At 44.9% G+C, this 53,719-nt stretch carries 46 protein-coding genes; 21 read left to right on the top strand and 25 right to left on the bottom strand.

The genetic code is table 11. The features are described 5' to 3' along the window. On the top strand, positions 1 to 586 hold a 586-nt coding region (locus tag B2866_RS05220; RefSeq protein WP_296191306.1), incomplete at its 5' end, for a hypothetical protein. A gap of 189 nt (positions 587 to 775) precedes the next feature. On the opposite strand, the gene B2866_RS05215 is transcribed toward B2866_RS05220, so the two are convergent. Continuing rightward, positions 776 to 2,374 carry a GMC oxidoreductase gene (locus B2866_RS05215; protein ID WP_296191303.1) on the bottom strand — a complete coding sequence of 533 codons (1,599 nt, stop codon included), beginning with the start codon at positions 2,372 to 2,374 and terminating at the stop codon, positions 776 to 778. 393 nt (positions 2,375 to 2,767) lie between these two features. Here B2866_RS05215 and trpB point away from each other — a divergent pair, with 393 nt between their 5' ends. After that, positions 2,768 to 3,994: a tryptophan synthase subunit beta gene (gene trpB, locus B2866_RS05210; RefSeq protein ID WP_296191301.1), complete on the top strand. Its 1,227-nt coding sequence runs from the start codon at positions 2,768 to 2,770 to the stop codon at positions 3,992 to 3,994. 95 nt (positions 3,995 to 4,089) lie between these two features. Then, positions 4,090 to 4,986 carry a DMT family transporter gene (locus B2866_RS05205; protein ID WP_296191299.1) on the top strand — a complete coding sequence of 299 codons (897 nt, stop codon included), beginning with the start codon at positions 4,090 to 4,092 and terminating at the stop codon, positions 4,984 to 4,986. Between the two features lie 43 nt (positions 4,987 to 5,029). On the opposite strand, the gene B2866_RS05200 is transcribed toward B2866_RS05205, so the two are convergent. Continuing rightward, complete coding sequence (locus B2866_RS05200; protein ID WP_296191298.1) at positions 5,030 to 5,752, bottom strand: hypothetical protein; 723 nt, start codon at positions 5,750 to 5,752, stop codon at positions 5,030 to 5,032. Positions 5,753 to 6,075: 323 nt separating this feature from the next. On the opposite strand from B2866_RS05200, the gene B2866_RS05195 reads away from it, so the two are divergent. Beyond that, positions 6,076 to 7,482 carry an outer membrane protein transport protein gene (locus B2866_RS05195; protein WP_296191296.1) on the top strand — a complete coding sequence of 469 codons (1,407 nt, stop codon included), beginning with the start codon at positions 6,076 to 6,078 and terminating at the stop codon, positions 7,480 to 7,482. A gap of 112 nt (positions 7,483 to 7,594) precedes the next feature. Here B2866_RS05195 and B2866_RS05190 read toward each other — a convergent pair whose 3' ends face one another. Next, the gene (locus B2866_RS05190; protein ID WP_296191294.1) at positions 7,595 to 8,728 is read right to left on the bottom strand and encodes a hypothetical protein; all 1,134 of its coding nucleotides are present in this window, start codon (positions 8,726 to 8,728) and stop codon (positions 7,595 to 7,597) included. A 269-nt stretch (positions 8,729 to 8,997) separates the two neighbouring features. Between B2866_RS05190 and B2866_RS05185 the strand changes: the two genes are divergently transcribed. Both B2866_RS05185 and B2866_RS05180 read left to right on the top strand, forming a co-directional pair. Next, positions 8,998 to 9,777: a hypothetical protein gene (locus B2866_RS05185; RefSeq protein ID WP_296191292.1), complete on the top strand. Its 780-nt coding sequence runs from the start codon at positions 8,998 to 9,000 to the stop codon at positions 9,775 to 9,777. A gap of 256 nt (positions 9,778 to 10,033) precedes the next feature. Continuing rightward, positions 10,034 to 11,137: an alkene reductase gene (locus B2866_RS05180; RefSeq protein WP_296191290.1), complete on the top strand. Its 1,104-nt coding sequence runs from the start codon at positions 10,034 to 10,036 to the stop codon at positions 11,135 to 11,137. 114 nt (positions 11,138 to 11,251) lie between these two features. Here B2866_RS05180 and B2866_RS05175 read toward each other — a convergent pair whose 3' ends face one another. Together B2866_RS05175 and B2866_RS05170 are read right to left on the bottom strand one after the other, a co-directional pair. Next, on the bottom strand, positions 11,252 to 12,247 hold the full coding sequence (locus B2866_RS05175; protein WP_296191288.1) for a pirin family protein: 996 nt from the start codon (positions 12,245 to 12,247) through the stop codon (positions 11,252 to 11,254). A gap of 226 nt (positions 12,248 to 12,473) precedes the next feature. Continuing rightward, on the bottom strand, positions 12,474 to 13,775 hold the full coding sequence (locus B2866_RS05170) for an NAD(P)/FAD-dependent oxidoreductase (protein WP_296191287.1): 1,302 nt from the start codon (positions 13,773 to 13,775) through the stop codon (positions 12,474 to 12,476). 454 nt (positions 13,776 to 14,229) lie between these two features. On the opposite strand from B2866_RS05170, the gene acs reads away from it, so the two are divergent. The 3 genes from acs (at position 14,230) to pgsA (ending at position 18,780) form a co-directional block, all read left to right on the top strand. Further along, complete coding sequence (gene acs / locus B2866_RS05165) at positions 14,230 to 16,191, top strand: acetate--CoA ligase (RefSeq protein WP_296191285.1); 1,962 nt, start codon at positions 14,230 to 14,232, stop codon at positions 16,189 to 16,191. A gap of 181 nt (positions 16,192 to 16,372) precedes the next feature. Next, positions 16,373 to 17,542, top strand: coding sequence for an NAD(P)/FAD-dependent oxidoreductase (locus B2866_RS05160; RefSeq protein WP_296191283.1), 1,170 nt, complete (start codon positions 16,373 to 16,375; stop codon positions 17,540 to 17,542). Between the two features lie 551 nt (positions 17,543 to 18,093). Next, positions 18,094 to 18,780, top strand: coding sequence for a CDP-diacylglycerol--glycerol-3-phosphate 3-phosphatidyltransferase (pgsA, locus tag B2866_RS05155; protein ID WP_296191282.1), 687 nt, complete (start codon positions 18,094 to 18,096; stop codon positions 18,778 to 18,780). A gap of 108 nt (positions 18,781 to 18,888) precedes the next feature. Here pgsA and B2866_RS05150 read toward each other — a convergent pair whose 3' ends face one another. Next, a complete protein-coding gene (locus B2866_RS05150) occupies positions 18,889 to 19,383 on the bottom strand; it encodes a pyridoxamine 5'-phosphate oxidase family protein (protein ID WP_296191281.1) in 495 nt (164 codons plus the stop codon). Between the two features lie 275 nt (positions 19,384 to 19,658). Continuing rightward, positions 19,659 to 20,153: a pyridoxamine 5'-phosphate oxidase family protein gene (locus B2866_RS05145; RefSeq protein WP_296191280.1), complete on the bottom strand. Its 495-nt coding sequence runs from the start codon at positions 20,151 to 20,153 to the stop codon at positions 19,659 to 19,661. A gap of 403 nt (positions 20,154 to 20,556) precedes the next feature. Here B2866_RS05145 and purL point away from each other — a divergent pair, with 403 nt between their 5' ends. Continuing rightward, a complete protein-coding gene (purL, locus tag B2866_RS05140) occupies positions 20,557 to 24,603 on the top strand; it encodes a phosphoribosylformylglycinamidine synthase (protein ID WP_296191278.1) in 4,047 nt (1,348 codons plus the stop codon). A 317-nt stretch (positions 24,604 to 24,920) separates the two neighbouring features. Here purL and B2866_RS05135 read toward each other — a convergent pair whose 3' ends face one another. The 7 genes from B2866_RS05135 to B2866_RS05105 all read right to left on the bottom strand — a co-directional run bounded on the left by B2866_RS05135 (position 24,921) and on the right by B2866_RS05105 (position 32,298). Next, entirely contained in the window at positions 24,921 to 25,127 is a 207-nt protein-coding gene (locus B2866_RS05135; RefSeq protein WP_296191276.1) for a hypothetical protein, read from the bottom strand. 29 nt (positions 25,128 to 25,156) lie between these two features. Next, positions 25,157 to 26,041, bottom strand: coding sequence for an N-acetylmuramoyl-L-alanine amidase (locus B2866_RS05130; protein ID WP_296191273.1), 885 nt, complete (start codon positions 26,039 to 26,041; stop codon positions 25,157 to 25,159). 91 nt (positions 26,042 to 26,132) lie between these two features. After that, positions 26,133 to 26,900: an MOSC domain-containing protein gene (locus B2866_RS05125; RefSeq protein WP_296191272.1), complete on the bottom strand. Its 768-nt coding sequence runs from the start codon at positions 26,898 to 26,900 to the stop codon at positions 26,133 to 26,135. A 200-nt stretch (positions 26,901 to 27,100) separates the two neighbouring features. Further along, complete coding sequence (gene rsfS, locus B2866_RS05120) at positions 27,101 to 27,514, bottom strand: ribosome silencing factor (protein ID WP_191690127.1); 414 nt, start codon at positions 27,512 to 27,514, stop codon at positions 27,101 to 27,103. Between the two features lie 152 nt (positions 27,515 to 27,666). After that, positions 27,667 to 28,554 carry a nicotinate-nicotinamide nucleotide adenylyltransferase gene (locus tag B2866_RS05115; protein WP_296191269.1) on the bottom strand — a complete coding sequence of 296 codons (888 nt, stop codon included), beginning with the start codon at positions 28,552 to 28,554 and terminating at the stop codon, positions 27,667 to 27,669. A gap of 201 nt (positions 28,555 to 28,755) precedes the next feature. Further along, positions 28,756 to 30,912, bottom strand: a complete 2,157-nt coding sequence (gene pta, locus B2866_RS05110; RefSeq protein ID WP_296191267.1) for a phosphate acetyltransferase — start codon at positions 30,910 to 30,912, stop codon at positions 28,756 to 28,758. 156 nt (positions 30,913 to 31,068) lie between these two features. Continuing rightward, positions 31,069 to 32,298 carry an acetate/propionate family kinase gene (locus B2866_RS05105; RefSeq protein WP_296191265.1) on the bottom strand — a complete coding sequence of 410 codons (1,230 nt, stop codon included), beginning with the start codon at positions 32,296 to 32,298 and terminating at the stop codon, positions 31,069 to 31,071. 667 nt (positions 32,299 to 32,965) lie between these two features. Here B2866_RS05105 and lptM point away from each other — a divergent pair. From lptM to B2866_RS05085, 4 genes are all read left to right on the top strand, one after another. After that, the gene (lptM, locus tag B2866_RS05100) at positions 32,966 to 33,277 is read left to right on the top strand and encodes an LPS translocon maturation chaperone LptM (protein WP_296191263.1); all 312 of its coding nucleotides are present in this window, start codon (positions 32,966 to 32,968) and stop codon (positions 33,275 to 33,277) included. A 109-nt stretch (positions 33,278 to 33,386) separates the two neighbouring features. After that, on the top strand, positions 33,387 to 34,721 hold the full coding sequence (gene lysA, locus B2866_RS05095; protein ID WP_296191262.1) for a diaminopimelate decarboxylase: 1,335 nt from the start codon (positions 33,387 to 33,389) through the stop codon (positions 34,719 to 34,721). Between the two features lie 252 nt (positions 34,722 to 34,973). After that, on the top strand, positions 34,974 to 35,861 hold the full coding sequence (gene dapF, locus B2866_RS05090) for a diaminopimelate epimerase (protein WP_296191261.1): 888 nt from the start codon (positions 34,974 to 34,976) through the stop codon (positions 35,859 to 35,861). 6 nt (positions 35,862 to 35,867) lie between these two features. Continuing rightward, positions 35,868 to 36,908: a tyrosine recombinase XerC gene (locus B2866_RS05085; protein WP_296191259.1), complete on the top strand. Its 1,041-nt coding sequence runs from the start codon at positions 35,868 to 35,870 to the stop codon at positions 36,906 to 36,908. Positions 36,909 to 36,942: 34 nt separating this feature from the next. Here the strand turns inward: B2866_RS05085 and B2866_RS05080 are convergent, their stop codons facing one another. Beyond that, positions 36,943 to 37,842, bottom strand: coding sequence for a carbon-nitrogen hydrolase family protein (locus B2866_RS05080; protein ID WP_296191257.1), 900 nt, complete (start codon positions 37,840 to 37,842; stop codon positions 36,943 to 36,945). Positions 37,843 to 38,135: 293 nt separating this feature from the next. On the opposite strand from B2866_RS05080, the gene B2866_RS05075 reads away from it, so the two are divergent. After that, on the top strand, positions 38,136 to 39,878 hold the full coding sequence (locus tag B2866_RS05075) for an RNA polymerase factor sigma-54 (RefSeq protein WP_409520874.1): 1,743 nt from the start codon (positions 38,136 to 38,138) through the stop codon (positions 39,876 to 39,878). A gap of 431 nt (positions 39,879 to 40,309) precedes the next feature. Then, entirely contained in the window at positions 40,310 to 40,690 is a 381-nt protein-coding gene (gene hpf, locus B2866_RS05070) for a ribosome hibernation-promoting factor, HPF/YfiA family (RefSeq protein ID WP_296191255.1), read from the top strand. A 332-nt stretch (positions 40,691 to 41,022) separates the two neighbouring features. Here the strand turns inward: hpf and thiS are convergent, their stop codons facing one another. From thiS to B2866_RS05050, 4 genes are all read right to left on the bottom strand, one after another. Then, the gene (gene thiS / locus B2866_RS05065; protein WP_296191253.1) at positions 41,023 to 41,223 is read right to left on the bottom strand and encodes a sulfur carrier protein ThiS; all 201 of its coding nucleotides are present in this window, start codon (positions 41,221 to 41,223) and stop codon (positions 41,023 to 41,025) included. Positions 41,224 to 41,289: 66 nt separating this feature from the next. Beyond that, positions 41,290 to 41,661, bottom strand: coding sequence for a DUF423 domain-containing protein (locus B2866_RS05060; protein WP_296191252.1), 372 nt, complete (start codon positions 41,659 to 41,661; stop codon positions 41,290 to 41,292). 63 nt (positions 41,662 to 41,724) lie between these two features. Continuing rightward, a complete protein-coding gene (gene rpoH, locus B2866_RS05055; protein WP_197488882.1) occupies positions 41,725 to 42,588 on the bottom strand; it encodes an RNA polymerase sigma factor RpoH in 864 nt (287 codons plus the stop codon). A gap of 240 nt (positions 42,589 to 42,828) precedes the next feature. Next, positions 42,829 to 43,311 (bottom strand): sulfurtransferase TusA family protein, encoded by a 483-nt coding sequence (locus tag B2866_RS05050; RefSeq protein WP_296191250.1) that lies wholly within the window; start codon positions 43,309 to 43,311, stop codon positions 42,829 to 42,831. A 439-nt stretch (positions 43,312 to 43,750) separates the two neighbouring features. Between B2866_RS05050 and B2866_RS05045 the strand changes: the two genes are divergently transcribed. Continuing rightward, entirely contained in the window at positions 43,751 to 45,301 is a 1,551-nt protein-coding gene (locus tag B2866_RS05045; protein ID WP_296191248.1) for a M48 family metalloprotease, read from the top strand. Positions 45,302 to 45,365: 64 nt separating this feature from the next. On the opposite strand, the gene B2866_RS05040 is transcribed toward B2866_RS05045, so the two are convergent. Continuing rightward, positions 45,366 to 45,815: a GatB/YqeY domain-containing protein gene (locus B2866_RS05040; RefSeq protein WP_296191246.1), complete on the bottom strand. Its 450-nt coding sequence runs from the start codon at positions 45,813 to 45,815 to the stop codon at positions 45,366 to 45,368. 174 nt (positions 45,816 to 45,989) lie between these two features. Continuing rightward, entirely contained in the window at positions 45,990 to 46,205 is a 216-nt protein-coding gene (gene rpsU / locus B2866_RS05035) for a 30S ribosomal protein S21 (protein ID WP_010195908.1), read from the bottom strand. A 508-nt stretch (positions 46,206 to 46,713) separates the two neighbouring features. Between rpsU and B2866_RS05030 the strand changes: the two genes are divergently transcribed. The 4 genes from B2866_RS05030 to crcB all read left to right on the top strand — a co-directional run bounded on the left by B2866_RS05030 (position 46,714) and on the right by crcB (position 49,365). After that, complete coding sequence (locus B2866_RS05030) at positions 46,714 to 47,130, top strand: hypothetical protein (protein WP_296191244.1); 417 nt, start codon at positions 46,714 to 46,716, stop codon at positions 47,128 to 47,130. A 135-nt stretch (positions 47,131 to 47,265) separates the two neighbouring features. Continuing rightward, positions 47,266 to 47,793 (top strand): c-type cytochrome, encoded by a 528-nt coding sequence (locus B2866_RS05025; RefSeq protein WP_296191242.1) that lies wholly within the window; start codon positions 47,266 to 47,268, stop codon positions 47,791 to 47,793. 94 nt (positions 47,794 to 47,887) lie between these two features. Further along, positions 47,888 to 48,928, top strand: coding sequence for a tRNA (adenosine(37)-N6)-threonylcarbamoyltransferase complex transferase subunit TsaD (gene tsaD / locus B2866_RS05020; RefSeq protein ID WP_296191240.1), 1,041 nt, complete (start codon positions 47,888 to 47,890; stop codon positions 48,926 to 48,928). Between the two features lie 65 nt (positions 48,929 to 48,993). Beyond that, positions 48,994 to 49,365, top strand: a complete 372-nt coding sequence (gene crcB, locus B2866_RS05015; RefSeq protein ID WP_201542273.1) for a fluoride efflux transporter CrcB — start codon at positions 48,994 to 48,996, stop codon at positions 49,363 to 49,365. A gap of 84 nt (positions 49,366 to 49,449) precedes the next feature. Here crcB and B2866_RS05010 read toward each other — a convergent pair whose 3' ends face one another. The 4 genes from B2866_RS05010 to potA form a co-directional block, all read right to left on the bottom strand. Next, a complete protein-coding gene (locus B2866_RS05010) occupies positions 49,450 to 50,340 on the bottom strand; it encodes a LysR family transcriptional regulator (RefSeq protein ID WP_296191237.1) in 891 nt (296 codons plus the stop codon). A 117-nt stretch (positions 50,341 to 50,457) separates the two neighbouring features. Next, positions 50,458 to 51,315: a spermidine/putrescine ABC transporter permease PotC gene (gene potC, locus B2866_RS05005; RefSeq protein WP_296191235.1), complete on the bottom strand. Its 858-nt coding sequence runs from the start codon at positions 51,313 to 51,315 to the stop codon at positions 50,458 to 50,460. Then, complete coding sequence (potB, locus tag B2866_RS05000; RefSeq protein WP_296191234.1) at positions 51,315 to 52,223, bottom strand: spermidine/putrescine ABC transporter permease PotB; 909 nt, start codon at positions 52,221 to 52,223, stop codon at positions 51,315 to 51,317. Before potB ends, potC begins: the two co-directional genes overlap by 1 nt. Beyond that, complete coding sequence (gene potA / locus B2866_RS04995) at positions 52,223 to 53,497, bottom strand: spermidine/putrescine ABC transporter ATP-binding protein PotA (protein ID WP_296191232.1); 1,275 nt, start codon at positions 53,495 to 53,497, stop codon at positions 52,223 to 52,225. The genes potB and potA overlap by 1 nt, the downstream gene beginning before the upstream one ends. Positions 53,498 to 53,719: the final 222 nt, after the last annotated feature.

The raw sequence follows: 53,719 nt of genomic DNA, 5'->3' as shown, positions 1-53,719 counted from the left end.
CTTTTATAAAGGCTCTACTATATCTGTGTTTATAGCTTTAATAGCAACGGCCTCAGCTGCCATAACTTATGCGGTCTACCGTTCGTCAACCGATCCAGAAATTATTGTTTATGTAGATACAGATAAAAAGCGACCCTCACTTATTATTTTAATTATTGAGAACATAGGTAAAGGGCCAGCAGAAAATATAATTTTTGAAACGTCTAGAGATTTACCTGAAAAAGCTTTCACTATAGAAGAACCTCAGAGCATGCCAAAAACAATGATGTCTGGGCCTATCGTAGATGGAATTCCTTTCTTAGCCCCTAGCCAAAAGATTATTATTTCTTGGGGTCAATATGGAGGGCTAAAAAAATATATTGGAGGTAAGAATATTATAGTTAAAGCTAAGTACAGAAGAGCTAATTCTATGTCTTGGTTTAATAGATCATCGAGTTCGTCTCAGCTTTTCGTTGAAGCATTTCACGGAACAGATATTTCTGATTCAAACTGGGATAAGAAGATTTCAGAAACTTTAATAAAAACTAATGAGCAATTACAAAATATTGATAAAGCAATTAAAAAATTAGGTTCAGGGGAAAGCTAGAATTTACTCACAAATATTAAACCTCACACACAAGTTACCGTTAGCCTTACTCCTATTAGTAGAAGCGTGTATGTTAGGTCAGCGATAGCGTAACCCAACGTCTAATACTTGTCTAAATAAAAACAGCATTATTTCCAACCAAAAAATGCCCCTCATGAGCGTTCTTTATCCAACCAATTCTCCAAAAATCTAAACAAAATCTCTCTTCAAAATAGTCGCCATATTACGCTCGGCAAGTCCCGTGATAAACACATACGGATTGACGCCTGCGCTGCCGGGGATTAACGCACCATCTTGCACGTAGATATTTTCGTGCCCTTTGACGCGTCCCACTTCATCAGTTGCTAAACCCAAGACACAGCCGCCAAGCGGATGATAGCAGAAGTCATCGCCGAAGCCTTTTGTGAATAATAAGCTTGAAGTAGAGCCACCATTTACTTTGGCGAGTTTTTCGATCAGCTCTTTGGCAGCGTTTACCGAGTACTCATTTTGCTCGCGTTTCCAGTTGAGTTTGACGGTTTTTGTGGCTTTATCATAGTAATAATTGCCGCGTTCTGGATTGTCAGTGATGGCGAGATATAGCGTTGTCCAAGTCTCAAGTCCCAATGGCAATGGCGCAAGCTCAGCAAAGATTTTGTACTTCGAGCCGTCTCTATCACCGTCCCACATATTGATGCCTTTAACCGGAATGGTAGATTGTGTGGTGCCAGCAGCGTGGACGAAATTGCGACCGGTCATGATATTGCCGTTTGGCCCCCAGTGTTTTCCGATATGTTCGTTTAGGTTGTTTAGTTTCCTTTCGGCTTGGCTTTTAAGCAGTAACTCTGAAGTACCCGTACTGCCCGCATTTAGAAATAATTTATCGCAAGTATAATGCTCAATTTTATCGATGCCGCCTGTAGTATTTAACACATGAACTTCTAATCTGAGTTGCTCATTATCGAGCGCTTGGATGCTATTGACTTTGCGCAAGGTTTTGACCGTGACATTGCCTGTGGCTTCAGCGTCTTTTAGGTAGGTTAAATCGAGTGAATACTTGCCAGCGTTATTGCCATAGATGACTTCGCCGCCCAATGCTGAGGCATAGACTTCGCCACGCGCTTCTTTTTGCATATAATCAAAGTCGTAGCTATTGCCAAAGAACTCTGTTTTAAGTCCGGCTTTTTCAGCTTGGCGTTCAGCTGCGCGGGTGTATTCATAATGCTCTGACTCATTAAAAAATGATTCAGGGATTTTACTGACTTTCAGGTTTTTCATGGCACGAGGAAAATAAGTATCGTACATCTCATTAGAATCAACCCAAGGAAACACTGCTTCAAAATGCGCGCGTCTTGGCTGAATGGCAATCGCGCCATTGACGATAGAGCCGCCACCATAAGCACGCCCTGCAAAGACTTTCATATCGTCATATTCGATTAAATCCAACACCCCAGGGTATTTTCTGATAGGTATCGGAATAGGGATAGGGGCGTTTGGCATATTGCTAAACCAGCTTGAGCGTTTATCGGCGCTAATCATTTTGCAAAAGGTATTATGTTCGGGCGTTCTATCCCAGCGCATACCCATCTCAAGTATCAGAACCTTATGACCTTTTTCGCTTAATCGTAGTGCTGATACTGCGCCGCCATAGCCACTACCGACGATGATATTGGGAAAGTGTCCCATTTGGGTGATGGTGCTTGGTAGCTTTGGCTGCTTAGCAAGTGTTTGGCAACCGCTTACCGCAGCGGAGGTGCTGATAGCGCCTAAGCTTAAACCCATCGCTTTAATCAGTTGGCGTCGTTGCATGGTGTATCCTAATTTGATATTTAAGCTAAAAAAGCCTGTATGAAATAATATTAGCTTTCGACCGCAAAGGTGCGCTAAGCCAAGCGAGCATCATATTAGCAAACATAGGTTGCGTTATTATTTCAGTCACGCGATTGCTGTAATACTTATAGAATAATCGGGCCTTCATTCACCGATTATTCTTTCCAGTTTTTAGTCAATGGCTTAGCCAGTTAGTTAGTCAATTGTTTTTATAGGAAGGCGTAAACTTGACCAAATAGAGAATTTCGCTTATTATCTTGTTTCAATGTACTAGAACACAAATACAATTAATTATTCTTATCCTGAAAAAAGCTAAATAATTCGGCAAAAATCCCAATATTCATACGTTATTTAAAACAATAAGGCTTAACTATGACAACGCAAAATACCGCCACGGGCTACGGTTTACATCAATCCATCTTGCCGAATAGCGAGGGTTTATATGGTGAGTTCGGTGGCAAAATTGCTCATCCTGAGCTCGCCAAAGCCATGAACGAGATCGAAGTAGGGTTTCGTGAAATCATCAAAAACGACGACTTTATCGCTGAGATGAAGCGCTTGCGTGAGACTTATGTCGGTCGTCCAAGTCCCATTTATCATGCGCAGCGTTTGACCCAGCATTGCGGCGGCGCGCAGATTTATTTTAAACGTGAGGATTTAAACCATACGGGCGCACACAAAATTAATCACTGTTTGGGTGAAGTGTTATTAGCCAAGAAGTTAGGCAAAAAAAAGGTGATTGCGGAAACGGGTGCGGGGCAACATGGTGTCGCGTTGGCAACGGCAGCGGCCTTGATGGGTATGGAGTGTGAGATTCACATGGGTGTGGTCGATATTAAAAAAGAACATCCAAACGTCAGCCGGATGAAAATTTTGGGTGCCAATATCGTGCCAGCCTCACGCGGCGCAGGGACGCTAAAAGAAGCAGTCGATAGCGCTTTTGAAACTTATTTGAATGAGCTTGATACTAGCATGTTTGCCATTGGCTCGGCATTGGGGCCGGCGCCATATCCTGAAATGGTCAGCTATTTTCAATCGGTGGTTGGGCATGAAGCACGAGCGCAGTTTTTAGCGACGACGGGTAAGCTGCCCAATAAGGTGGTCGCTTGTGTTGGCGGCGGCTCCAATGCTATTGGCATGTTTAGCGGCTTTTTTGATGATGCAGAGGTAGAGAAAATCGGTGTGGAACCTGCAGGTGAGGGCTTGGATACACCCAATCATGCGGCAACGATGTCGCTCGGCGTCAAAGGCGAGATTCATGGGTTTAAATGTTATGTGCTGCTTGATGAAAAAGGCGAGCCAGCTCCCGTACATTCGATTGCTTCTGGTCTAGATTACCCGGGCGTTGGACCACAGCATTCGCACCTGCGAGACTTGCAACTGGCTACGTATGAATCAGTAACTGATGCAGAATGTTTAGAAGCCTTCATGGCGCTATCACGCCTTGAAGGTATTATTCCCGCTTTAGAGTCGGCGCATGCCATTGCCTATGCGATGAAAATTGCCAAAAATATGTCAGCGGATGAGACGATTTTGGTGAATCTATCAGGTCGCGGCGATAAAGATATTGATTTTATTTTGGATAAGGTAAAGCTATAAAAAATCTGCAAGGAGTATAAAAAGACAACAGCTCTCAAGCGTTTAACCAGTTATCATCGTGGTTTTTTTAGTCTAACGCTTGATAGGATTTACCCATGTCCAACCGCGACCTCATTATTTTTATGACATTGTCCTTTATGTGGTCGCTGTCCTTTATTTTTTACCGTATCGGCGTGCCAGAATTTGGCTCGCTAGCATTTGCCAGTTTGCGCGTGGTGCTAGCTGGCTTGACCATGCTGGTTTTTGTCTTAATCAGCCCAAAAAACAGAGCAGGCATCCGCGATAACTGGAAAGTGCTGACCCTAGTCGGACTGTTTTCTGCCGCTATCCCTTTTATCCTGTTTGCCTTTTCAGCACGTTCAGTCAATGCTGGAGTATTGGCGGTGCTTAATGCATCCGTACCGATGATAAGCGGTTTTATCGCCAGCACCTTTTTTAAAGACCGACTGTCAAAAAAACAAATTCTTGGCTTAATCATTGGCGTTATCGGCGTGATTATTTTGATGAGTGAAAGCTTATTTGGCAGTCAGAGCGCTTCTTCTGAGTCGTCATTATTACCAATGGGCTATGCGCTATTGGCCTGTGTTGGTTATGCCGTGGGCGCAAATATCACTCGAAACTATTTATACGCTGTCTCGCCGGTGGCGATTACCGCAGGCTCGCTTATCATTGCCAGTATAATTATGCTGCCGATAGCGGTCTATGAGTTTCCCTATGGCAAAACCATTAGCCTCACTGCTTGGGTCTCAGTGATTTGTATCGGCGTCTTTTCAACCGCCATCGCCCTTATTTTTATGAATCAACTCATTAAAAGTATCGGTCCGATGCGCGCGACCAGCATTACCTTAGTCATTCCGATTTTTGCTATTATTTTTGGTTATCTGCTACTTGGCGAAGCGTTAGACACCCCAGCGATTATCGGTTCGGTGGTGATATTGTTTGGTACTTATCTGTCGTTGGAGCTGTCTATTAAAAAGATGATGAAATCTTAACGGCTTACTTTGAATTGGTCAGCAGTTTTTTAATCAAAGGCGCTTATTTAGCACCTTCTACCATGATAAGTTGAATGGGAAAGGTAATGATGTCAAACGCTTTGGCAAGTGGAATGAGCGTTTTCAGCCTTTTTTCTTCTGCTAAAGCTTTGTCTGGTTGATAATAATAAAACTTCAGCGTGGTCGGTTGGCGCAAGCGATAGGCGAGCGTCTCGATATTTTTCACCGCCGGAGCCACTGTCACAGGGAGGCGCCACAGATTTTTTGTACAGCGTGTCATACCACCTGCAAAACCATCATGACAAGTAAAATCAAACCCTTCAAGCCTAGCCGTTTCACCGGCGGCTAGCAGATTTGTCGGTTTTTCAAACCATAATATGGTGGCAATGCATCCTTGCGCTGAGGTGCAGCCTTGCTCGCCTATTCTTATTCTAAAATATGGCGCATTGAATGCCGGCATAGGCTTAAAGGAAAAATAAGCCAAATCCACTTGGTTTAAAATATCAATAAATTCACGATCTCTATTGGCGCTCTGCACCAAATAGCTGCGCTTTTCTCCAGCAAATACAATCGCATGCTCAGCGCCTTGAATAGGCGCGGCGGGCTTACCAACCGCGATGATGGTATCGGTAAACTGCTCATCGGCCACCCATTTGGCATCTTCTTGCTGCATCAATTGATAATCGAGCTTTTCGCCGACAATACAACCGCTTAAACTTAAAGCTAATGAGCCAGCTAAACATAGTCTGGAAAATAACTTTGACATTACATTTTTCTCTGCTTAACAAATTAAGTGGCAATCGAGAAAGGATTGTTCAATGTGATATTAAGCCAATTTTGCATAAATAAGTTGGCTAATTTGCTAAATAGATACAAGTAACGCATTAAAGTTTTAGCTAAAAAACCAGAGAAGCGTTAAGAGTTTAACCTTTGTCGCTGTTCAATTAAATAAAGAATCCTATAAAGTTGCGGCTGATATATTGACAAAGGTCGACATTCGCTATTTAATCTAGAGAATAAAGCCAACTATAAAAAGTGTGGGTGATTTTATGGTTTGGTGGTGTTTTTAACTGACAAAAAGATATTGTCATGAGCGCTCAGCTATTTCTAGGACTTAGTAATTCTGCTACCTTTTTTCGTTTTTCGCGCTATTTTCTCACTGTTGGTACTTTGACGGCGCTAAGTCTCGCTATTAGCTCAGCGCATGCCGCTGGCATCGAATACAGCAAACAATCGGTCGCGCCTTTTTTTGAGCCGGGTAATTATGCCGAGCTATCTTATGCGTATGTTGATCCAAAAATTGAAGGCACCGATGCCGCGGGTAATAAAATCGGCGATATGATGGATGACTTTGATTTACCCGGTGCCGCTGTCAAAATCGCCCCGACCGCCAATACGGCATTGGCAGTGATTTATGAGCAGCCCTTTGGTGTCGATACCGAATACCCTGCAGGAAATATATTTAACAATCGCATGGGCACCACTGAAGCGCGAGTAGAGACAACTGGCATCACGCTTTTGGGCGGCGGTAAGATTAGCAGTAATGTCTGGCTATATGGTGGTCTTGAGTACCAAACGTTAAAAGGCAATATCACGGGCGCGCAGCCAGTCGGTTTGACTACCGCTGTTTCTCAGGTGATTGATGAAGCGGGCGCGCTTTTTGGTGTACCAACCACTGAGGCTTATTATGATTTGGTCAATAAACAAAATAATGGCACGATTACGCCAACTGAAGCCGCAACTTTGGGCGCTATTAATGAGACGGCGATTAATCCTGTAGCGACAGCGCCGACCTATTATACCTTAGACTTTGAAAACGAAAATACGCTAGTGCCCGTCATTGGGATGGCGTATGAAAAGCCAGAGATTGCCTTGCGCGCAGCATTAACCTATCGTGCCCCTGCCAAATATCAGGTATCTGGGGTAGAAAACCTGCAAGTTATTTTGCCACCTATCGCTGGTGGTGATGGGGTAACACCAGGACCAGCTACTGATGAAGTTGCCTTACCGCTAGCGGGCAAGACCGAAGTGAAGATGCCACAGTCGGTGAATTTCGACTTCCAAACGGGCCTAAGTGAAAAGTATCAGTTATTAGGCATGGTCAACGCGCGCTGGGTAGATTGGAGTAATTTTAATGTTGCCCCGCCTTTAGCGACATTATCAACACAAGAGCCCTTAGCTGCTTATAAAAAAGACGGTTACGCGGTTGAGGTGGCATTGGGTAAGCAGTTTAATCCAAAAGTTTCAGGCGAAGTCCGCTTGGGTTATGACCATGGCACTAGTGCGCCGCTCAGTTTATTGGGACCTTATGACTCTATCAAAAGCTTGGGATTAAGCGCGCAATATAAACTCACTGAGCAGCTTAGTGTGTCTGCGGGCGGTCAATATATGTGGTTTGAAGGCGGTCCAGTCGATACCAAGGTTGATGGTCGCGTGGCCAATATCGACGATGGAACAGGCTATGCGCTTGGCATGAAACTGGGTTATCATTTTTAAGAGTTGACTGAGATTATTTATTAAAAATAGCTCATATTGGCGCTGATAGAAAGTAGAAAAAAGCACTTACTTTAAAAAGCAGGTGCTTTTTTATTGCTTGGAACGCGCTTTATTAATCAACGCTTTCGGTTTGGCAAAACAACCCATTTAAGCATTCTCGATTATCACCATCAGTATGCCAAATGGGTGGAATCTGCATCGCTTGATTTAATTGATAATGTGTCGTCGCCCATTTGTCCATCTCGTAGCCATCTTCAGTGGTACTAGGCGCTGGATATTGCTCTTGACGTTCGCTATCGGATAACGCCATGAAATTAAGATAGTTTGTTGCATCCTTTGCCAAGATGCTATTGGGACGTTTTGTGAGTGCAACCATCGTCTGCTTATAGTCTGGTTCCAGAAACTCGCGAATGTCATCATCCGTCCATCTTGTATTGTCTGAACCAAAAAACAGAGCATAACGATATAAATCTAATAAAATCTTGGCGTTTTTCACCGCGTAACCATTTGGATAACGCGTTATATAATCTTCCCAAAACTGTGCGCGCTCAACCAACTCTGCAAACGAGGTCGTAATGGCGGCATCGCTCCAAAAGATATCTTGATTATCCTTTGCCATCCGCTGAATGAATGCTTTTTGGTCAGGACGTAGATAAGGGGTAAAGATATCTGCCATGGCTTTCAAATCATGATTAAAGGCATAGTAACCTTCGCCTAAATTGTAAACTCTCACATCGGCATCATTTTGGATGAGACCAATCAAGTAGCGTGTGCGCGCACTCATTTTTTGTAGTTTTTCTTCGGGCACTTTTTCGTTCCATTCTAAGGCGTACATAACATCATAGTAATCTTCATCAAAATCCGTTTCATTGATTGCAGCATCATCCCACAAAAAACGCTCATACATCGCTTGATAGTCTTTTAGCAAATTCAATACTTCGGCATTACTGGCCGTTGGCAAACAGGCTTTTAGTTGTTTTTGAATGGCGTAAATCGCTTCAATTTTGCTAGTCTCATCTACCTTTTTCATAGATTTACTTAACTCTAAACAAGTCTTGGCATCTAGCGCTGAGTCTGTTGCGGTAGTCGTTTTGGTTGCTGACTTTTCTAAGGGCGTCGGTGTATTGACTTGTTCTGTGTTCTTTGTCTCACTTGATTCAGATGACGTATCGGATTTGGGTTGGCATGCGCTCATACCTAAAAGAAAACTTAGCCCTATTGCCAGCGATAATATGGTTTTTTGCATGAAATGCTTCCTTTAAATGATTAACAAGCTACTAAAAAGGGACTGTCTAAGCATATTGGGAATGAATCTTTCTTTCATATATACAATGCAGTTAGAGTTTTAACTGTCATTTAAAAATATTTATATGTTGGCTTAAATGGATTGTTTCATAAAATATAAACCATCTTTTCACAGATCACTTTTTTTATTAGCCAAATTATGTGGATTTATAATGTAATTAACGTCCACAATAAATGAGTGTGCTAATATTAAAAAATTTAAGGACAGTTATGATAGAGGCAATTTTAGGATGGTTTCACAGCTTGTATATCCATTTAGGTCTCACACTAGGGTTTATCAATGATAGTCCTGAGTTTGCCAGTTTTCAAATTACTAGAGTGAGTTTTAGTCCTTCAACATCTGCTAATGTAATGGTAGGAGATAAGATTAAAGTCAATATTTTTTATAAAAGCAATCTCAAAGGAAAACTGGTACAAATCTGGGCACATGCTGATACTGAAGGGATGGGTGGAACTTATGATCCGTCTGGTTTTGAATCTGGCAGCGGGGTTGTATCACGTTGTTTTACAGTATCAAATGAGGGGCTGCTGGATAGTGTCGCTATTCATGTCATGCATTATAGTGGTCAAGATATACTATATGAAACTAGAGCAGTCAATTATAACCTGATACCCAATCCAGAGAGAGCGGCGTTAAAAGAGGATGGAAAAGGGTCAAAAGTACGTATAAAAGAGATAAAGGTCAATAGAATGACCATAAGACCCAACGCTCAAGTGCGCATTGGTGAATCAATTGATGTAGTTATTGACTATCGAAATACTGCTGATCAGGAGACGATGGTTTGGGCAACTGCAACCATGGATCACGAAGCACCAGGTAGATATGACTCTGGAGAAATGCCTAAAAATAAAACAATTGGCACAATTACTAAGAGCTTTCAATTTCATCAGCCAACAAGGATTAATGGTATTTATGTGCATATGGTCAATGTCACTCATGAAACTATCGCTGAACAGTGGCTTGATTTCCCAATTGAATTTGTTAATTAAAAATGGTTTTTCTATTAATGTGCAGTTAGTGATGCCTGTTTGTATGATGTTGTAGAGCCCTCTCATTTATGCTGGTGTTTTTGTTTGTAAGTTTTACTTGGAATCCTCCTCTCTACCCCCTATAAAGAACACGGCTGATCAATAGACGGCTTCATAATGATAAGTGACAATATGATAAGTGATAATGACAAGCGCTATTTATCAATATTTAACCACTGTTAAAACCGTATTTTTATAACAACAAACAAGGCATCTCATGGCACACGATAACTTATTCGAACCCGTAAAAATGGGCACTCAAACTCTAAAAAATCGCATCATCATGGCACCGTTGACCCGCTTACGTGCGGTTGAACCGGGCGATATTCCTACGGCGTTAGCCAGTGAATATTATGCGCAGCGTAGTGGTGCAGGACTGGTCATTACCGAAGCGACGCAGGTGTCTTTTCAGGCCAAAGGTTATGCGGGCGCGCCCGGTATCCATACCCAAGACCAAACGACCGCATGGAAAACCATCGTTGATAATGTCCATGCTAAAGGCGGCAAGATTGTCGTCCAGTTATGGCACACGGGTTTGGTCGCCCACGAAAGCGTCCAACCAGATGGCAAAGCGCCTATCTCAGCGTCTGATATCGATGTTGGTGTACGTACCTCATTGCGTGACAGTAATAATCAAGCGATTCGCGTTGCTGCTACACCGCCACGCCCAGCCACACTTGAGGAAGTGCAGCAAGTTATCGCTGACTTTGGGCTTGCGACCAAAAATGCCAAAGAAGCAGGCTTTGATGGCGTAGAGATTCATGGCGCGCATGGTTACCTGCTACATCAGTTTTGGGTTGAGCAAACCAACCAGCGTGATGATGAATATGGTGGTAGCCGCGAGAATCGTGCGCGTTTGACCCTTGATGTCATCGATGCTTGTGTCGCTGCGTGGGATGCTGACCATGTTGGTATTCGCGTATCACCGCTTGGTACGTTCAACAATGTTGAGGGAGGCTACGAAGAAGACGATAACATTTGGCTGATTGAGCAAATCAACAAGCGTGGTCTAATGTATTTGCATCTGTCAGAGCCAGACTGGGCAGGGGGTACGCCTTATAACGATGAGTTCCGCCAAAACGTACGTAATGCTTTTGGTCAACTGATTATTGCCGCTGGTGGCTATGATGCGGACAAAGCTGAGAAGAACATCAAAGATGGCTATATCGATGCGGTGGCTTTTGGTCGTGATTATATTGCCAATCCTGACTTAGCAGAGCGTATTCGCGAAGGTGCACCGCTTAATGAGCAACATCCGCAAAGCTTTTATGGTGGCGGTACAGAAGGCTATACCGATTATCCTTTTTTAAAACAGGCTTAAATATTATCGGATAGCCATTTTAAATTGGCTTTATCGATTAAAATAAAGTGATAATGAATAAAAAGCCACCTTGCTAACAATAGTAAGGTGGCTTTTTTAATGGGTAATATTTAGCTATTTACCAAAGTTACTCGTTTGGTAATCACGAAATGTTTGTTTTAACTCCGCTTGGGTATTCATGACAAAAGGACCATAGCCTACCACTGGTTCGCCGATCGGCTCACCGCTTAATAGTAATAGTTTAACCGTACTTGGTGCTTGCTTATCACCAGAAAGCTTATCATCAGCTGGCTCAGGGTACGTCAACTTAATACTATCGCTTACCTGCGTTGCTGATTGTTCATTGGCGGAATCAATAATAGCGATATCAGTATCAGTCGGCGCTGTAAACTGAATCAGACTACCTGCGCTTACTGACTTATCATTAACCAGTAGCGTGCCTTCTTGTACCAATATCATGATGTTATGATTGTTTGGCACTTGCAGCATCGTTGAGCCAGTGCTATGCAAGGCAATATCCCACATATTGATTGGCGTAAAGGTACTTGCTGCGCCTTTAGTGTCCTGCCATTCACCAGCAATAATTGCCGCTTGACCAAGAGCATGTCCATTCTCAAAATCAGTTAAATCAACCATAGGCAAATCAGCGCCTTTTAGCGTTTGATATTTAGGCGCAGTCAGTTTATGGGCGCTTGGCAAATTGACCCATAATTGCACCATGCTAAAAAGTCCACCACGGCGACTAAAGTCGGGTGAGTGGAATTCTTCGTGCATAATGCCGCGCCCTGCGGTCATCCATTGCACATCGCCTTCTTTGATGATGCCACAACCGCCAGCCGAATCGGCATGGCTAATCTCGCCGGCGTAGGCAATCGTCACCGTCTCAAAACCCTTATGCGGATGCTGCCCGATACCGTGCGGCTCATTCTCATGGTTTGGATTTGGCGCAAAGGTGGTCGGCTGACCATAGTCCAATAATAAAAACGGATCGGTATGCTGATAATTAAAATCAGCTTCGTTATCTAAATGATTAAACAAAGTTTTGACATAAAAACCATCGCCGACCCAATGCGGTGCTTTATTATTATGAATATGTTTGATGGCGCGCATTGCTTACCTCGTCAGCCTAACTGTATTAAAGAATACTTATTTATTTCACCGTCATTCTTTAATAGGAATGAAATACCTACTCTTAAGTAATTCTAAATCTGTATGGGTTTATATGGTGGTTAAATTCAAAATAGTCAAATATTTAGTGTTTTTAAATTTGCATCGCTGGCGTTTGAAAGGCTAGCGTTTGAATGCTTACCGTTTAAATTAAGGGTCTGTCTTAACATCAAACCACTTCGCCGCAAACAAAACCACTGGCCCACGCCCATTGAAAGTTATAGCCGCCAAGCCAACCGGTGACATCGAGCACTTCACCGATAAAATATAGCCCGTCTTGATATTTGCTTTGCATGGTCTTTGACGAGACTTCATCGGTTGTGATGCCGCCGCGTGTGACTTCAGCGGTTCGATAGCCTTCAGTGCCAGACGGTTTTAGCTGCCAGCCGTTCAGCGTCGCGCCAAGCTCTATCAAGCGCTCATCTTTAATATTGGCAAGCTCGGTATCTTTGATATCGTCCCACAAATGCGTTTGTAGCGCTGCCAGCAGTTTTTTCGGCAAAGCATTGTTGGTATTGTCTGCCAAGACCGTGCGGATAAGCTGGCGTGGGTGCGATTTTTTATGAGCAAGTAAAAGCGCAGTCATATCGATTTCAGGTAGTAAATTGATAGTGATGGTTTCGCCAACATGCCAATAGTTAGACAGTTGCAGCATAGCTGGGCCCGACAGCCCGCGATGGGTAAAGAGCAGCGGTAGCTTAAAGGAGATGCGCTCATTACTGGCAATCACCGGCAGACTGATACCGGCAAGCGTACGAATCAGCTCACCCGTTTTATCGGTAAAGGTAAATGGCACAAGGCTGGCATCAGTTGCGACTAACGTATGACCAAACTGTTGTGCCAGTTCGTAACCAAAACCGCTCGCACCTAATGTCGGAATAGACAAGCCGCCCATCGCTACCACGAGCGACTCACAGCGATAGCTGGTTTGCGGCAGCTTACTTTGATTGCCGTTATCTTTTCTCTCTTGTTTTTCTTTTTTACTCAAACTTTTGCTGGTGATTAATTCAAAACGGGATTTTTTATTATTATCATCAGTCTTTACTTGTTCAATGTGGGTATTGAGCTTGACTTGTACGCCCACGGCAGCGCATTCATCGAGGAGCATGGTTAAAATATCTTGCGCCGAATCATCACAAAATAGCTGCCCGTGCTCGCGCTCATGGTAAGGAATTTTATGCTGCTCAACCATAGCAATGAATTCCCAACTTGGATAACGGCTGAGCGCGGATTTACAAAAATGGGCGTTGCTGCCGATAAAATGCTCAGGCTCGACGAAGTAATTGGTAAAGTTGCAGCGTCCACCACCTGACATGAGGATTTTTTTACCAGCTTTATTGGCATGGTCGAGCACCAAGACGCGGCGACCACGGCGACCCGCGGTGAGCGCACAATATAACCCCGACGCACCAGCGCCGATGACGATGACATCGTAGTAATTGTGTGCTGCTGTATTGCGCGGATTTTCCATGATGATAGGCTCCAAAAAGCGCTAAACTTTAAAGAATAAAAATAAAAAAAATCGTAAAATTAAAAAGTAGCCGAGTGGGCGTTTTAATCATAAAGGGTAGCTATTGTCCATGTTTTGTAGCAGGTTACAAGGATTAAATATTTTTGCCCAGTCAACTTATAAAAGTCGCTACCCATGAGTAAGTATACAGCTGTGCAGCGAAATTGTTATGTTTTGCGCTCGACGTCTTGCAACGACGCGGCTTATTTGTCAAACTAACTTAAGTGTCAGACATTATGGAAGATGACTCTTATACTTGTTTAGGCCGCTGCTTAACGTTGATATTTAACATAAGCCATTAACCACCAATCGTTTGATGATGATGGTTTTATGCTACTTGTTTAACGCTAGTTGTTTAGTGCTAGTCGCAACGATAGCCGCTACAAGTCAGAATAATTAAAAAAGGATGACTACGATGACTCAAAAATCATTTCCTATCGCGGCTGAGTTTGTCGACGCTGCCAATACTAGCGCTGAGCAATACGCCAAAGAATACCAGCAATCTATCGCATCACCTGAGGCGAAAGATGCCTTTTGGGCGAAGCGTGCCGAGCTGATTGATTGGATAAAAAAACCCACCAAAATCAGCGATGTTAATTATGACTTGGAAGATTTTCATATCAAATGGTATGAAGACGGTGAGCTTAATATCTCAGTTAACTGCCTTGACCGTCATGTCAAAAACCACCCTTATAAACCTGCCATTATTTGGGAAGGTGACCACCCGTCATTGCACAAAATCATTTCATTTAAAGAGCTGCATGAAGCGGTGTGTCGCCTCGGTAACGCCATGCGCAAACTTGGGGTAAAAAAGGGCGACCGCGTCACCTTATATATGCCCATGATACCAGAAGCGATGATTGCCATGCTGGCGTGTACGCGCATTGGCGCAGTGCATTCGGTGGTGTTCGGCGGTTTTTCTGCTGAGAGTTTGGGCAACCGTATTATCGATAGCCAATCAAAATTGGTCATTACCGCTGACGAAGGTATTCGTGGTAATAAACGCACGCCGCTCAAAGCCAATGTCGACCGTGCGTTAGACATGGATGGCACCGAAAGCGTGACCAATGTCGTCGTCGTCCATCGTACGGGTAACTCTGTGCCGATGAGCGGTCGCCGCGATGTGTGGTATCACAGTTTGGTCGATGGTGAGTCAAAGCATTGCGAACCTGAGGTAATGAATGCCGAAGACCCGCTGTTTTTATTATATACCTCCGGCTCAACCGGCAAGCCTAAAGGCGTGCTGCATACCACCGGTGGTTATATCACTTATGCGCTTTCGACCTTCCGTGATGTGTTTGATATCAAAGAAGACGATGTCTACTGGTGTACGGCCGATGTCGGTTGGGTGACGGGTCATACTTATGCCACTTATGCGCCGCTTGCCAATGGTACGACGACGGTTATGTTCGAAGGTGTGCCAGAATATCCAACCTGGGCACGTATCGGTCATATTATTGATAAACACCAAATCACGGTTTTATATACCGCACCGACCGCTATCCGCGCGATGATGAAAGAGGGCGATACCTTTGTCCGTGAATCTGACCGTTCAAGTTTGCGCTTGCTTGGCTCCGTTGGTGAGCCAATCAATCCAGAAGCGTGGGATTGGTATTACCATGTCGTTGGCGGCGGTAAATGTCCGATTGTCGATACGTGGTGGCAGACAGAAACCGGCGGTATCTTACTGGCGCCCATACCTGGTACTGTCGATATGAAACCGGGCGCGGCGATGAACCCGCTATACGGCATCGAGCCGGTCATCGTCGATGCTGATGGCGAGATATTAGAAGGTGCTGCAGAAGGCAATCTTGCGATTAGTGGCGGCTGGCCGGGGCAGATGCGTACCATTTATAATGACCATGAGCGCTTTTTAAAAACCTATTTTACAGAATATCCGGGTTATTACTTCACAGGTGACGGCGCGCAGCGTGACGAAGATGGGCACTATTGGATTACCGGGCGCGTGGATGATGTGCTCAATGTGGCAGGGCATCGGCTAGGCACGGCAGAGATTGAAAGCGCGGTGGTTGCGCATCCGGCGACGGCTGAGGCGGCGATTGTCGGTATGCCGCATGACATTCGCGGTATGGGGGTTTGTGCCTTTATCATTCTAAAATCGGGCGAAACTGCTACAGACTCTTTAAAAGCCGAGCTCAATCGCCACGTACGCGCAGAGATTGGTCCGATTGCCAACTTGGATGCTATTTATATGGTTGATGTGCTACCCAAGACGCGCTCTGGTAAAATCATGCGCCGTATCCTGCGAAATCTTGCCGCAGGGCAATATGTTGGCTTGGGCGATTTATCGACCCTTGCCGATAGCGCTGTCATCAATGAGCTGATTGACGTAGTCAAGGCGGAACGCGGAGAGTAAAAAGTATGATTCGATAATGGATATTATTAAAAGGATGTGCAGTAAACTAACCTTTCCCTTTATTCAAAAGCCATACTATCGAAAATAGTATGGCTTTTTTACCTAGAGGTTATTGCTATTAGTGAGCTTTATAGCTTCAATAGCTCTTATTTTCTTCTATATTACAAGGTTTATGGTCATTATGCCGAACTCTACTTTGCAGCCTACGCAGATATCAGCGCCAAAAATTGCCATTATCGGTGGCGGCTTAACCGGACTGTTTACTGCCACTTTATTAGAACGTGCTTTTAGCCAAATTAATGACCAGAAAATTAAGGACAGAGCCTTAGTACCAGAAATTACTATTTTTGAGAAATCACGCAGCGTCGGGCGTCTAGCAACTCGTTACCGCAGCGATAGCCATACTAATAAAAACTGGCAATGGGCCTTTGGGGCACAGTTTTTTACTGCCAAGAGCGCAAGCTTTCAGCAATTTATTAAACCGTGGCTACAGACAGACCTGCTACGACCTTGGCACGCGCAAGTAGTAAGCTTAACGCCAATGGCTGAAAATAATCCCACAGCTGATATGCACCTCAAAGAGCAATGGGGCAGTACGCAAGCGCGCTATATCAGCACGCCAAAGATGACCAGTTGGGGGCGAGCATTGGCTGATAATTTGCAGCATACCACCGTCAATTTTAATACCCGCATCGCGCCATTGGCTGGGTATAAGCAAACTCTCGCTAATAAGACCAGTAATAAAACTGAGCTATTCGATGAAAATGGCAACAGTCTTGGTCATTTTGATTGGGTAATTTGTACCGCGCCAAATGGTCAAGCAGTCGAGATTATGGCTGATAGCGGTTTTACTGAACAAGCAAAAATCACTGAACCAAAAATGCAAGCCTGCTATAGCTTAATGCTTGGTTGGAATACTGATCAACCATTACCTGAGGCGCTAAGTCGTTTGGATACGGCGTGGGATGTGGCTTATGTGCAAGAGTCTATTATTGATAGAATATTTATCGAACATCATAAGCCGGAGTATCATGCGCTATTACCCAGCATGACCATTCATGCGCGCAACGACTGGTCAGAGCAGCACGTCGATGACGATATCGATACCATAAAAGCAAAGTTGTTAGAAGCCGCTCAGCGAGCACTAAACTGGAATGCGGAGAGCACGCCGAGCCAAGTTGATTGTCACCGTTGGCGTTATGCCGCAACCGTTACGGCTTCTCATAAAGACCAGTTAGGAATATTGGTCGATGATGAGCGGCAATGGATTGTTAGTGGCGATTGGTGCGGGCAAGGTAATATAGAGAGCTGCTATCAAATGGCAGCGCAGACGGTCGCAGTGATTGTTTAAATTAAATATTCAAAGCATTGCAACTGGAATGGATATATGAAATAAGCTGATAGCTTAAAATGTCATTTTATTAAAACCATGTAAATCATTAACTTACAGACAAAAAAAGAGCCCACGAAGGAGGTGTCGTGGGCTGAGGAAAACTTATCAGGTGACCGACCTACTATTGATTAAAGAGTCACAAATAAATTCATCAAGATTTATTATTGTTAATATAAAGATGATGACGAAATCTATGATTTCAAGAAATTCTCACATCTGCTTACAATTTTCAGTGTACAACTGTATTTATTACACAGTCATCATAACTGAAATTGGCCGATTTACCTAGCTTGCTTACATGTCATTACGTTTTGGCTAATTATTCGCCAATTATTGGCTAAAAATCATCATCATAATCGCTTTGCTAAGCCTCTGTTGCTCAAAAACACTTGCAATGGAGTACTGTCATTTGAGTAAAGCCAAAACCGACCGGCACAGAAGCATGACGGCATGGCAGAAAAATGCTAAGCTAGCCACATTCTTATCGTTCACTATAAACTGGGTTTGTCATGACCGAGAGTACACCGCTGCACACACCAGAACAAAAACCGCTACCGACACCAAACGACAGAAGTATCTTTAACTTACCCAACAATCTAACGATTGCGCGTATTTTAATGATTCCGCTATTTGTGGCGATTGCTTATTGGCCACCCGCCATGGGAATTGGCATGCCAGCGATTTCGGACAATGTCATCGCGCGGGTAGGTATGAGCGAATTTAGCGACAGTTTGCTGCGCCATTTGCTGCTGACCGGTGTGTTTATTATCGCCGCGGTGACCGATTGGCTGGATGGTTATTTTGCTCGTAAGCTTAACGTGGTCTCCGCGTTTGGGCGCTTTTTAGACCCAGTCGCTGATAAGCTCATGGTCGCAGCTGCGCTGATTATCTTGGTACAATGGCATCCCAATATTATTATGGCGATTGCCGCGATTGTTATTATATCGCGTGAAATTGCCGTCTCGGCGCTACGCGAGTGGATGGCGGAGCTTGGCAATCGTACCAGTGTTGCTGTCTCGTATGTCGGTAAGCTCAAAACCGCTTTTCAGATGATCGCCATCACTGTGTTATTGTTAAATTGGCAATCGCTTGAAATGATAGGGTATGTCTTGATGGTGGCGGCGGTGATTTTAACCTTATGGTCGATGATGATTTATCTAAAAGCCGCTTGGCCGTATTTAAAACAGAGCGGTTAGCTCTTTTTGATTTAACCGTCAGTTGAGTCGGAATAAAAAACGCCAGTTGCATTAAGCGACTGGCTTTTTTTATTCTAATTACTTTGCTTCTACTTCATTATGAAAACATTACAGCTTAATAGAGAAATTTTCCCCTAAGCTTTTTTCAATCGCGGTATCGGTAACTGCCGCCGCCGTCATTTTGACCGCGCTAGTGATCGCATTACCATTCGCCCAGTATTCCGCGCCATGTGGCACTACTTTAATGAGCTGAACTCTTGGGTCTTCTTTGCCTTTCTCAAAATAAGCGTTATACATAACTGACCATAGCTCGTTAAGTTTCCCTGCATCCTCGACCAATTCAGCGGTACCAGAAATAGACAAATACTTATCATCGCCTTTTGTGATATAAGCCAAATTTACTTCTGCATTTTGCTTAATGTTATCGACAGTTTCAGACGGCTTATGGCCTATAAACCAAATCTCTTTGGCGCCAATACTGGTTTCAGTGGTGTTCATTGGACAAGAGTGCAGATGGTCTTCGCCATTGCGCGTGGTCATCATGGTATATTTAATGTCTTTTACCATCGCTTGGATGGTATCCATTTGCGCTTGTTTGTTCATAATAGTTGTCCTTTACTATTGAAAGATGCAGTTTTAGGTTTAAAAGCTATCGGCAGTTAACTAATGAATGATTAAATATAGAATCAGTTATTAATATAATAAAGTTGCTTAATAAAACGATATAGCTGCTCTGTAATACGCTGTGACGCTTTGTAAGCTTTAAGGTTTTGATTAAACAAAAAAACGCCAGTAAATTAATAACTTACTGGCGTTCAAATAGATGTCTTATTTTTTATTTTTTATTATTAAGACCGCAAAACTTACAGAAACTGAGGTTATAGAGAGACGGAGAAAGTCTCGCCTAAATCTTCAGCAGTTTTTCCTTCTTGCACCGCTGCGGTTGCCATTTTAAACATATTGACCACTGAGCTACCGCTAATCCAGCACTCGGCACCATGTGGCACAACTTTAATCAATTGGATATTTTCATCTTCTTTACCTTCGGCAAAAAAGGCGTTATAAACAGGCGACCATAGCTCATCCAACTTGTCTTTATCGTTTGATAATTCAGCATTACCACTAATAGAAACGTAATTCTTTTCGTCTTGGGTAGCATACGTTAATCCAATTCTTGCATCGTCTTGAATGTCTTTGACGACATCTGAGGTTTTATCACCGATAAACCAAATCTCTTTGGCAGCGACATCCGCTTTATTGGTGGTCATTGGCCAAGCATGAATGTCACCTTTTTTATTGGTGGTACTCATCATGGCAAATTTTACGTCTTTAATCACTTCTTGGATTTTGGCGATATGCTCTTGGTTACTCATTGGGTTTATCCTTTTATCATTATAGTAAATGGTTTTTTTGTTTAAATCATGGTTGCTTATTAAGCATTCAGTTTAGACAAGCCAGCGCCATTTATAGTAGTTTTTATGAGCTGCTTATAGTTATAGTTATCAAGCTCGTTATAAGGCGCTTAACTCATCGCGACTGCCATCTAGAATAGCGATTATCAGCATCTAATTTATATAGGTTGCCAGTAATACGATGTGAGTGTTTGTAAGGTTTACAATAATTAGGTAAAAATTGTGACGCCAGCTGAGCAATATTTCTGTTTTGAAAAGCTTTTTATCTTGGTTTTGACCTGCTTATTACAGGGCTTCTTGTTATAATACACAGACCATTTACTTTGCATGGCAGAGATGCCTTGATCTTACGGATTATGCCTTTATGATGACCATCGCCGGACAACCGTTTCTTACCGATTTTCAGACGCAGCAACTCATCAGTCAGTTTCAGCAAAAAACCGAGCTAAATGTCAGCCAGATTCATACTCAGCAAGTTTATGTGCTATCGCGAGACCTCGTAGGTGATGAACATAAAAAAGCGCTGGATTTGTTTGGGGTGCATGCCGATATTCAACTTGCCGCTCCAGAGGCCAATCAAGTACAAGTAATCGTCGGTCCGCGTTTTGGGACGATTTCGCCGTGGGCTAGTAAAGCGACCGATATCTTTAATAACTGTGACATTGAGATTAAACGCGTCGAGCGCGTTATCGTTTATACCCTAACGATTGATGCAAAAGCAGACGGCGACGTAGGTGCACCTAATAACAAGCTTCCTAAAGCCGCTGAGCAATTATTGTTTGACCGTATGACCCAAAGCCTAGTTTATGATTTAAATGACGTAAATAAACTGTTCGATGATGAACAGCCGGCTGCACTTAATCGCATCGACGTCATCGGCCAAGGACAATCAGCACTAGAAGCCGCCAATAAAGAGTTTGGTTTTGCCTTGTCGAGCGAAGATGTCGACTATCTGATGAATGCCTACGTCAATGAGCTAAAGCGTAATCCAACGGACGTTGAGCTGATGATGTTTGCGCAGGCCAACTCAGAGCATTGCCGTCATAAGATTTTTAACGCTGAATGGACAGTCGATGGTGCAGTACAGCCAAAATCCCTGTTTCAGATGATTAAGAATACTTATAAAGCCAATCCCCAAGGCATTTTGTCGGCTTATAAAGACAACGCCGCGGTGATGGCTGGGGCTAAGGGGCTGCGTTACTATCCAGTGCCGACTGATGCCATGGATGCAAATTCTGCCCATCTTTATGACTTTCATCAAGAAGAAATCGATATCTTAATGAAAGTCGAGACTCATAACCATCCAACGGCGATTGCCCCTTATGCCGGTGCAGCGACGGGCGCGGGCGGTGAGATTCGTGATGAAGGCGCAACCGGTCGTGGCGGTAAACCAAAAGCTGGTCTGACTGGTTTTCATGTATCACACTTGCATATTCCAGAGCTTGCGGAAAAATGGGAGCAATCTGGGCAAGTAAGTACGCAAAACTACGGTACGCCCGATCGTATGGCCACCAGTCTTGAGATTATGACCGAAGCACCACTCGGCTCAGCCAATTTCTCAAATGAATTTGGTCGTCCAAACCTCTGCGGTTATTTCCGTAGTTTCCAATTGGATACTTCAGCGGCAAAAGATGGCAGCGAAATGCGCGGCTATCATAAGCCTATCATGCTGGCAGGTGGTTACGGCAATATCAAACGCAACCTGATTGAAAAAAATGCCATTCAACAAGGTGACCTGCTTATCGTTCTTGGTGGACCTGCGATGCAAATCGGCTTGGGCGGCGGCGCAGCATCATCTGTCGATAGCGGCGAGTTAGATGAAGGTTTGGACTTCGCTTCTGTGCAGCGCGATAACGCCGAGATGGAGCGTCGCTGCCAAGAAGTCATCGATCGCTGCTGGGCCTTAGCTGGTAATGGACAGTCTGGTAACGATATTGACGCTAGCAGTAACAGTAAAGATGGCAACCCAATCGTCTCGCTACATGACGTTGGCGCCGGTGGTCTATCAAACGCCATGCCAGAATTGGTCAATGACCACGAGATGGGCGCCCATTTAAACCTGCGTAAAATCCCGTCGCTAGAAGCAGGCATGTCGCCGATGGCGATTTGGTCAAACGAAGCGCAAGAGCGTTATGTGTTAGCGATTCGCCCAGAGAGCAAAGCGCAGTTTGATGCGATTTGTGCCCGTGAGCGTTGTCCGTATGCCATTTTGGGTGAAGCGACGGAAATACGTCAGCTTATCGTTGATGATGAATTGCTTGATGAGCAGCCAGTCGATATGCCGATGCAAGTATTACTCGGTGGTACGCCGCAGATGCAGCGTAGCTTTAGCCGTCAAGACAATGAATTGCCGCCGCTTGAGCTCAATGACTTTAATTTAGCTGAATCTATCAAAGATGTATTGCGTCATCCAACCGTTGCGAGCAAATCATTCCTCATTAGCATCGGTGACCGCTCTATCACGGGTATGGTGGTGCGCGATCAATATGTTGGTCGCTACCAAGTACCAGTGGCAGATTGTGCCGTTACCGCTTCTGGCCTGATTGCGCTTGATGGTCAGCCGATGAGCGGTGAGGCGATGAGCGTTGGCGAACGTACGCCAGTTGCTTTAATCAGCCCTAAAGCTTCTGCACGCTTGGCAGTTGGCGAAGCGATTACCAATATCGCCGGTGCACGTATCGCTCAGCTATCTGATATCACCATGTCAGCAAACTGGATGGCAGCCTGCGGCGATGATAATGAGGACGCTGCACTGTTCGATGCTGTCTATACCGTTGGTGAAGAGTTATGTCCTGCGTTGGGTATCGCCATTCCAGTCGGTAAAGACTCGCTATCGATGCGTGCCAACTGGACGGATAGCAATAAAGACGGCAGCACGGATAAATCAGTGGTCTCGCCAATGAGCCTCGTGATTACTGCTTTTGCACCAGTCGTTGACGTGGCAAAAACGCTAACGCCTGAGCTAATAAATGGTGACAGCGCCTTCTACCGTATTGATTTATCAAAAGGTAAACTGCGCCTTGGCGGTTCAATCCTTGCGCAAACGGCAAGCCAATTGGGCAATGAATGTCCTGACCTCGATAAACCAAGCGATTTAATCGACTTCTTTAACTTCATCCAAGCGGGTAACGCGCAAGGTGTCATTAGCGCTTATCACGATATCGGCGATGGTGGTTTACTGGCGACGATTGCTGAGATGCAATTCACCAGTCGCCAAGGTATCAAGCTGTCATTGGACGATAAAAACTTACTCGGTCAATTATTCAGTGAAGAGCTGGGCGCGGTCATTCAAGTCTTACCAGAAAATGTCGCCGCTTTGATGCAATTGGCAGAAGAATTTAACGTCAGCGATATGCTTAGCCTTGTCGGTCAAAGCTGTGAGGAAGACAGCCTCATTATCCAGACGCCGCTGCATATGGGTGATGCTACGCTACGCTTTAGCCGTTCTGAGCTGCAACAAGAATGGAGTCAGGTCAGCTATCAAATTGCCCGTCGTCGTGACAATCCAGCTTGCGTACAGCAAGAATATGACTTGATTAGTGATGCCAGCCATCAAGGTCTTATCGCTGCACCAAACTTTGACCTCAATCAAAAGGTTGAAGAACCATACTTAAACAGCCGCGCTGATTCTGATAACAGCAAGCCAAGAGTTGCTATCCTGCGTGAGCAAGGCGTCAACGGTCAGACCGAAATGGCAGCAGGCTTTACCCAAGCAGGCTTTGAAGCGGTCGACGTTCATATGAGCGATTTACTTGAAGGTCGTATTAATCTACGTGACTTCGACGGTCTGGTCGCTTGTGGTGGCTTTAGTTACGGTGATGTGTTGGGCGCAGGCTCGGGCTGGGCGAACTCTATCTTGTTCCATGACGAGTTGCGCATGCAGTTTGTGCGCTTCTTTGCTCGCCCTGATACCTTCTCACTTGGTGTCTGTAACGGCTGTCAGATGATGGCGCAGTTAAAAGACCTCATCCCAGGCGCGGAAAACTTCCCACGCTTTATCGCCAATAAATCAGCCCGCTTTGAAGCGCGTACCGTCAACGTCAAAGTTGAGCGTACCAAATCTATCTTGTTTAAAGGTATGCAAGACAGTATCTTACCAATCGCTGTAGCGCATGGTGAAGGCTATGCCACGCTAGACAATACTGAGATCGACGGTATGGCAAAACACGGTCAGCTTGCGATGCGTTATGTCGATAGCCAAGGTCATCCAACCGAGACGTATCCGCTCAATCCAAACGGTTCGCTCGGCGGTGTTACAGGTCTGTGTAGCACCGACGGTCGCGTCACCATCATGATGCCGCACCCTGAGCGTACGCTACGTGCCTACAATCATAGCTGGAAGCCAGAAGAGTGGGACGAGGACGGTGCGTGGATGCGTATGTTCCGTAATGCGCGTGCTTGGTTGCGTTAGAATGGTTTGAATTACTGTTGATAATAAAAAAGGTGGGCCTAAGCTCACCTTTTTTGTGTTTGGAAGTGTTTGAAAGAAACTATAGTAATCTTAGCTTAGGCTTAGTATTCTCACTAATCAAGTTGAACGTTATGCCGTCTAAAATTTGGAACCCAAAATCGATATTTTCATAAAAGTTCCTACCTTCTTTTTCCAAAATAACCTTAATGATCTTATTCGATAGAATATACTTTTCACGTTCGATAGGTTCAGGCTCTGATTCATTACTGAAGCAAATCAAGACTAATTTTCTATACAAAGTATAATACAATCAAAAACTACTCGTTATCTAAACCGTTTTTACCTTCCTTCTGAGCCTCAGCAATCAGCTCATGAATCCTCGCACTTTCTCTTAACACGCAAGCCTCATACGCAGAGAGCGGCTCAGGTTCCTGCTCTTTTTCTTGCTCCTGTTTGGCTTTTTCTTCTAGATATTTCTGTAGCTCGTCTTGCTCATTTTGCTCATTGTATTGTGAGTTATTCATGGCTTATGTCTCCTAATATTTTTTATCCATTAATAAAAGTCATCACGACCAGCATACTTCTTATTGAGTGCGCGTAGTATCGCATACGTTTCTAAATCCAGCTCGCCCGTTGGCTGCTGTGGTCTGAAGTGCAATTGAAAGGCATACACCACATTGCGACTGGTTTTATCCCACGCGTCTGTATCATTGATTTGATAACCATAATCGCGAAACGCTTGCTTAATCTCGGGTATCGTAGCTGCGGCAAACGCGTCTTGATTCATAAAGAATTGCTTGTCAAATTCATCATACCAAGCGCCAATGCCGTAATCCAAATATAGTCGCTGCCAAGGGAACTTGGCACCGGGGTCGATTTTACGCGAGGGTGCCATATCCGCATGACCAATGATATTCTTTGCTGAGATATTATATCTTTTTGCCAACTCTTGTACCAGCTGCGCCACTTTTTTGATCTGCAACTCATTAAATTCAACATAGTGCTCATAAGGATGATAGTCGAGCGCGCCGTTTTTTAACGCGTCTCGATATTCAGGTTTGATGCCTGGGTTGACAATCTCGATGCCGATAGAGGTATCATTGAGTATCGTTTTACCAGCAAAACCGCCATTGCCTGCATGCCACGCGCGTTCGCCCTCGGGCACTAAGTTATAAATTTTGTTGTCATCATGGTCTAAAATCAGATAGTGGGCGCTGACATCACCAGTAGTCAAAAGCCTAATAGCGCGGGCATTATTGCTCACCGTATAATGCAAAATAATGGTTTTGATACGCTCACTTTTGCCCGTAGCTTGATAGGTTTCGCTATCGATGACGAAAGGCTCGCTGGTCGTTAATTGGGCGTTATGAGTGGTCACGCAGCCAATCAAGGGTAGCGTTAAGGCACATGCGAATGCTAAAAAGATAGTTTTTGCCATGAAATGCTCTGTATGAATACGGGTAGGCGATGATGCCGACCTTTATTTTATAGTGGTAGTAATAGATAAAATTGAGATACTTTTAAAGCTTTTAACCTTTACTAATTTTCTTCGCCAAAACCGTTTTCCAACTGTCCTCCAAACACTTAATCGCCAGCCACGGCTCGATAACCTCGGCGTCAATTTTCTCTTTTGAGTTTGATAATTGCCATAGCTTTTCTAGGGTCGCAAAAGGATAGGAGCGTTCGATGAGATAAACCGGCAAATCAGCGTGAATCATACCGTCACGTACGACTTCAAAATACCAGCCAGCGATACCTTGCTTAGTCATCCAAGAGGCGATATTTGGCACTTTGTTCAGTTTAAACTGTCCAATTTGGTCATTGATTTTGTAGCAGGGACGGCGCGGCTGCACGATGCGAAGTTGGACGCTGTCGCTACCATTAACTTGCTCATCACCGTACTGAAAAACATCGCCGATACACACCGTCGACTCATCCATTGCAGGCAGACCATCGACTGCCTCAGTCGTTAAGTTTTCACCCAAGGTACCAACGCGTACCTTTAAACCAAATTCTGTATTAATTTTCTCATAGGTTGCGACTGGCAGTTGATGTACGGCCTTTAACGGGCCGCCATGATGGCGTCGGTCGGCTTGTTCATCAGTGGTCAGACCCATGAAGTTGACCGCGACAGGCGCTTTGATTGGCGCCTTATCAATGGCGCTCATCTGCTCACGGGCAAATGGCATCGCTTTGCCAGCACGCACGCAGATTAAATTGGCAATATGTAGCGGTAAGGGTTGATTGAAATCAGCACTATTTTTTTGGCTAGAAGATGCTATTTGCTCTATGCTCATGGAATATCCTAATCGATAGGGATTTATTGGGCGAATGGTTAATTCATTAGTGATGTTAAAGATGGCTATTATCTTAGCCTAATCAGGCAGTTGATTATATGGCTTTAGCGATTTAACCTTTATCTGTACCAAATTTTAGACGAAAAAAAACCAGAGTAGAATCTGGTCTTTTTATAAAGCAGTATTGGCAATAAATCCTCTTATTTATTTTTATTGCGGCGACCTGCGGTTTTCTTTTCACGCGGTACAGCGACCAGCTCCGCCAATTGATCAGGTGACGACCATAGGCCTTCTAAGTCATAGAATTCACGCGCCGCTGGCGTCATCATATGTACGACAACAGCGCCCAAATCAATCAACGTCCAGTCAGAATCAGTACCGCCTTCACGGCCTAGTGGCATAAAGCCCGCTTGCTTAACTTCAGCGCCGACGCTGTCTGCCATCGCACGCACGTGGCGTTTTGAAGTACCGTCAGCGATGACGATGCGCTCCATCACGTCCGTTAGATTTTCTACGTTTAAAACAGTGATATTTTTTGCTTTCATATCGTCAAGCGTGTTTTCGACTACCGCTAAGCATTCTTTTAAGCGTTCTTCAGTCATGGTATTGGTCATAAATGGTCTTCTCTTCAATCATAAATATTAAAAATAAAATAGTAAATCATCACATTGCTTGTGCTCACGAGCCCCTGAAAGATAGGTAAATAGACAAGTGTTTTTTGCGGCAACATGGATAAAATAGGTAAAGTTAAACGTATAAGGCGATTTTAACGGAATTGAGCAGCAGAATATAGCTGATGGTCGATAATATATTGATAAACGGCAGGATTTAGCCATTTAGCGAATGAATTGGGTACAGTCGGGTTAATGATAGCATTTATTGGCTGTAAAGTTGCGTTTTGCGTACATTGCTTGCGCAGCTTTTGACGTACTTGGGTGCTCGATATCGCTGCCACAGGGCGCGGGTCTATATAAATGCGTCCTTGCACGGCGTTTTTCAAGTTACTGCTGTCTGTTAAAGACCGCAAAGCTGGCGCGACAAGGTCAGTAGCCGAGTCAGTGATTAAGTGTTGCAGTGCTATGGGAAGCTGAGATTGCAGCGCAGTAAGGTTTGACGCGACTAAATCTGTATTTACGAACTTTTCATTTATATCAGCGTTTGTATCATTATTAATAGGGTCATTTTCGATAATGCTCAGCCGATTAAATACCCATAAATTGACATGATCGGTCAGCGCCAGACCATCTTTCCATTTATCCAAACTCTGCGCACTGTCCATGCCCATGATAAATATCAGGCTATCGTGCGGGTAGCGAGCGCGTAAGGTTTTTACGCTATCAATGGTATAGACCGGCGGCGTTTGCCACAGCTCAAGCTCATTGATTTGTAGCGGGGTATCTTTTATAGCCAGCTTCAACATAGCCAAGCGGTGCTTAGGGTCGGTGCTGTCTGCTTTAAACGGTGAGCGCGCATTGGGCAATAATGACAGCTGTAGCTCGCGCTGTTGCTGCTTTGCTAGCGGCAGTAAACTTTGATAAACATACAGCGCCATTTGCAAATGACCATTATGCACAGGATCAAATGAGCCACCCAAATAGGCACGAATGGCGGGTTTGGCGTTTTTTGTTAGAGGATAGTCTTCAGAATAAGGCATAAATAAGTGAGCAAAAAGCGCTACCGATAGACATTGTTATTAAGGAGACTATAGCATTATTGGAGAGCGCTCAGTAGGGGCACATGTTTTAAAGCCCTAAAGATTTAACAAAAATAGTCCATAAAAAACCGACCATCACGATGATAGTCGGTTAAGTGTAGAGCGATTAAGCATAACTGTAAAATATAAACGGTACCGCGATTAAATCGCGTCGCTATGTGCTTGGATGGCGGTCAGGGCGATGGTATAAATAATATCATCGACCAAAGCGCCACGCGATAAGTCATTAACAGGCTTATTCAAGCCTTGCAACATCGGTCCGACACTGACCACATTGGCGCTACGTTGTACCGCTTTATAGGTGGTGTTACCAGTGTTTAGGTCAGGGAAGATAAAGACGTTTGCTTGTCCGGCAACCGGTGAGTCAGGGGCTTTTTGTTTACCAACACTCATGACCGAAGCGGCATCATACTGTAATGGACCATCGACGGCGAGGTGCGGCGCACGCTGGCGGACGATTTCAGTTGCACGAATGACCTTTTCAACATCCGCACCAGTACCAGATGAGCCTGTTGAGTAGCTAATCATGGCGACTTTTGGATTGATACCAAAGGCGGCGGCAGACTGCGCTGATTGAATGGCGATTTCAGCGAGCTCTTCAGCGTTCGGGTCGGGGTTGATGGCGCAGTCACCATAAACCACCACTTGCTCAGGTAGCAGCATAAAGAACACTGACGATACCAGCGAATACTGCGGCGCGGTTTTAATCAGCTGAAATGCAGGACGTACGGTATTGGCGGTTGTATGTATCGCCCCAGATACCAAACCGTCGACCTCGCCCATCTCGAGCATGGTCGTACCCAAATAAACCGTGTCTTTGAGGTATTCAGCGGCCACTTCGGCGTTGGTTTTACCTTTACGACGCTCGACCACAGCATTGATATATTTATCCATATCGAGGCTATCGGGGTCGATAATCTCAAGCCCTTCAGGCAACACCAAATCACGATTTTTCGCTACTTGCTCGACTTCACTACGCTTGGCAATCAACACGCAATTGGCGATACCGCGGCTTTGGCAGATGCATGCCGCTTCGACCGTACGTGGCTCTGAGCCTTCTGGGAGCACGATACGTTTTTTAGCGTTTTGCGCTTTTTTGACCACTTGATGACGAAATGCTGAAGGTGATAAGCGCATCTCATACTCTTGGCTAAAGTAATCTTTAATCCAGTTGAGGTCTAAATGCGCGGCGACATAACGTGCCACTTCTTCGGCGCGCTCGGTATCATCGCTTGGTATCTCAGCGCTCATATGCACAAGGCTTTGTACGGTCTCATAACTGTCACTTTCGACACTCATGATCGGGATACCCGTTTTGAGTGCCGATTGCCAAAGCTCAGCGACTGTTTCGCTTGGTACCACGCCGCCCGTTAATACCAGACCTGCTAGTGGAATACCGTTGATACAGGCAAGTCCTGCGGCCAACAATAAGTCATCGCGGTCGCCCGGTACGACAATCAGCGTACCACGTTTAAAGACTTCATCGACGCGAGCGACCGAACGCGCGGTCAAACTGATGCGGTTGATACGGCGCGATTTTGCTTCACCGACATTTAGCCACGTGGCGTCGAGCTCAGCGGCGATATCCCACGTACGTGGCACAGAGAGTGAGTCACTAAATGGCACCACGCCGATTAAGCGGAACTCTTCGGTGTTAAAATGCGGTGACAGGCGCTGCACTTCTTGCATAAAGCCTTGGTCTAATTGCACCACGGCTTCGCCTGGGGCGACCATTTGATTTTCGAGGGTGCTTTGGGCGTTTGGTAAATCATGCATACGCATCAAAATACAGCCAAGCGTGCGCTCACTGGCGATGCCGCCAAATTCACGGGCGTGAACGTCAAGCTTGTCAGCCAGATAGGCAGGTTTACTGGTATCGGCGGTGCTGACAAAGATGATTTTGGCATCTAGGGCATGAGCAATCGCGCGGTTGATTTGCGACGCATAAGAGGTCTCAGTCGTCGATACTAAGCCTTCGCAAATGACCACATCGTAGTCATCGCCTAAGGTATGATAATTGACGACCACTTCTTCCATCAAATCATCAAGATTGTCATCACCCAGCATACGCTCAACGCGCTGACGGCTGATGGATTTGGGCGGATTAAGACCAAAAGCGTGCATCGCCAGCGCGCTTGAGCTGTCTAAACTGTTTTGCTTATCGAGGGTATCATCTTGTAAAAATGGCTTCATAAAGCCCGCTTTGATACCGTTATAATCAAAGGCGCGAATCAAGCCTAACGCCGCTGACGTCACACCGATACCGCGACTGATGGGCACAAGTAAAAAAGTTTGCATAATGTATCCTACTGTTTATTCTATTTTTAAAGCGTCTGTCTTTTAAGAGCTTATCTTTTAAAACGTATCGCTTTTAAAGCGCGTATCACCTTGTGCTATAAGTAATGCTTCCTGCTTTCTTATAGCAAGGTATTGGTTTGTTTAGCAATCAAACACTTATAAACCTAGGGCTTCGCGCGTTTCTTGGGCAATGCGGCATTCTTCATCGGTTGGTACTACCCACAGCTCAATACTACTATCGTCGGCATGGAAACTGCCTTCTTTGCCACCGACCAAACTGGCGTTTTTGGTGCTATCTACTTTGATACCAAAATGCGGCATCATCTCTAAAATGCGCGTACGCGTGGTCACTGAGTTTTCACCAATGCCGCCGGTAAAGACAATGCCGGTAAAGTCAGGTAGCGCACAACTTAAGCTGGCAAGGTACTTAGCGACGCGGTAGCAGAACATCTCAATCGCAAGTTTGGCGTCTTGATGGCCTTCGTTGGCGGCTTGCTCGATGGTACGCAAGTCATTTGATAAGCCTGAAATACCAAGCAGCCCACTTTCGTTATTGAGCATCTTATCGGTTTCTTCTAAGCTCATGCCTAGTTGGCGTTTGAGATGAATGTGCAAGCTTGGGTCGACATCACCGCTGCGCGTGCCCATCATCAGACCTTCAAGCGGGGTTAGACCCATACTGGTATCAAGACTTTCGCCATTGTAGACAGCCGTCGCTGAGCAGCCATTGCCTAGATGGGCGGTCAACCAACCATGTGGCGCTTTGGCACTGGTGATTTCGCTGGCGCGTTCTGATACATAAGCGTGCGAAGTACCATGGAAGCCGTAACGACGGATTTTATATTCATCATAAAGGACTTTTGGCAGTGGATAACGAAACGCGACCGGTGGCATGGTTTGGTGGAAGGCAGTATCAAATACCACCACTTGCGGAATCTCGGGATAAATCGCTTGTACCGCTTCGATACCTAGGGCATTGGCAGGGTTATGGAGCGGTGCCAATACTTTTAAGCGTTTGACTTCTTCTAACACATGCTGATCGACACGCACCGCTTCTGAATACTCGCGGCCGCCATGCACCACGCGGTGGCCGACAGCAATAAAGTGATATTGCTCAAGTAACTCAAGGATTTTTTTCAAGGCCAGCTCATGACGACCACCAGCAATGGCGATTTCTAGCTTTTCACCATTTAGCGTTGTGTGTTTGATACGAGCGGTGTCGAGGCCTAAGTTTTCTGCCAGACCGGTGATACGCGTATCATTGTCTTCGCTGATTAGCGCGTATTTGATTGAAGAGGAGCCGCAATTAAGGACTAAAGTGGGGTTGGTTAGATTCGATGTTTCAGAGTCTTTATCATTAAAATTGGTGGTTACGCCAGCGCTCATACTCTATCCTTAGATATTATTTTTTGGGTGGTGAATCGACATCGATGGTCACCGGTTGTATAAAAAAACCAGCCATATTCTTGCCGGCATACGCCAAACAGCTGACATACGCAGCAATCCTAGCGCTGATTTTTATCATTGCTGTTAATCTTACTTTTAGCATTGCTTTTAATAGGCGTTTTCAGCATCTTGAGCTTGCTGTGTTTTTAAACATCTTTAAAGCTCATAACTGCCCATAATGCTCGCAGCTATTAATGGTTGGTAAAACGCATACTAGCGCTTCACTGCCGCTGCAAGGCTTCACTATAATGTACCATATTTTGAATTTTATACCACGATAACTATAAGGCTTTAATTAGGACGTTTTATACAAGTGTACACCGAATGCCATCAACCGCTGACAGAGATAATAAGATAAAAGCACTTTTTATAAAATTGTAAGTAAGTTTGTCTGTCGCTACGATACTGTTTATAAAATCTAAGGAGTCATACTGTTAGTCGCTAATTCTACATAAATTTATGCGCCAATCAGCAGCAGGGGGCGCACAACTTTATCGAATAATGCTATGATTAAAAAATTGTCCTATTTCTATATTGCAGCCTTATTTTCGCTGATAGTGATTTTTATCGCCTGCAAACCATTGCAAGATGAAAGGTTAGCCATTCTATGTTTACTATACGCCGTACCTCAAATTTTAACAGCGCTAATTTAAGCGTTGATGTCAAACCTGCTATGTATCAGTTAACCATAGCGACGCTGGTCATCGGGGCAACTGCGTTGGCAGGTTGCGGGCAAAAAGGCGATTTGTACTTAACAGAATCGAGTAGCCAAACGGTAAAAGACAAGACGGCTGTGCTTGAGAGCACCAGTCATCCGCAAGATGCCGCCTTTGCTAAGCTCAATGACAATGCAAATAACGAGCAAAACGCCGAAGATTTTCAGCTGCCTGCGCCGAGTACGGATCCTAACGATTATTAATGCTTGTTTATTAAAAGCCAAATATTCAAACGATTCTTAGCCTATCCAAGCTGCTAAACCCCTTAACTATTTAATCCCTTAATACATTGATTATATTAGAGACAACTTTATGAGTCAGTCAGTCACGACCAAAACTGAGCAAGGATTGTATGTGCATCCTAAAGCCTTAACCGCCCATTTGCCCGCGCTTGATTATCGAGACGGCGCGTTATATATGGAGCAGGTAAGTATTGCTGAGGTGGTCAAGCACTATGGTACGCCATGTTATGTTTATTCAAAACAAGCAATTCTAGACGTTTATCAGGCTTATACCACAAGCTTTGCCAGCCTAAAGCATCAAATTTGCTATGCGGTGAAAGCAAATTCTAACCTTGCCGTGCTTGGCATCTTGGCGCAAGCAGGGGCAGGGTTTGATATTGTCTCACGCGGTGAGCTCATGCGCGTATTGGCAGCGGGCGGAAAAGCTGAGCGCGTGGTGTTTTCAGGCGTTGGCAAAACCTATAGCGAAATCGAATATGCGCTTAATCAAGGTATTGGCTGCTTTAACGTTGAATCGATTAGTGAATTGGCGCTGATTAACGAAGTGGCAAAAGCGCTTGATAAAACAGCGCCGATTTCATTGCGGGTCAATCCAGACGTCGATGCCAAAACCCATCCGTATATCTCAACCGGTTTAAAAGACAATAAGTTTGGCATCAGCCATGAAAATGCCGTTGCGGTTTATGAGCAAGCGGCACAGCTCTCTCATATTAATATCGTCGGTATCGACTGTCATATCGGCTCGCAATTGACCGAGGTTGCGCCATTTGTTGCAGCGCTTGATAAAGTGATTGAGCTGATACATAGCTTACAAGCTAAAGGCATTGAGCTGCGTCATATCGATTTGGGCGGCGGGCTTGGCGTGCGCTATATCGATGAGACGCCAGTATCTATCGAGGAATTCGCCCAAGCGTTACTACCCAAACTAAGCGAGCTTGGTTTAACGGTATTCTTCGAACCGGGTCGTAGTATCGTGGCCAATGCCGGTGTGCTCTTAACTAAGGTTGATGTGTTAAAACCAACCGAGCACAAGAACTTTGCTATTGTCGATGCGGCAATGAATGACTTGATACGTCCAGCGTTATATCAAGCAGAAATGGCGGTGATTCCAAGTGTTTTACCTGAAAAAGGTATTGATACTGATGGCACACAGCCGTGGGATATCGTTGGCGCGATTTGTGAAACCGGTGACTTTTTAGCAAAAGACCGCTTATTGTCTCTTTCGACCGGCGATGTGTTAGCGATCACTGGCGCTGGTGCCTATGGATTTACCATGAGTAGCAATTACAATTCACGCGGTCGTGCTAGCGAAGTGATGGTAGCCGATGATAATCATCAACTGATTCGCAAACGCGAAACGCTTGAATCTTTATATGCTGATGAAGTGTTGTGGCAGGATAAATAGTTTTTTAACCAATTTACTGCTTACGAGTTTTTAATTAAAAATGACCCATTGTGATAACGACAATGGGTTTTTTTATGGTCGAAGTAAGGCTGTGCGTGATGACTCTATATTACTTTTCACTCACTATAAATGCTTTTTTGTTATGTAAAGCGGGCTATATAAAAGAAAGCTCGATAGCGGTGATAATTATGATTGTATCTGACAGCGTGCTAATATAAGGCATACATAAAAATAGGATAGGATAAAAAGGATATGCTAATAGAATTTACAAAAATGCATGGGCTGGGCAATGATTTTATGGTCATCGATTTGGTGACCCAACGCTTAGAGTTGACCAAGGAATTGGTACAGCTGCTAGGCGATCGTCATTTAGGCATCGGCTTTGATCAATTGCTCGTCGTTGAGCCGCCGATGCGCCCCGATGTTGATTTTAGTTATCGCATTTTTAATACCGATGGCACAGAGGTTGACCAATGCGGTAATGGCGCGCGCTGTTTTGCCCGTTTTGTGCAAGCGCGTAAACTGTCATTTAAGCAGCGTCTGCGCGTTGAGACGGCAAGCGGGATAATCTCATTAACGACTGACCGTTATGGCTGGGTCGAGGTTGATATGGGTAAGCCCAAATTTGAGCCAAGTGAGATTCCCTTTACCCCAAGAGCGACGACCAAAATCCAAAACGCCTATCATCTAAACGTCAATGGCACGCCGGTGCAGCTTTATGTCGCCAATATGGGTAATCCGCATGCTGTCATCAGGGTTGATGATGTCCTAGAAGCCGATGTTGAGACCTTGGGTAAAGCCATCGAATCACATCCGGCCTTTCCAGAGCGCGTCAATGTCGGCTTTATGCAGGTCATGAATCAGCGTCATATCCGTCTGCGGGTTTATGAGCGCGGGGTCGGTGAAACCCAAGCGTGCGGCACCGGCGCTTGTGCAGCCGTAGCGGTTGGTATCCGTGAGGGTTGGCTTGATGAAGGCGAAGACATACGCGCGCAGCTTTATGGCGGCAGCATAATTGTCAAATGGCAGCCGGGTTATTCTGTGATGATGACTGGGCCAACGGCGTTTGTCTATGAAGGGGTGTTTAGCCCAGACGGTCTGATGGCGCAAGCGGGTATCAAGCCTATTCCAGAAGGCTAATCAATCATGACGACAGCGCCTAGCTCAGATATTCAGTCAAACACTACATCAAACACTAAGTCAAAAGTATGGCTATCGGCAGAATTGGCAACAACCATCGAAGCAGATAGCACGCTGCGTGAACTGCTAGCGCCAGTGCATCGTTGGCTAAATACGCTATCGGTGCGTAACCATTCTGAGCATACGCTGGTGGCTTATTTTGCAGGGCTAAACCAGTTGGCGCTATTTTTACGCGGCAAACGTCTGACGTGGACGCGCTGTGACAAGCGCCAATTGGCTCAGCATATCAGCCAACGCCTCGATGAAGATAAGCTGGCACTGGCGAGCGTTCAGCAAGAGCTATCGGCTATCCGTCATTTTTATGGCTGGCTGATAGAAGAGGATTTAGCACGTATCAACCCAACCACTGGCTATCAGCTTAAACGCAGCCCTAGACCGCTGCCGTCTATTGCCGATGTGGATTTATTGACGCAATTGCTTGACCAAGAAATACCTGATACGCCCGAGCAGGCGCGCTTATGGTTACGTGATAAGGCAATGTTTGAATTGCTTTATAGCAGCGGTCTGCGTGTTGGCGAATTGGTCGCGCTCGATATGGCCGATATAGATTTGGCTGATTTGCGCGTGCGCGTGACGGGCAAAGGTAATAAAACGCGCTTGGTGCCCTTAGGTATCAAAGCCGCCGAGGCGATTAAACGTTATCTGCCGCACCGCAATCTTTGGGTAGAGCAGATGGACAGTGCGTTGTTTATCAGTGAGAAATTAGGTACGCGCTTATCCACACGGGCGGTCCAGCAGCGTCTTAAAGTTGCGGCTACGCGCGCTGGTATTGCGCAAAATATGTATCCGCATTTATTGCGCCACTGCTTTGCGTCGCATATGTTATCTGGCAGTGGCGATTTGCGCGCGGTACAAGAAATGCTCGGCCATAGTGATATCAGTACCACGCAGATTTATACTCATGTCGATTTTGCCAAATTAACCCAAGTTTATGACCGCGCCCATCCGCGTGCGTCTTATGCGCAAAATGATGTTGATGTTACTTAAATTCTGGTTGTTTTTTAAGCATTTAACCGTACCTTTATGCCAAACGGTGACAGTCAAAGATTGGCATCTTTTGCCGTCCTTGGACTTGGGCTGCTTTATCTAAGGTTGCTAAAACCAGAGTATAATTTTTCTGATCTTTAGTAGTAGAGCCTTTCAATTCACTATCCTCATAGCTATTGATAATCGTGCCGTCATAAGCAGTAATCGTGCTATGCCCCCATGTTTGCCGACTATCGCCATTCTTATAAATATGCTCACCACCTTGTGCGGCGCCAATGACCATACACTGACTGTCTAACGCCCGCGCGCGTAGCAATAGCGACCAATGTGCTTGCCCAGTCAAATAAGTAAAGGCTGATGGCGCACTTATTAATTCCGCGCCCGCTTGCCGTAAACGCTGTGCCAAGGCTGGAAAGCGTAAATCAAAACAAACCATCATACCGAGCTGATAAACGGCATCATTTGCTTCTAAAGTTGTAACCACTGTTTGCATACCGGGCTCAAAAGTCGCCGCTTCATTATAGCTGCCTTGTTTATCGGCAACGATTGCGGTAAATAAATGAATTTTGTCGTAGCGCGCCACGCGCGTACCATCGGGCGCAAACAACTGACTGACTTGGCGCAATCTACCATCGGGTACGATGACACCATCAGGGCGGTAAGGACAGGGCAGCGAGCCTGCTAACAGATAAATACCAAAAGCCCGTGCATACTCGGCCATTGCGTCGGATAACTCATCAAAACGCTCGGCAGTGGCAAACTGTCGACCCATGCTACAGCAGTTTTCTGGTAAAACGACTAACTGCGCGCCTTGCTTACTTGCCTCGCGAATAGCCGCTCTTATATCGGCTAAATTGGCTTCGATATCTTGCTGACTGCTCATTTGTATAGCCGCAACGGTCAGCGGTTTATTTTTAGTAATCTCATTTATCATAATATTCTCGATTTTTAAGCTTTATAGAGCTTTGCTCTTATTTAATTTTTATCCTGTTATATTTAAAAGCTTGGCATCCCTGCAAAGCTATTAAAGTTTTATGATTTGAGCAAAAGCTAAAAAATAGCTTATCTGAACAGAATATAAATTATCATAGCAACATTGTAGCAAAAAATGCTATCGTCATGACCTGATAGGCTAAAGCCCTTATTAGCGATGATAAGTATCAATAAGCGCAGGCTTTAAGCAGAACATATAGAATCTCACCACGATCGGAAGGTAATCAGTCACCCATGAGTATGTCGTTTGGATTGGCGACCACGCTAAATACCTCGCAAAAGCTGACCCCGCAAATGCAGCAAGCCATCAAATTGCTGCAGCTCTCTAGTCTTGAGCTTGCGCAGGAGGTGCAGGCGAAGCTTGATAGCAATCCCTTGCTTGAACGTGTGGAAGAGGATGAAGATGACTATGATAATTTCGACAGTTACGACAGTCATAAGGGTGAGCCGCTCAATGAGTTTGGCGAGCCATTAACGCTAGATAGTTGGAACCAAAATGCTAGCGTTGATTCGTTTGCTAAATCTACCCATTCTTCAGATGATGGTTTTGATTATGAAGACAATAGCAGTGCTGCCAATATAAGTGATGAATACAGTAGCGATAGCTTAGATAAATTACAGCAAGCCAGTTTTGATGATGAAGCAATCGACAACTATACCGTAGAGGGTGACGATTATAGCGGTTTTGACAGCGGTAATTATGCCTCTGCCGCGACAAGCTCAGGGAGTCTTTCAACTCATTCAGCTAATAACGGCAGCAATGAAGACTTTGATAGCTATCAGGGCCGCACCAGCGCCACCATTCAAGACCATGTACGCTGGCAGCTGAACTTTAAGCGCCTCTCCGAAACAGATACATTGATCGCCGAATACCTCATGGATTCTATGGATGAAATGGGTTTTATACGTCTCGATATCGATGAGTTGTTACAAAGCTTTGATACCATTGCCAGCTTTTATCAATGGGACGAGCGCGTCGAGCACGATGAGGTCATGGCGGTACTGCGCATGATTCAATCGTGCGACCCGCTTGGCGTTGGCGCACGCAACCTCAATGAGTGCTTAGCGCTGCAATTGTCCAAGCTTGATACGAATACAAAGTATCTTAAAGAAGCCCAAGCGCTTCTCTCAGCCAGTGAGCATTTGGTCAGCAATAATATCAAAGCCTTGACTGAACTCACGGGCCTCGCGCCTGAACAGATTACCCCGGCGCTTAACCTGCTACGTACGTTAAATCCATCACCCGGCCTACTATTTCAAAGCAGTCAGCCCGATTATATGCAGCCGTCAGAAAGCTACGATATTCCTGATGTATTGGTCACGCCGATTCGCCGCCACCATAGCAATCACACCACCGATAACAAAAACGGAAACGACACGACTGCGCAAGTAGATGGCTGGCAAGTACGTCTTAATCCTGACACTTTGCCTAAATTGCGAGTCAATCAAGAATATGCCAATTTGGTCAAACGCGGCGATGACAGCCCTGACAATCAATATCTGCGCGAAAATCTCACCGATGCGCGCCTGTTTATTCGCAGTATCGAAGAGCGCAATCAAAACCTATTAAAAGTAGCAACCAGTATCGTGCGCTACCAGCAAGAGTTTTTGCAACATGGCGCAACTGCCATGCAGCCTTTGATTTTAAAGGCCATTGCCGAAGAAGTTGATTTGCACGAATCGACCGTTTCGCGCCTGACTACGAGCAAAACCGTTTTGACACCACAAGGGTTGTTTTCCCTTAAGCATTTTTTCTCATCTCACGTTAGCAGTAGCGACGGTGACATCTCCTCAACCGCCATCAGCGCCATGATTAAACAGCTTATCGCTGATGAAGATCCGAAAAAGCCATTATCTGATAGCCGCATAAAAGATTTTTTATTCGCAGAAGGCATCGATATCGCCAGACGAACGGTAGCCAAATATCGTGAAGCAATGAATATCGGATCATCCACTCAGCGTAAACAAAAATATTAAATGTTGTCATTCAACGACTTATAAATGTCATACCGCCAAAATCAAGCCAATTTAAACGTAAATAAAAAATAAAATTTTTTGATTATATAGAAACATTCATGAAACATCATTTATTATTACATTTACTTACAATTTGATGTCTTGCTACTCTTTGGTTTTCATGACAAATTAGAGTCATACCAACAACGAAAACCAAGTATCGGTTTGGCCGATTTAGTTAATTTAACAAATGATAAAAATGTATTTTAATTTTTTATTTTGATAAAGGAGTAGAGCTGTAAAGCCGTTGGTCATTAAAAAATGATAAGCCAAACTTGATGATAAGAAAGGTACGGGATGAATTATTGGTAAGGCGGAATGATAAAAGCTGTAAAGCGCGATCATCTGCTGATTGTAAGTAATAATATAAGCAATAATAAAAGGACGATAATATGAATGTTTCTATCAGTGGTCACCATATCAGTGTTACCGAAGCCATGGACAACGCCGTTCGCGAAAAGCTTGTAAAAGTAGAACGTCATTTCGATCAGATTCAAAGTATTCAGGTAAAATTATCGCTAGATAATAGCGGCTCAAGTGAAGGCGGAAAAAAGACCCATAAGGCCGAAGCGATTATGCGAGTTGCAGGTCAAGAGATGTTTGTCCAAGCCTGCGAAGACGATATGTATAAAGCCATTAATGAGATGGCAGACAAGCTTGATAGACAAGTACGTAAATATAAAACCCGTCAGGATCGTAAGAAAACTCAAGGTCCAGGGCGTGATGAACGCTACGAAGAGCTAACAGCTGATGATGCTGCACCTGCCATGTAATGGGTTTGTCCTGCTCTAAGTAGTATTCACTACAGCAACCGCTCTACATAGTAGCTGACTTTATTATTATGACTGCTTGATAGAAGATAGCCTATAAGACAATTATTATAACTGGCGTATTTATTAAGTAATCATATTGGAATGATAGCTCGTAAAGTTGCTTTAGTTATTAAAGAGCATGACAAATGAAAAAAGACCTCAGCGTATTTACGTTAGAGGTCTTTTTTAGTATTAAGTTTTAAATTTAATCAGTCGCTAACCACTCAGTTTAGCGATAATACGCTTAATTTGTATGCATAAAGAATGATCGGTATAGATTTTTATCCAATAAGTTAGCCACCACCAACCGCTTGAACGACTTCGATATTCATACCTTCAGCAATACGCACTTTATCAAGCTCACTTTTTGGAATCAGTTCACCATCGATTTCAACCGCATAGCGGCCTTTACTAAGTCCAAGCTCATTGACGACCATTTGGACGGTTTGGTGAGTGGTCTGCAATTTTTTACCATTGACACTAATATTACTCATAATATGTGCTCCCTAAAAGTTAATAATCCTTTGTTACTAATCCATTAACCCATTTTGTTATTTAACTTAAGCAGTATGGCCTAAACGAAATGTCGAGACAGCAAGCCATAGCCAACCTACAATCATCAGCCCACCGCCGATAGGAGTAATGGCGCCAAGCCAGCGCGGCGCACCAAGCGTCATGGCATATAAACTGCCTGCAAAAATAAGTGCGCCGATTTGTAGCAGCCATGCCGTGGTTTGGGTTGTATAATTAAGACGAATAAGAATACCGACGAGCAATAAGCCGAGCCCGTGTACAAACCAATATAGAGTTGCCGTCTGCCACCATTCAAGCTGCTGAATGCTGACCGAATTTTTAAGCCCATGAGCGCCAAACGCGCCCAACGCGACGGCGATAGCCATATTAATGGCCGCGATACTTATCCAATTTAGCATGGTAAAACTCGTGTTATAAATAGAACTTTTATCCTAGGTAAGCTTTAACTAACACGCTGAAATTTATTGGATATCATCAGGCAAAATAACGCTATCGATGGTCATGGCTTCACGGATTTTGTCCATGGCGTTTTTTTCGATTTGGCGCACGCGTTCTGCTGAGATAGAGTAAACCGCTGCTAGCTCATGTAAGGTTGATTTCTGCTCAGAAAGCCAGCGCTGTTCAACGATATCGCGTGAACGGTCATCTAGCGTATCCATCGCAGCTAGTAGAGCCGATGAATTGTTCTCTTCCCAATCATCCTCTTCAACCATCTCTGCAGGGTCGATGCCATCTTCTAAAAACAGCTGCGGCGCGTAGCGGCCATCGTCATCATCGCTCGATTGCGCTTCAAACGACGCATCATACGAGGTCAAGCGTGACTCCATTTCAAGCACTTGCTTGCGCGTTACATTCAGGTCGTTGGCGATTGCATCGGCTTCTTCGAGCGTTAACTGGTTGTTGGTCTTTTTCAGGCTGCGTAAGTTAAAGAATAATTTACGATGCGCTTTAGTAGTAGCAACTTTGACAATACGCCAGTTACGAATGACGAATTCATGAATCTCGGCCTTAATCCAATGCACGGCAAAGGATACCAAACGCACGCCTTTATTAGGATCAAAGCGCTTGACCGCTTTCATCAAGCCCAAGTTGCCTTCTTGGATTAAATCTGCTTGCGGCAGACCATAGCCTGAGTAGCTACGGGCAATATGAATCACAAAGCGCAAGTGTGACATAACCAGCAGACGCGCCGCTTCAACATCGCCCTCATCATAATAGCGGTGAGCAAGCTCTTGCTCTTGAGTCGGTGTCAAAATCGGAATTTGATGCACGGTATTAATATAAGCACCCAGATTTACGCCAGGCGCTGATAAATGCGTTGGCATAGCGGGCACTAAGTCACGAGTACGGGTGTCGCCAAGTGCGCTGGCATCGTAAGGCGGGCGCGCCGCAGCGGCTTTCAAGGCCGCATCGCGTGCTTCGTTTTTTTCAGGTGCTGCGCTGTCTTTTTTACGGGTATTTGCAGCGTTATTAGAAGTATTAGCCATATTCTTGACCTTGGTTAAATAGATAAGCAATGAGTCAGATAAAAATCTTATAGTTATAATTGTAAAGGATAGCGCCGCTTAGTTGCTATCAGTTTTGGTAATGATGAAGTGATGTATTGTATCAACAGTAGTACTGGTTTTTGCTCCTAGCATTTTGTCGCTACTTGCCGCTGTTGCTTGATTGATAAACAATAATAAGGGGTTTGCTGTGCCCGTTTGCTGGCTCTGCTGACAAAAAGCGCTGATATCAGCTTGTGAGTTTGGATCCGTGGCAACGACATATAGCGACTCACCAACCCCTACTTCACGTAGCGCCACTTTGGTTTTTAATAGTGGCATAGGGCAGGCAAGTCCGCGGCCATCGACCATATTTTTAATAATTCTTGGCTGTTTTTGCTCTGCACTAGCTGCTAGGTCGAAATTTTCTACTAAGCTAAGAGTATCTGCTGGCAATAAATTAAGCAGCTGCGTTATCGATTGCTGCTGCGCGTCAGACACAGTTTCGGCAAAAAGAATAGGATATGAGTCTCGCATAATGACAGATTGGTTATCAGTAGACATAAAATAAACCTTTGAAATATCAATGTTTGAGAAAGTAGCACTTGTCGCCTGCATAAAACAAGCATTTATCAAGACTTACTATTATAGCAAATTGCCACTACTCAATTGCAGTTGAATATAGTTATCATAATCATTGGTCAATCAGCACATCTAATGACGACTGGGCGATCGCCTCAAACTTTACATTTAACAATTGGCTTTATAACGCTTAAGTTTACACAAGCATGTTGCACAAGCGTGACGCGTGGCAGCGTTATTGGTAGCCAGATGCGGAAGGCAATTGACCTTCGATAAACAAGCTCGTATAGTCAAAAAGACGTTAGAATTACTCGTATAGGATACGCACTTGTATTATTTTCATAGACCAGCACTGCTTAAAAAATCGCTGTTTAAAAAATCGCTGCTTAACAAACCAGTAACGACATTACCAAGCGCTTTTGTGCGAAAGGTTAGTATATCTGCTACCTTATTGGCACTGGCAACCACGGCTAATAGTGCTGGCATACAAGCCGCGCCATTTTCTTATGGTTCATGGCAGACGTCCCACGCTGAAGAATTAGATTTACCCAATTTACGCGGGCAGGGGCTAAGCTTTGCTGAGCAATATGAAAATAAACTGCTTGGTGAATGGTCATTAAGAAACATCAATAGTCGCGCGAAGATGGAGCACGATCCTTGGATTTATGAAACCATCAAAGAGATGACATGGCGGCTAAATGCGCAAGCTCGCCAGCAAGCGCCACTGGGTTTGGTTATTATTGATAACCCCAGTATCAATGCTTTTGCAGCGCCCGGCGGGGTAATTGGCCTCAATACCGGAACGATACTGGCGGCGAGCAGCATGGATGAGCTTGCCAGCGTCGTTGCTCACGAGGTGGCTCATATTAGTCAGCACCATTATGAGAGCGGCGCGGATGAGCGCAAAAAAGCCTTACTGATGCAAATAGGCGGTATGCTGGCAGCAATTGCGGCATCAGCGGTCGATGGCGATGCGGCGGCGGCAGTCATGATGGGCAGCCAAACCGCTACCATGAATAGCAGCATGGCTTTTAGCCGTAGTAATGAGCGTGATGCCGACCGCGTGGGCATGCAAATCATGAACCAAGCGGGTTACGATCCACGCGCCATGCCGCGATTTTTTGCAACAATGAATCAAAAAAGCCAGCTCAACCAAACTGCCAATCAATTCCTGCCCAGTTTTGTGCGCTCGCATCCTTTGAGTAACGAGCGCTTAAGCGAATCGCAAAGCCGCGCCCAACGTTACGATGCCTTGCCTTTATCCAAGCAGCAGCGCCATCAAGCATTGTTTGATTTGCTCTATTGGCGCACGCAAAGCACGGGTGAGCATGTTTCTGAAACTGCGTTGACGACCGCCGCGAAAAATAGCGTTGGCGCAAAATTGGCGCTGATGTATTGGTATGGCGAGCAGCAGCGTTTTGGCGAGGCCAATGAGATATATACTGAGCTGTTAGCGTTACCCGCAGCCCAGCGGCAAATACTCGAGCCGTTATTGTCCATAACCCAAAGTCAAATTCTCACTGAGCAGAATAAATGGCAACAAGCGGCGGAACTGCTTGAGAGACAGCAGCGCTTATATCCTGAGCGCCGCGATTTGCGTCTTTATTTAGCGGAAGCACTGACCAATAGCAATCAGCCAGCCAAGGCGCAAGCACTGCTTAAGCCCTTGACCGAGCAGCAGCCAAGTGACCGCTATGCATGGCAAAGCTTGCAACTGGCCAATGAAAAAATTGCCAAAACTACCGAGTCGCCGCAACTGGCAAAAATCGCCACCATCAATGCGCTACGCTACCGCAGTCATGACCAGCTGTGGAGTGGACGCTATGAGCGTGCGCTGACCTCGTTGACGCAAGCCAAGCAATTGACCGAGCAAATGCAAAAAACTGCGCAAGCGAGCAGCGCCCGACCTTTACTCGCCAATATTAATGCGGAAATCAAAGCGGTAAAAACCGCCAAAGACTTTAAGCCTTAGGCGGTTGTTTTTATCGCTTGGGTCGATACGCAAATTAAGAATATATAACTTTTCTTAACTTCAATTAACCTTGCAAAGCATCTTTGACCAGTTTAGAGATTAATGCGGGGTCAGCACGGCCTGCGGTTTTATTCTTTAACACGCCCATCACGCTGCCCATATCGCGCATTGAGGTGGCGCCTTGCGCTTTTATTTCGGTATTGACCAAAGCGGCAAGCTCGGTATCATCCATTTGTTTTGGCATAAACTCATTGATAATATCAATCTCGAACTGCTCTTTACTGGCCAAATCATCGCGACCATTTTCGGTGAAGATAGACAATGATTCATGACGCTGTTTGAGCTGCTTTTGTAGCACTTCTAATACTTGCGCATCATCAAGCTCGGTTTGGCGATCAATCTCAATCTGCTTGACCACAGATTGAACGTTGCGCAACACTTTAACGCGCTCAAGCTCGCGCGCTTTCATAGAAGTTTTGATGGTGTCAGATAACGTCTGTTTAAGTTGGCTCATTGTTATTATTCCTTATGAGTATGGATAAAATAGTTTTTGGTAAGTGTTAAATAAAAATCTGCTGAGCATTTATCAGCAGTAATAACAAAAATTGTAGCATAAAAAACGCCACTGTTATTCATCGATAACAGTGGCGTTAGTGTAGCGCTGGTAGGTAGCTAATCGTATTAGTGATTAGTACATACGAGTGGTACGAATAGTTTCGCGTTGTAATTTTTTCTTATAACGCTTTACAGCAGCGGCTTTTTTGCGCTTGCGTACTTGCGTTGGTTTTTCATAAAATTCACGCTTACGTACGTCTGATAGAACGCCGGCTTTTTCACAAGCACGTTTGAAACGACGGATAGCGATGTCAACTGGTTCGTTTTCTTTAACCTTAACTGCAGGCATGAAATCTCCTTGATTAGGATGAGATATAAGGGCATTAGTTTGGCTGTGTATTAGTATTTAGCCGTAATATCTCAAGATTATCGGCATCAGCTCAAACTAGGATAGTCTTGCGCAATAGCACAAGGGCGCCTATTTTAATCAAAAATTGCAGTAAAGTCAAAGGCTTTAGCGCATTTATACATAATAAAGACTTAAATAAAGGTCAAATAACAGACAATAAAATTTAACGACGGCGTACAAGGATGGTGATAGTTAACTGGAGGCGTTGGTGTTAATATTTTTAATAATCTTTTAACAAATAATCAATAAATTGTGGACAAAACAGCTGTTTAGCAATAACGGCTTATATTGAGTCTATGGTATCCTATACTCAGTCTGTCGCTCATATTTAAGCTGCTTTAAACTTCAAGATTTAGCTGTTGAGACTCAACGCTTAAATTGACGCTTAAAAAAGACACCAGGACAGACGCTACAAGGCTTTTATAGCTATTATTTTGAGGATTTGTGAATGAAAAATGGCATGAAAAAAACAGCGATTGGTACAGCATTATGGGCGACATTGTTTCTTACGATGGGCGTCAGTCTAAGTGCTTGTAGCAGTGACAAAGAAGAGGCGGGCGCTGAATCAGGTGAAGTTTTGGCAAAAGATAAAGTCGATGAAGCTTCAGAACTTGCGCGTGCGAACGCACCTGAAGCAGAAGATATGGACTTCCCAGAGACAGCGCCGATGCCTGCTGCTGACACGGCAGAAGGTTTAGAGGACGGCGCGACAGGTACTGACACTGCGGTAGCAGAAGATGGCACCGCGGCAGATACGGCTGTGGCAAGCGCTGATACAGACGCGGCTACTACTGATAGTGCTGCGGCGACAGATACCGATGCGGCCGCTACGACTACTGATACGACTGAGCCTGCCACAAACTAATAGCATTAAGTAGCAATGAGTAAGTAAGCCGCATGCTCATTTCATATAGCGATTCATCATTGCCAGCGATGACTATTGATACGCCAGCTACGATATTTAGGTTTATATTAACAAACTATAGATGAAGGATTAACTATGACTATGCAGCAAAATATACTGAAGAAAAAATCCGTTGCTAAATTGGCGCTCACAAGCCTAAGCCTTAGTGCATTTTTGGCACTGAGCGCTTGTAGTGGCGGCGACAATACAGCGGCTGAAGAGCCAGCCACTACCAATGAAACTGAAACGGTGGCTGTAGAACCTGAAGCGCCTGTAACAGAAACCGAAGTGGTCACTCCTGAGCCTGCAGTTGAAGCAGAGCCTACGGAAGTACCTGTCGTAGAGGCTGAACCTGAAGCTGCGGCTGAGCCAGAAGTGTTGGCGGCCGATGCTGGTGCTCAGCTGTACGAAAAGCAGTGTAAAGTTTGCCATGAGAATGGTTTGCTTGACGCACCAAAATTTGGTGATAAAGAAGCTTGGGCACCGCACCTTGCCAAAGACATAGAAACGCTACATATGCATTCTGCTAAAGGCTTTAATAAAATGCCTGCGCAAGCGGTTGGAGATGTCACTGAAGCACAAGTTCATGCAGCAGTTGATTATATGGTTGCTGCCGCTCGCTAATATTGCTTATTGAAATTTGCTAGAATGACCGCCATTGTAAGCTAACAGTGGCGGTTTTTTATTAATGCTACAAGGCAAATATAAAGGCATATAGATGAAAGTATTGGGTTTAGAGACTTCTTGCGATGAGACGGGTCTGGCAATTTTCGATAGCGAGCAAATAACGAGCGACAATAAAGGTTTGCTTGGGCAAGTGCTGTATTCACAGATAGAGCTGCACGCACTTTATGGCGGTGTGGTGCCTGAGCTTGCCAGCCGCGACCATATTCGTAAACTGGTGCCTTTATTTAACGAATTGCTAGAGCAGTGTAATATCACTAAAGATGAGATTGATGCGATTGCTTATACCAAAGGGCCTGGGCTTATCGGGGCGCTGATGACGGGCGCATTATTTGGGCGCAGCTTGGCTTATGGGTTAGATGTGCCAGCGATTGGCGTTCACCATATGGAAGGGCACCTCTTAGCGCCTTTGATGGGTGCGAATCCGCCAGCGTTTCCATTTGTCTCGTTACTGGTTTCTGGCGGTCATACTTTGCTGATTGCCGCTCACGCTATCGGGCAATATGAAATCCTTGGCGAGTCCATCGATGACGCAGCGGGTGAGTGTTTTGATAAGGCGGCTAAAATGCTTGGTCTGTCGTACCCTGGTGGACCAAATATTGCCAAATTGGCAGATAATGGCGATCAAAATGCCTATGACTTACCGCGGCCGATGCTACATCGCGGTTTGGACTTTTCCTTTAGCGGTATGAAAACAGCGGTGCATAATCTTATCAAGGACACTGATGGCTCTGAGAGCGATCCAAAAGTGCGCGCCGATATTGCGGCTAGTTTCCAGCATGCCGTGGTCGATACGCTAGTGAAAAAATGTGTCAAAGCATTGAAACAAGTTGGGATGAGCCGCTTGGTCATCGCGGGCGGCGTCAGTGCTAATAGCCATTTGCGTGAAACATTAGAGCGCGAGCTTGCTAAAATCAATGCCAGCGTCCATTACGCACCGCCAGCGTTATGTACCGATAATGGTGCGATGATTGCTTACGCAGGTTACGAGCGTTTGCAAGCCGGTCAAGCAGATGATTTGGCTGTTAGCTGCGTACCGCGTTGGCCGATGACCGAGCTGCCTGCGCTATTATAAATGCTAAATGCTATAAGCTATCTTATACTTAACCTATTAAACTTTATCTCACTCAAGGATAACTTATGCAGTGGCTTGCAATTGGATTAGGTGCTGCCATTGGTGCTTGCTTACGAGGCTGGCTGGCGCGTTTTAATCCGCTGCATCACTGGATACCACTTGGGACGCTTGGTGCCAACGTTTTAGGGGGGCTATTGATAGGGCTGGCCTTAGTGTGGTTTGAGCGTATGGGCAGCAGCTTATCTCCCAATGTCAGATTGTTTGTGATTACGGGTTTTTTGGGTGGACTGACAACTTTTAGCACTTTTAGCGTTGAGGTATTTACCTTTATCCATAACGGCAAACTGCTTGCGGGTTTAGGACTGATTGGGTTACATGTGGGGCTGACGTTATTAGCAACCGCAATTGGCTTTTATTTGTTTAAGTTGGTTTTGTAATAATAAAAATGTCGCAATAAAAAAGAGCCATATTAATGTTTAATACGGCTCTTTTTTTAAACAACTTTTTGAAAGAAGCACTAGCTATACCGGTTTTACAATCCCTTCTAATAGACTGGCAAACCCTTGCATATAAGCGGTATCTTGGCTTGCGGTACGCGTCGCCGCATAGAGCTGACAATAAACACCCTTACCTAATGGCCGCGAAACCACCCAACCTTTTTTCTCATACTCGCTTACCACCCAATCGGGTAATGCTGCTACCCCGCGTTCACTTGCCACCAACTGAATAAGCATCGCCGTGAGCTCGGTGGTACGAATGGCTTTAAAACTGACCTCTTCTGGGGTCATAAAATTGGCAATGATATCGAGGCGCTTAGCTTCCACTGGATAAGCAATCAAGGTTTCGTCAACCAAATCTTGGGCATGAATAAATGGTTGCTCAGCCAAGTCGTGGGTCGGCGACAGCACCAAACGGCTCTCATACTCAAATAATGGCTGATAACTGATGCCCTCTATCGGTAAATTACTGGTGGTAATCAATAAATCGATATCACCTTCTTGCAGTAAATGATGCGGCTCAGGCTCAAAACCGGTGGCAAAGTCCAGCTCAACATCTGACCATTCGCGGCGATAGTGATTAAGTATCGGCATCAACCAATCGAAGCAGCTATGACATTCAGACGCTAAGCGCAATCGACCCGCTTGACCGTGAGCTAAGCGTTTTAAGTTGGCTTTGGTGCGCGTGACCTGTGGCATAATACTGTCTGCTAGCGCCAGTACCGTTTTGCCCGCTGGCGTAAAAGTAAGCGGACGCGTGCGCCGATTGACCAAACTGATATCGTAGTAATTTTCCAACTCTTTTAACTGATGGGAGACCGCAGAGGCGGTGACATGCAGCTCATCGGCAGCAGCGGCCAATGAGCCATGGGCTCGCAGCGCAGTTAGTGTATTAAGATGACGAAGCTCTAGCATAAAATAACCTAACCACTGACGTTAAAGAAATAGGAAAATAGGTGTTTAGAATCTTGAAAAATCATAGGCGCTTTTTGCCTAAAATTACATTGCCATTATTTTACCGTAAAAGTAAAATCAGCGCCGACGCAGTAGCAATTGCGAGATAATCACTAAAACTAAAGAAGCGACGAGTAAAATGGTCCCAATGGCATTGACCTCGGGCTTAAGTCCCACGCGCACCATAGAATAAATACGTAGCGGTAAAATCTCATAACTAGGGCCAGTAACAAAGGTCGATACCACCACATCATCGAGCGATAAGGTAAAGGCAAGTAGCCATCCTGCCATCACCGCTGGGAAAATCACTGGAATCAACACCGTACGCACCATCGTTGATTCGCTAGCGCCTAAATCTCGCGCCGCTTCCATCAAACGCTCATCCAAACTACTTAAACGCGCAAAAACCGTAATGACCACAAACGGTAGGCAAAAAGTAATGTGCGCTAGTAATAGCGAGACAAAACCAAGCTGCAGGCCGATTAATAAAAACAGTGCCAATAGCGATATCGCTAACACAATCTCAGGTGACATCATAAGCACAAATAACAGGCCATTTAGCAGCCCTTTACCGCGAAAGTCATAGCGATGTAGCGCCAGCGCAGTCAAGGTGCCGATAACGGTCGAAACCGTAGCAGCTACTAAGCCCAAGACAATAGAATGCCAAAAGGCATCAAGCATCGCCTGATTATTAAATAATGACTCGTACCACTTTAAACTAAAGCCGCCCCAGTTATAACCGATTTTTGATTTATTAAATGACATTACCACCAAAACGATGATGGGCAGATATAATAAGATATAAATCAGACCAAGATAGCCTTTAGCAGCGATACTGCCGATACTAGGTCGCTTGATAGAACGTTTGGTTTTTATAGGTGCGCCATTTGTTGGCGAGCTATTCATCGGTGAATTATTGATTGAATTACCAGACATTAGGCCACCTCGTTAAAGTCAGTCTTGCCAATACGGCGGCTACTGGCGCGATAAGCGAGTAATAATATCGCCATCGCAAGGGTCAATAGCACACTGGCAGCGGCACCAAATGGCCAATCACGCGCATCCAAAAACTGGTTTTTAATAATATTACCAACGAGTAAATTGCGTGAGCCGCCTAAAATATCGGCGACATAAAACATGCCCATCGCTGGCAGTAGTACCAATAGCACCCCTGAGATAATCCCCGGTGTCGTTAATGGTAATACCACGTGCCAAAAGGTTTGTCGTTTTGAGGCGCCCAAATCTTGCGAGGCGAGCAGCATATCATTGCGCAAATCACTAAATACCGCGTACAGTGGCAGCACCATAAAGGGAAATAACAAATAGGTTAAACCGGCAATAACCGCGCCTTGGGTATATAAAATATCAATGGGCGCATCGATGATGCCGATGGCTAATAGGGATTTATTAATCAAACCATTGCTGGCAAATAAGAGTTTTAGCGCATAGGTGCGCACCAAAGAGTTGGTCCAAAATGGCAATATCAGCATGAGCATCAACAGTGGCTGCCAGCGTTTATCAACTCTTGATACAAACCAAGCAAACGGGTAGCCGAGTAATAAGCAAATGAGCGTGGTGATGCCCGCCATCCATAATGAATGCACAAAGACGTCAAAATAAAGCGGGTCAATCATGCGCACGTAGCTGTCGAGAGTGACCGGTAAACTAATAAAAGCGGTGCTATCACGGGTCAAAAAGCTGACGGCAATCACCAGTATATTTGGCAATAGCGCAAAGATAAGCAGCCAACCCCAAATTAGCCATAGCGTGGCAGTACGAAAAGGGCTTTTATTACTCAAGTTCTTATGACTTGATTTTTTATTGCCTAAGTTAGGACGCGCCATTAGCTGATATCCTTTTGGTCAGCTAATTTGCTCGGGCTGTTATTTAGCCCACTATGAATGCCGCTAGCAAGCGTACCTTCTTCTGGCAATACCCATTCCCAGCCATCGACCCATGACACTTTAACGCCTTCGTTAAGCTTATAATCAAAACTTGGGTCATCTTCATCAAAGAACTCCGAAGCTTTAATAATATGGCCGTTGGTTAGCTCAATAATCGAGTCTAGCGTACTGCCTTTATAATTACTTTCAATTACCCGCCCAAGTAGGCCACCATGTTCTTTATCATTGGGGTCATAAATGCGCAAATCTTCAGGGCGCAATAGTAAATTGACGATATCGCCAACTTGCACGTCATTGGCAAAGTCAGGGCGGCGTAGATTACGTAAGGTCGTCGGCCCCTCTTGCGTTTGTGCTTCGCAAACTTCGACCTCAATACGGCCATTGGTCACGCGCCCATCACGGTCAGCCTGTTCAGGATAAACGCCTTTGACTTCCGCTTTAAACAAGTTGGTTTCACCGATAAATTTGGCGGTAAATAGATTGGCAGGGGTTTCATAAATCTCAATCGGCGTGCCAATTTGTTGAAATCTGCCGTCTTTCATCACCGCAATGCGGTCTGACATCGACAGCGCTTCTTCTTGATCATGAGTGACAAAAACAAAGGTAATGCCAAGCTCACGTTGTAGACGTTTAAGCTCAGATTGCATTTGCAGGCGCAATTTATGGTCGAGCGCCGATAAGGGCTCATCGAGCAATAGCAGTTTAGGACGATTGATCACCGCGCGCGCAATCGCCACGCGCTGCTGCTGACCACCGGACAAATCTTGCGGTTTGCGATTGGCAAGATGCTCAAGTTGTACCATCGCTAGCATCTCACGCACCCGCGTTTGAATCTCATCTTTTGGCACTTTTTTTAATTTAAGCCCGTAAGCGACGTTTTGCGCGACTGTCATATGCGGAAATAGCGCATATTGCTGAAATACGGTATTGACCGGGCGCTTATCCGCGGGCAAGCCTGCCATTTGCATCCCATCAAGATAAATCGCCCCAGCATTGGGCTGCTCAAAACCCGCAATTAAGCGTAGCAAGGTCGTCTTACCACAGCCTGATGGCCCAAGCAGAGTGATAAATTCGCCATGCTTGATATCAAGGTTGATGTCCTTTAATACTTCGGTTTGATCATAAATTTTTTGAAGACCAGTCAGCTGCAGCAGCGCCTTGTCAGTAGTGGGCGACGCAGGCACGGTTTGCAGGTTTATATTTGATTCGGTCATAAGGTTGGTTCCTAAAACACCAAATGCGCAGTAGCGCTAAAATACTAGATACTATACTGGCAGCAATTTGAATGTTGTTAAGTATGGCGATAAGCGATGGCTATATATGGAGTCTGGTTGCTGGGTATTATAACAAACCCTTGTTATAAGTCAGTGCAAGTTCGTTATCGGTTGGTTTAGGTTGTTAGAGATAAAAATGGGGTGGTGTATCAGAAAGTATGC

The sequence above is a fragment of the Psychrobacter sp. UBA3483 genome (assembly GCF_002377905.1).
Lineage (GTDB): Bacteria > Pseudomonadota > Gammaproteobacteria > Pseudomonadales > Moraxellaceae > Psychrobacter.
Note: the sequence above shows the minus strand (reverse complement) of the source record. Positions and strands in the feature narration are given on the sequence as shown.

Bases quoted from the DNA above. Each gene is read 5' to 3' on its own strand.
- B2866_RS05215 (WP_296191303.1), bottom strand. From the start codon at position 2,374: ATGCAACGACGCCAACTGATTAAAGCGATGGGTTTAAGCTTAGGCGCT.
- trpB (WP_296191301.1), top strand. From the start codon at position 2,768: ATGACAACGCAAAATACCGCCACGGGCTACGGTTTACATCAATCCATC.
- B2866_RS05205 (WP_296191299.1), top strand. From the start codon at position 4,090: ATGTCCAACCGCGACCTCATTATTTTTATGACATTGTCCTTTATGTGG.
- B2866_RS05200 (WP_296191298.1), bottom strand. From the start codon at position 5,752: ATGTCAAAGTTATTTTCCAGACTATGTTTAGCTGGCTCATTAGCTTTA.
- B2866_RS05195 (WP_296191296.1), top strand. From the start codon at position 6,076: ATGAGCGCTCAGCTATTTCTAGGACTTAGTAATTCTGCTACCTTTTTT.
- B2866_RS05190 (WP_296191294.1), bottom strand. From the start codon at position 8,728: ATGCAAAAAACCATATTATCGCTGGCAATAGGGCTAAGTTTTCTTTTA.
- B2866_RS05185 (WP_296191292.1), top strand. From the start codon at position 8,998: ATGATAGAGGCAATTTTAGGATGGTTTCACAGCTTGTATATCCATTTA.
- B2866_RS05180 (WP_296191290.1), top strand. From the start codon at position 10,034: ATGGCACACGATAACTTATTCGAACCCGTAAAAATGGGCACTCAAACT.
- B2866_RS05175 (WP_296191288.1), bottom strand. From the start codon at position 12,247: ATGCGCGCCATCAAACATATTCATAATAATAAAGCACCGCATTGGGTC.
- B2866_RS05170 (WP_296191287.1), bottom strand. From the start codon at position 13,775: ATGGAAAATCCGCGCAATACAGCAGCACACAATTACTACGATGTCATC.
- acs (WP_296191285.1), top strand. From the start codon at position 14,230: ATGACTCAAAAATCATTTCCTATCGCGGCTGAGTTTGTCGACGCTGCC.
- B2866_RS05160 (WP_296191283.1), top strand. From the start codon at position 16,373: ATGCCGAACTCTACTTTGCAGCCTACGCAGATATCAGCGCCAAAAATT.
- pgsA (WP_296191282.1), top strand. From the start codon at position 18,094: ATGACCGAGAGTACACCGCTGCACACACCAGAACAAAAACCGCTACCG.
- B2866_RS05150 (WP_296191281.1), bottom strand. From the start codon at position 19,383: ATGAACAAACAAGCGCAAATGGATACCATCCAAGCGATGGTAAAAGAC.
- B2866_RS05145 (WP_296191280.1), bottom strand. From the start codon at position 20,153: ATGAGTAACCAAGAGCATATCGCCAAAATCCAAGAAGTGATTAAAGAC.
- purL (WP_296191278.1), top strand. From the start codon at position 20,557: ATGATGACCATCGCCGGACAACCGTTTCTTACCGATTTTCAGACGCAG.
- B2866_RS05135 (WP_296191276.1), bottom strand. From the start codon at position 25,127: ATGAATAACTCACAATACAATGAGCAAAATGAGCAAGACGAGCTACAG.
- B2866_RS05130 (WP_296191273.1), bottom strand. From the start codon at position 26,041: ATGGCAAAAACTATCTTTTTAGCATTCGCATGTGCCTTAACGCTACCC.
- B2866_RS05125 (WP_296191272.1), bottom strand. From the start codon at position 26,900: ATGAGCATAGAGCAAATAGCATCTTCTAGCCAAAAAAATAGTGCTGAT.
- rsfS (WP_191690127.1), bottom strand. From the start codon at position 27,514: ATGACCAATACCATGACTGAAGAACGCTTAAAAGAATGCTTAGCGGTA.
- B2866_RS05115 (WP_296191269.1), bottom strand. From the start codon at position 28,554: ATGCCTTATTCTGAAGACTATCCTCTAACAAAAAACGCCAAACCCGCC.
- pta (WP_296191267.1), bottom strand. From the start codon at position 30,912: ATGCAAACTTTTTTACTTGTGCCCATCAGTCGCGGTATCGGTGTGACG.
- B2866_RS05105 (WP_296191265.1), bottom strand. From the start codon at position 32,298: ATGAGCGCTGGCGTAACCACCAATTTTAATGATAAAGACTCTGAAACA.
- lptM (WP_296191263.1), top strand. From the start codon at position 32,966: ATGTTTACTATACGCCGTACCTCAAATTTTAACAGCGCTAATTTAAGC.
- lysA (WP_296191262.1), top strand. From the start codon at position 33,387: ATGAGTCAGTCAGTCACGACCAAAACTGAGCAAGGATTGTATGTGCAT.
- dapF (WP_296191261.1), top strand. From the start codon at position 34,974: ATGCTAATAGAATTTACAAAAATGCATGGGCTGGGCAATGATTTTATG.
- B2866_RS05085 (WP_296191259.1), top strand. From the start codon at position 35,868: ATGACGACAGCGCCTAGCTCAGATATTCAGTCAAACACTACATCAAAC.
- B2866_RS05080 (WP_296191257.1), bottom strand. From the start codon at position 37,842: ATGATAAATGAGATTACTAAAAATAAACCGCTGACCGTTGCGGCTATA.
- B2866_RS05075 (WP_409520874.1), top strand. From the start codon at position 38,136: ATGAGTATGTCGTTTGGATTGGCGACCACGCTAAATACCTCGCAAAAG.
- hpf (WP_296191255.1), top strand. From the start codon at position 40,310: ATGAATGTTTCTATCAGTGGTCACCATATCAGTGTTACCGAAGCCATG.
- thiS (WP_296191253.1), bottom strand. From the start codon at position 41,223: ATGAGTAATATTAGTGTCAATGGTAAAAAATTGCAGACCACTCACCAA.
- B2866_RS05060 (WP_296191252.1), bottom strand. From the start codon at position 41,661: ATGCTAAATTGGATAAGTATCGCGGCCATTAATATGGCTATCGCCGTC.
- rpoH (WP_197488882.1), bottom strand. From the start codon at position 42,588: ATGCCAACGCATTTATCAGCGCCTGGCGTAAATCTGGGTGCTTATATT.
- B2866_RS05050 (WP_296191250.1), bottom strand. From the start codon at position 43,311: ATGTCTACTGATAACCAATCTGTCATTATGCGAGACTCATATCCTATT.
- B2866_RS05040 (WP_296191246.1), bottom strand. From the start codon at position 45,815: ATGAGCCAACTTAAACAGACGTTATCTGACACCATCAAAACTTCTATG.
- rpsU (WP_010195908.1), bottom strand. From the start codon at position 46,205: ATGCCTGCAGTTAAGGTTAAAGAAAACGAACCAGTTGACATCGCTATC.
- B2866_RS05030 (WP_296191244.1), top strand. From the start codon at position 46,714: ATGAAAAATGGCATGAAAAAAACAGCGATTGGTACAGCATTATGGGCG.
- B2866_RS05025 (WP_296191242.1), top strand. From the start codon at position 47,266: ATGACTATGCAGCAAAATATACTGAAGAAAAAATCCGTTGCTAAATTG.
- tsaD (WP_296191240.1), top strand. From the start codon at position 47,888: ATGAAAGTATTGGGTTTAGAGACTTCTTGCGATGAGACGGGTCTGGCA.
- crcB (WP_201542273.1), top strand. From the start codon at position 48,994: ATGCAGTGGCTTGCAATTGGATTAGGTGCTGCCATTGGTGCTTGCTTA.
- B2866_RS05010 (WP_296191237.1), bottom strand. From the start codon at position 50,340: ATGCTAGAGCTTCGTCATCTTAATACACTAACTGCGCTGCGAGCCCAT.
- potC (WP_296191235.1), bottom strand. From the start codon at position 51,315: ATGTCTGGTAATTCAATCAATAATTCACCGATGAATAGCTCGCCAACA.
- potB (WP_296191234.1), bottom strand. From the start codon at position 52,223: ATGGCGCGTCCTAACTTAGGCAATAAAAAATCAAGTCATAAGAACTTG.
- potA (WP_296191232.1), bottom strand. From the start codon at position 53,497: ATGACCGAATCAAATATAAACCTGCAAACCGTGCCTGCGTCGCCCACT.